At 69.6% G+C, this 55983-nt stretch carries 51 protein-coding genes (1 of these 51 running past the window's edge); 26 read left to right on the top strand and 25 right to left on the bottom strand.

Going from position 1 to position 55983, the window contains the following annotated elements:
- From LR948_RS06295 to LR948_RS06280, 4 genes are all read right to left on the bottom strand, one after another.
- On the bottom strand, nt 1-692 hold the 5' portion of the coding sequence (locus LR948_RS06295) for an HlyC/CorC family transporter (RefSeq protein ID WP_232753128.1). 625 nt of this gene lie to the left of the window's left edge; 692 of the gene's 1317 nt are visible here — the first part of the coding sequence; it begins with the start codon at nt 690-692; its stop codon lies off the left edge, out of view.
- A 70-nt stretch (nt 693-762) separates the two neighbouring features.
- Entirely contained in the window at nt 763-1689 is a 927-nt protein-coding gene (locus LR948_RS06290; protein WP_232753127.1) for a site-specific tyrosine recombinase XerD, read from the bottom strand.
- A complete protein-coding gene (locus tag LR948_RS06285; protein WP_232753126.1) occupies nt 1686-3248 on the bottom strand; it encodes a hypothetical protein in 1563 nt (520 codons plus the stop codon). The genes LR948_RS06290 and LR948_RS06285 overlap by 4 nt, the downstream gene beginning before the upstream one ends.
- Entirely contained in the window at nt 3238-3387 is a 150-nt protein-coding gene (locus LR948_RS06280; RefSeq protein WP_232753125.1) for a hypothetical protein, read from the bottom strand. Before LR948_RS06280 ends, LR948_RS06285 begins: the two co-directional genes overlap by 11 nt.
- A gap of 101 nt (nt 3388-3488) precedes the next feature.
- Between LR948_RS06280 and LR948_RS06275 the strand changes: the two genes are divergently transcribed.
- Together LR948_RS06275 and aroB are read left to right on the top strand one after the other, a co-directional pair.
- Nucleotides 3489-4055, top strand: a complete 567-nt coding sequence (locus LR948_RS06275; RefSeq protein WP_232753124.1) for a shikimate kinase — start codon at nt 3489-3491, stop codon at nt 4053-4055.
- A complete protein-coding gene (gene aroB, locus LR948_RS06270) occupies nt 4055-5173 on the top strand; it encodes a 3-dehydroquinate synthase (RefSeq protein WP_232753123.1) in 1119 nt (372 codons plus the stop codon). The genes LR948_RS06275 and aroB overlap by 1 nt, the downstream gene beginning before the upstream one ends.
- On the opposite strand, the gene LR948_RS06265 is transcribed toward aroB, so the two are convergent.
- Nucleotides 5154-6203, bottom strand: a complete 1050-nt coding sequence (locus LR948_RS06265) for a site-2 protease family protein (protein ID WP_232753122.1) — start codon at nt 6201-6203, stop codon at nt 5154-5156. The two genes, aroB and LR948_RS06265, sit on opposite strands and share 20 nt — an antisense overlap.
- A 333-nt stretch (nt 6204-6536) precedes the next feature.
- Nucleotides 6537-7070: a single-stranded DNA-binding protein gene (ssb, locus tag LR948_RS06260; RefSeq protein WP_232753121.1), complete on the bottom strand. Its 534-nt coding sequence runs from the start codon at nt 7068-7070 to the stop codon at nt 6537-6539.
- A 195-nt stretch (nt 7071-7265) separates the two neighbouring features.
- Between ssb and LR948_RS06255 the strand changes: the two genes are divergently transcribed.
- Nucleotides 7266-7853: a lytic transglycosylase domain-containing protein gene (locus tag LR948_RS06255; RefSeq protein WP_232753120.1), complete on the top strand. Its 588-nt coding sequence runs from the start codon at nt 7266-7268 to the stop codon at nt 7851-7853.
- 150 nt (nt 7854-8003) lie between these two features.
- On the opposite strand, the gene LR948_RS06250 is transcribed toward LR948_RS06255, so the two are convergent.
- From LR948_RS06250 to miaA, 3 genes are read right to left on the bottom strand one after another with little or no spacing between them, the layout of a single operon-like run.
- Nucleotides 8004-9662, bottom strand: coding sequence for an ABC transporter substrate-binding protein (locus LR948_RS06250; protein WP_232753119.1), 1659 nt, complete (start codon nt 9660-9662; stop codon nt 8004-8006).
- Complete coding sequence (locus LR948_RS06245; protein ID WP_232753118.1) at nt 9659-10516, bottom strand: AraC family transcriptional regulator; 858 nt, start codon at nt 10514-10516, stop codon at nt 9659-9661. The genes LR948_RS06250 and LR948_RS06245 overlap by 4 nt, the downstream gene beginning before the upstream one ends.
- Nucleotides 10517-10518: 2 nt before the next feature.
- Nucleotides 10519-11406, bottom strand: a complete 888-nt coding sequence (gene miaA, locus LR948_RS06240) for a tRNA (adenosine(37)-N6)-dimethylallyltransferase MiaA (RefSeq protein WP_232753117.1) — start codon at nt 11404-11406, stop codon at nt 10519-10521.
- Nucleotides 11407-11506: 100 nt separating this feature from the next.
- Between miaA and pyrH the strand changes: the two genes are divergently transcribed.
- The 13 genes from pyrH to lpxB all read left to right on the top strand — a co-directional run bounded on the left by pyrH (nt 11507) and on the right by lpxB (nt 23712).
- Nucleotides 11507-12238, top strand: coding sequence for a UMP kinase (gene pyrH, locus LR948_RS06235; RefSeq protein WP_232753116.1), 732 nt, complete (start codon nt 11507-11509; stop codon nt 12236-12238).
- 117 nt (nt 12239-12355) lie between these two features.
- On the top strand, nt 12356-12919 hold the full coding sequence (gene frr, locus LR948_RS06230; protein ID WP_232753115.1) for a ribosome recycling factor: 564 nt from the start codon (nt 12356-12358) through the stop codon (nt 12917-12919).
- A 41-nt stretch (nt 12920-12960) separates the two neighbouring features.
- On the top strand, nt 12961-13686 hold the full coding sequence (gene uppS, locus LR948_RS06225; protein WP_232753114.1) for a polyprenyl diphosphate synthase: 726 nt from the start codon (nt 12961-12963) through the stop codon (nt 13684-13686).
- Nucleotides 13683-14483 (top strand): phosphatidate cytidylyltransferase, encoded by an 801-nt coding sequence (locus LR948_RS06220; RefSeq protein ID WP_232753113.1) that lies wholly within the window; start codon nt 13683-13685, stop codon nt 14481-14483. The genes uppS and LR948_RS06220 overlap by 4 nt, the downstream gene beginning before the upstream one ends.
- A gap of 1 nt (nt 14484) precedes the next feature.
- Complete coding sequence (gene dxr / locus LR948_RS06215) at nt 14485-15654, top strand: 1-deoxy-D-xylulose-5-phosphate reductoisomerase (RefSeq protein ID WP_232753112.1); 1170 nt, start codon at nt 14485-14487, stop codon at nt 15652-15654.
- 14 nt (nt 15655-15668) lie between these two features.
- A complete protein-coding gene (gene rseP / locus LR948_RS06210) occupies nt 15669-17012 on the top strand; it encodes an RIP metalloprotease RseP (RefSeq protein ID WP_232753111.1) in 1344 nt (447 codons plus the stop codon).
- Nucleotides 17013-17146: 134 nt separating this feature from the next.
- On the top strand, nt 17147-17278 hold the full coding sequence (locus tag LR948_RS18855) for a hypothetical protein (protein ID WP_255702812.1): 132 nt from the start codon (nt 17147-17149) through the stop codon (nt 17276-17278).
- An 85-nt stretch (nt 17279-17363) separates the two neighbouring features.
- Entirely contained in the window at nt 17364-19718 is a 2355-nt protein-coding gene (bamA, locus tag LR948_RS06205) for an outer membrane protein assembly factor BamA (RefSeq protein WP_232753110.1), read from the top strand.
- Nucleotides 19718-20437 (top strand): OmpH family outer membrane protein, encoded by a 720-nt coding sequence (locus tag LR948_RS06200; RefSeq protein WP_232753109.1) that lies wholly within the window; start codon nt 19718-19720, stop codon nt 20435-20437. Before bamA ends, LR948_RS06200 begins: the two co-directional genes overlap by 1 nt.
- 66 nt (nt 20438-20503) lie before the next feature.
- Nucleotides 20504-20965, top strand: a complete 462-nt coding sequence (gene fabZ, locus LR948_RS06195) for a 3-hydroxyacyl-ACP dehydratase FabZ (RefSeq protein WP_232753108.1) — start codon at nt 20504-20506, stop codon at nt 20963-20965.
- Nucleotides 20962-21750 carry an acyl-ACP--UDP-N-acetylglucosamine O-acyltransferase gene (gene lpxA, locus LR948_RS06190; RefSeq protein ID WP_232753107.1) on the top strand — a complete coding sequence of 263 codons (789 nt, stop codon included), beginning with the start codon at nt 20962-20964 and terminating at the stop codon, nt 21748-21750. The genes fabZ and lpxA overlap by 4 nt, the downstream gene beginning before the upstream one ends.
- A 4-nt stretch (nt 21751-21754) precedes the next feature.
- Nucleotides 21755-22543 carry a UDP-2,3-diacylglucosamine diphosphatase LpxI domain-containing protein gene (locus LR948_RS06185; RefSeq protein ID WP_232753106.1) on the top strand — a complete coding sequence of 263 codons (789 nt, stop codon included), beginning with the start codon at nt 21755-21757 and terminating at the stop codon, nt 22541-22543.
- Nucleotides 22543-23712 carry a lipid-A-disaccharide synthase gene (gene lpxB / locus LR948_RS06180; protein WP_232753105.1) on the top strand — a complete coding sequence of 390 codons (1170 nt, stop codon included), beginning with the start codon at nt 22543-22545 and terminating at the stop codon, nt 23710-23712. Before LR948_RS06185 ends, lpxB begins: the two co-directional genes overlap by 1 nt.
- A 225-nt stretch (nt 23713-23937) precedes the next feature.
- On the opposite strand, the gene LR948_RS06175 is transcribed toward lpxB, so the two are convergent.
- On the bottom strand, nt 23938-24612 hold the full coding sequence (locus LR948_RS06175; protein ID WP_232753104.1) for an invasion associated locus B family protein: 675 nt from the start codon (nt 24610-24612) through the stop codon (nt 23938-23940).
- 431 nt (nt 24613-25043) lie between these two features.
- Between LR948_RS06175 and LR948_RS06170 the strand changes: the two genes are divergently transcribed.
- Genes LR948_RS06170 through LR948_RS06150 form a run of 5 tightly spaced genes read left to right on the top strand, consistent with a single transcriptional unit; the run spans nt 25044 to nt 28855 of the window.
- Nucleotides 25044-26594, top strand: coding sequence for a helicase HerA-like domain-containing protein (locus LR948_RS06170; RefSeq protein WP_232753103.1), 1551 nt, complete (start codon nt 25044-25046; stop codon nt 26592-26594).
- On the top strand, nt 26594-27208 hold the full coding sequence (locus LR948_RS06165; protein ID WP_232753102.1) for a VOC family protein: 615 nt from the start codon (nt 26594-26596) through the stop codon (nt 27206-27208). The genes LR948_RS06170 and LR948_RS06165 overlap by 1 nt, the downstream gene beginning before the upstream one ends.
- Nucleotides 27196-27696: an N-acetyltransferase family protein gene (locus LR948_RS06160; RefSeq protein ID WP_370634879.1), complete on the top strand. Its 501-nt coding sequence runs from the start codon at nt 27196-27198 to the stop codon at nt 27694-27696. Before LR948_RS06165 ends, LR948_RS06160 begins: the two co-directional genes overlap by 13 nt.
- Before the next feature lie 32 nt (nt 27697-27728).
- Nucleotides 27729-28412: a molecular chaperone DjiA gene (locus tag LR948_RS06155; RefSeq protein ID WP_232753101.1), complete on the top strand. Its 684-nt coding sequence runs from the start codon at nt 27729-27731 to the stop codon at nt 28410-28412.
- A gap of 53 nt (nt 28413-28465) precedes the next feature.
- Entirely contained in the window at nt 28466-28855 is a 390-nt protein-coding gene (locus tag LR948_RS06150; protein WP_232753100.1) for a hypothetical protein, read from the top strand.
- 179 nt (nt 28856-29034) lie between these two features.
- Here the strand turns inward: LR948_RS06150 and LR948_RS06145 are convergent, their stop codons facing one another.
- From LR948_RS06145 to LR948_RS06130, 4 genes are all read right to left on the bottom strand, one after another.
- A complete protein-coding gene (locus tag LR948_RS06145; protein ID WP_232753099.1) occupies nt 29035-30573 on the bottom strand; it encodes a Ppx/GppA family phosphatase in 1539 nt (512 codons plus the stop codon).
- Between the two features lie 82 nt (nt 30574-30655).
- A complete protein-coding gene (locus LR948_RS06140) occupies nt 30656-32827 on the bottom strand; it encodes an RNA degradosome polyphosphate kinase (protein ID WP_232753098.1) in 2172 nt (723 codons plus the stop codon).
- Between the two features lie 26 nt (nt 32828-32853).
- Complete coding sequence (locus tag LR948_RS06135; protein ID WP_232753097.1) at nt 32854-33564, bottom strand: chromosomal replication initiator DnaA; 711 nt, start codon at nt 33562-33564, stop codon at nt 32854-32856.
- A gap of 3 nt (nt 33565-33567) precedes the next feature.
- The gene (locus LR948_RS06130; RefSeq protein WP_232753096.1) at nt 33568-34644 is read right to left on the bottom strand and encodes an AI-2E family transporter; all 1077 of its coding nucleotides are present in this window, start codon (nt 34642-34644) and stop codon (nt 33568-33570) included.
- A gap of 818 nt (nt 34645-35462) precedes the next feature.
- On the opposite strand from LR948_RS06130, the gene proS reads away from it, so the two are divergent.
- Together proS and LR948_RS06120 are read left to right on the top strand one after the other, a co-directional pair.
- Nucleotides 35463-36803, top strand: coding sequence for a proline--tRNA ligase (gene proS, locus LR948_RS06125; RefSeq protein WP_232753095.1), 1341 nt, complete (start codon nt 35463-35465; stop codon nt 36801-36803).
- A 377-nt stretch (nt 36804-37180) separates the two neighbouring features.
- Nucleotides 37181-37690, top strand: a complete 510-nt coding sequence (locus LR948_RS06120; protein ID WP_232753094.1) for a DUF2937 family protein — start codon at nt 37181-37183, stop codon at nt 37688-37690.
- 114 nt (nt 37691-37804) lie between these two features.
- Here the strand turns inward: LR948_RS06120 and glmM are convergent, their stop codons facing one another.
- The 9 genes from glmM to LR948_RS06075 form a co-directional block, all read right to left on the bottom strand.
- Nucleotides 37805-39148, bottom strand: coding sequence for a phosphoglucosamine mutase (gene glmM, locus LR948_RS06115; RefSeq protein WP_232753093.1), 1344 nt, complete (start codon nt 39146-39148; stop codon nt 37805-37807).
- Nucleotides 39138-40160: a dihydropteroate synthase gene (folP, locus tag LR948_RS06110; protein ID WP_232753092.1), complete on the bottom strand. Its 1023-nt coding sequence runs from the start codon at nt 40158-40160 to the stop codon at nt 39138-39140. Before folP ends, glmM begins: the two co-directional genes overlap by 11 nt.
- Before the next feature lie 42 nt (nt 40161-40202).
- Entirely contained in the window at nt 40203-41129 is a 927-nt protein-coding gene (locus tag LR948_RS06105; protein ID WP_232753091.1) for a dihydroneopterin aldolase, read from the bottom strand.
- A 103-nt stretch (nt 41130-41232) separates the two neighbouring features.
- A complete protein-coding gene (locus LR948_RS06100; RefSeq protein ID WP_232753090.1) occupies nt 41233-41874 on the bottom strand; it encodes a cell wall hydrolase in 642 nt (213 codons plus the stop codon).
- Between the two features lie 164 nt (nt 41875-42038).
- Nucleotides 42039-44609: a putative PEP-binding protein gene (locus LR948_RS06095; protein ID WP_232753089.1), complete on the bottom strand. Its 2571-nt coding sequence runs from the start codon at nt 44607-44609 to the stop codon at nt 42039-42041.
- A 75-nt stretch (nt 44610-44684) separates the two neighbouring features.
- Nucleotides 44685-46961, bottom strand: a complete 2277-nt coding sequence (gene glyS, locus LR948_RS06090) for a glycine--tRNA ligase subunit beta (protein WP_232753088.1) — start codon at nt 46959-46961, stop codon at nt 44685-44687.
- 82 nt (nt 46962-47043) lie between these two features.
- Entirely contained in the window at nt 47044-47907 is an 864-nt protein-coding gene (locus tag LR948_RS06085) for a DUF1206 domain-containing protein (protein WP_232753087.1), read from the bottom strand.
- Nucleotides 47908-48060: 153 nt separating this feature from the next.
- The gene (locus LR948_RS06080; RefSeq protein ID WP_232753086.1) at nt 48061-48564 is read right to left on the bottom strand and encodes a DUF6446 family protein; all 504 of its coding nucleotides are present in this window, start codon (nt 48562-48564) and stop codon (nt 48061-48063) included.
- On the bottom strand, nt 48561-49487 hold the full coding sequence (locus LR948_RS06075) for a glycine--tRNA ligase subunit alpha (RefSeq protein WP_232753085.1): 927 nt from the start codon (nt 49485-49487) through the stop codon (nt 48561-48563). Before LR948_RS06075 ends, LR948_RS06080 begins: the two co-directional genes overlap by 4 nt.
- A 150-nt stretch (nt 49488-49637) precedes the next feature.
- Here LR948_RS06075 and LR948_RS06070 point away from each other — a divergent pair, with 150 nt between their 5' ends.
- A complete protein-coding gene (locus LR948_RS06070) occupies nt 49638-51380 on the top strand; it encodes a peptidoglycan-binding protein (RefSeq protein ID WP_232753084.1) in 1743 nt (580 codons plus the stop codon).
- A 780-nt stretch (nt 51381-52160) separates the two neighbouring features.
- Here the strand turns inward: LR948_RS06070 and LR948_RS06065 are convergent.
- The gene (locus tag LR948_RS06065; RefSeq protein ID WP_232753083.1) at nt 52161-53093 is read right to left on the bottom strand and encodes a DMT family transporter; all 933 of its coding nucleotides are present in this window, start codon (nt 53091-53093) and stop codon (nt 52161-52163) included.
- A 334-nt stretch (nt 53094-53427) separates the two neighbouring features.
- Nucleotides 53428-54450 (bottom strand): ketol-acid reductoisomerase, encoded by a 1023-nt coding sequence (ilvC, locus tag LR948_RS06060; RefSeq protein WP_232753082.1) that lies wholly within the window; start codon nt 54448-54450, stop codon nt 53428-53430.
- Nucleotides 54451-54584: 134 nt separating this feature from the next.
- Between ilvC and LR948_RS06055 the strand changes: the two genes are divergently transcribed.
- Nucleotides 54585-55040 carry an Lrp/AsnC family transcriptional regulator gene (locus LR948_RS06055; protein ID WP_232753081.1) on the top strand — a complete coding sequence of 152 codons (456 nt, stop codon included), beginning with the start codon at nt 54585-54587 and terminating at the stop codon, nt 55038-55040.
- Nucleotides 55041-55506: 466 nt separating this feature from the next.
- Entirely contained in the window at nt 55507-55965 is a 459-nt protein-coding gene (locus LR948_RS06050; RefSeq protein ID WP_232753080.1) for an Lrp/AsnC family transcriptional regulator, read from the top strand.
- Nucleotides 55966-55983: the final 18 nt, after the last annotated feature.

The following is a 55983-nucleotide window of genomic DNA, read 5'->3' as shown; positions in this document are numbered from 1 at the left end:
CACTGCTGCAGGATGTCCGAGGGGTCCGAGGCGGCGTCGATCATCTCGATCGAGGAGCGGTGCAGCATGATCTCCTCGACGGTGCGCTCGCCCAGGTCGAGCGCGCCCAGGATGCGGTCGCGGTCCTCCTTCTCGACCACGCCTTCGGAATGGCCGAGGTTGATCGCGCCGGCGATTTCTTCCCGCACCGCAAGGACATGGCTGTCGGGGTCGGTCTTCACGCCGACCAGCGCCAGGATGCCGCGCACCAGCGCGCGCACCGCGCCCACGACGGGGGCGAAGACCAGGATCACCACCTGGATCACCGGCGAGACGCGGCTGGCCGCGCTTTCGGGATTGGTGATCGCATAGGTCTTGGGCAGCACCTCGGCGAAGATCAGCACCAGGAGCGTCATGATCAGCGTCGCCAGCGCCACGCCCGATTCACCGAAGAGATTGGTGAAAAGCGCGGTCGCGAGCGAGGTCGCGAGGATGTTCACCAGGTTGTTGCCGAGCAGCACCGAGCCGATCAGCCGCTCGTTGTCCTCGGTGATCTTCAGCGCCCGTTCGGCCCCCTTGTTGCCCTTGTCCACGGCGGCGCGCAGCTTGCCGCGCGAGGCGGCCGTCAGCGCGGTCTCGGAGCCCGAGAAGAAGCCCGACAAGACGAGCAGGGCCAGGATGGCGAAGGCGGTGATCCAGAAAGCGGCGTCCAAGGTCGCGTCCTCTTAGGTAACTGATGCTTGGGTTATGTGGTCCCGCGCGCCCCGGAACAAGAGGTGCGGCTCAATCACCTGCCAGGGGGTGGTGATCCAGCACGAGCGCGCGCAGCCGTTCCTCGAGAACATGGGTGTAGATCTCGGTGGTGGCCACATCGGCATGGCCGAGGAAGGTCTGGATCGCCCGGAGGTCGGCGCCATTCTCCAGAAGATGCGTGGCGAAGGCGTGGCGCAGCCGGTGCGGCGTGACCCGGGCGGGCGAGATACCGGCCACGACCGCGATCTCCTTGATCAGCGCGTAGAAGCCGTGGCGCGTCAGATGCCCGGATTTCCCGCGCGAGGCGAAGAGATGCGGCGAGGGCTTTTCGCCGTTCAAGCGCCTGGCCTCCTCGGTGGCCTCGCGGTGGTCGAGCCAATCGGCCAGCGCCTCGCGGGCGGGCGGCGAGAGCGGCACCATGCGCTCCTTGCCGCCCTTGCCGCGGATCAGCAGCATGTGCGGATCACCCCGCGCCGCCGAAAGCGGCAGCGAGACCAGCTCCGAGACCCGCATGCCGGTGGCGTAGAGCAGCTCCATCAGGCAGGTGTTGCGCAGCCGGTCGGCCTCGGTCCGGCCAAGCCGGGTGGCGGCGTCCAAGAGGCGGTCGACCTCGGCGAGGTCCAGCGTCTCGGGCAGGCGCTTGTCGCGGCCGGGTCCGGCGATCTGCAGCGTCGGGTTGTCGCCGCGCAGGCCCTCTTCGAAGGCGAAGCGGTAGATCTGCTTCAAGGCCGAGAGCCGCCGCGCGCGGGTGGCGCGCGAAAAGCCCTGGGCGTCGCAATGGACCAGATAGGCCTCGATGTCGGTCCGCCCGGCGCGGGTGAAATCGAGCCCCCGGCCCGCCAGCCACTCCGAGGCGTCCTTGAGGTCGCGGCCATAGGCCAGAAGCGTGTTCTCCGCGCCGCCCCGTTCGGCGGCCTGGGCCTCGAGAAAGGCCGAGATCATCCGCCCGTCGCTCATCGCCCGCCGTGTTCTTCGGACAAGAGCGCCAATTGCAGCGCGGCGCGGCGGGCGGTGTCCTCGAGCCCGACGGCGCGGAAGGTCGCGATGGCGTCGATCAGCTGGGCGTCATTGCCCTGGGCGCCGGTGTCGAACAGCTCGATGGCGCGCAGGATCGCCTCGCCGAGCCGCCCGGCGTCGAGCAACGCCTGCAGCCCGGCGGGCGGCGCGGCCTGGCCGAAGCCCGCGGCGATGGCGGCGGCATGGGGCAGGTCGGGCACCCCCTCGGGCGCCGCGCCCCGCGCCACGGCGGCGAGAAAGCGCATCTCGGGGCGCTCGGTGTCCACCTCGGCGGCGGCGCGCTCGTAGCTTTCGGAGAGAAGCCCCGCCTGTAGGGCCAGCTGCCGCGCCGCGCCGGTCAGCGGCAGCGACAGAAGCCGGTCGCCGTAAAGCGCGGCAAAGGGAATCAGCAGATCGGCCTCGGCCATCTCGGGCCAGACCCGCGAGAGCGCATTGGCGACCGAGGTCGGGTTGCGCGCGGTCATGGCGATGTCGAAGCGTTGCAGCGCCTCGACCCGGTCCCAGACCCCGCCCGAGGCCGCGGGCCGGCGCAGGGTGTAGATGCCCAGGAGCCGGTTCTCCGACAGCGCCCCGGCGCGGGCTAGCCGTTCGGCGGCCATGATCTGCGCCTTCCAGCCCTGGTCGCCGGACAGATCCGTCGCCGCGAAGGCGCGGGGCAGGGGGCCGGTCGGCAGGGGCTCTCCGATCGCCTCGAAGAGCTGGAACTGCAGCGCGCTCGGGGTCGAGGGCGGCGGCAGTGAGGGCAGGCCGCCCGCCAGCTCGGGGTCGAGGAAGCGTTCCAGAAGGTCGCGGTCGCGCGGGCCAAGCGTGTCGAGCGCACCGGCGGTCTGGAAGGTCAGATAGGCGCGCGGCCAATCGCCCTGCCGCGCCGCGCAGAAGATGTCCGAGACCAGGTCGTCGGTCAGCTTCGGGTCGGCGTTGAGCGCCTCGCAGGGCTCGGTAAGCCGTCCTTCGAGCAGCGAGGCCTCGAACCAGAGCGGAAACAGATCGGGATGTTCGGGCCCCGCGCGTTCGAGCAGCGCCAGCGCCGGATCGACCGAGCCATTGGCGATCAACCGCTCGGCCCGCGCGGCCACGAAAGCCGCGCCGTCGCCGGCGCCCGAGGGCGGCCGCGCCTCGGCCAGCAGGAGCGTGTTGATCAGCGCGGCGATGGCGGGCACCGGCGCTTCGGCCTCGGCGATGCGGCGGGTCAGCCGCTCGGCTTCGCTTGCCTCCCAGAGCGAAGGTGGCAGCCCGGTCGTGGCACTGGGCAGAAGCCCCACCGCGCCCAGCGTCGGCTCGCCCAGCGTCGCCTCGGAGACATCCGGGGTGGAGACCGCATCGGCCACCGGCGGCTCGTCGCGGGGCAGGGGCTCCCCCTCGGGGCCCGCGCGCGGTTCGCGCGGGGCGGCCACCGGCGGGGCGTCCTCGCTCAGCCAGTCGATCGCCGACAGGGGCCCCTGGGCTGCGGCGGGCGCCGCGGCCAGCAGGAGCGCCGTCAGATGCGCTTCAATCCGCATCCAGATCGACCGGCTGGCGAATCTCCGCCTGCGGCGGCGAGAAGTCGGCGCCGAAGAACTCACCCAGATAGGCATAGGCGACAAGCGCGATGCCGCCCAGAATAACCAGGTAAAACAGCCATTTTAGAAGTCGCCCCATGGATCCGTCCGCCTTCTGCCTCGGCAATTTTTTGCAGTTATAACTGGCCTTTTGAGCGAGTTCACGTCATTCACGCCGAAAACTTGTGAAGTGAGCAGGTGATGGCCGAGACAGCGCGAAAATACCGGCGCGCCCTTAGGAAACCGGTGGTTCTCGTGGGCATGATGGGCGCGGGCAAGACCGCGGTCGGCCGCGCGCTGTCGCAGATGCTGGATGTGCCCTTCCTCGATTCCGACGCCGAGATCGAGGCCGCCGCGCAGATGAGCATCGCCGAGATTTTCGAACGCGACGGAGAGCCCTTCTTCCGGCGCCGCGAAAGCGAGGTGCTGGCCCGGCTCCTGGACGGCGCCCCGGCGCTTCTGTCGACCGGCGGTGGGGCCTTCCTGCAGGACCGCAACCGCCGGATGATCAGCGACAAGGGCGTCTCGGTCTGGCTCAAGGCCGACCTGGACCTGCTGTGGTCGCGGGTCCGCCACAAGGACACCCGCCCGCTTCTGCGGACGCCCGATCCCTACCGGACGCTGGGCGATCTGTTCGAGTCGCGGGTGCCGATCTATTCCGAGGCCGATCTGACCGTGGCGACCGAGCCCGGCTTTTCGATCGACGACACGGCGCGGGCGGTGCTGGACGCGCTGACGACCCGGCCCGACGTGATGGGAGCGAAGTGATGAGTGAAACCGTGCATGTGGCGCTTGGGGCGCGGTCCTACGAGGTGCGCATCGGCCCCGGCCTGATCGAGGCCGCCGGCCGCGAGATCGCGCCGGTCCTGGCGCGGCCCCGGGTGGCCATCGTGACCGACGACAACGTCGGCCCCTTGCACCTGGCGCGGCTCCAGGCGGCCCTCACCGAGGCGGGCATCGCCTCGGAGGCGCTGAGCCTGCCCGCGGGCGAGGCCACGAAAAGCTGGGCGCATCTGCAGGAGGTGGTCGAATGGCTGCTCGCCCAGCGGATCGAGCGGCGCGACGTGGTGATCGCGCTTGGCGGCGGGGTGATCGGCGACCTCGTGGGCTTTGCCGCCGCGATCCTGCGGCGCGGCGTGCGCTTCGTGCAGATCCCGACCTCGCTTCTGGCCCAGGTCGACAGTTCGGTCGGCGGCAAGACCGGGATCAACTCGCCGCACGGCAAGAACCTGGTCGGCGCCTTCCACCAGCCCGCGCGGGTCTTGGCCGACATCTCGGTCCTCGACAGCCTGCCCGGGCGCGACTTCCTCGCGGGCTACGGCGAGGTGGTGAAATACGGGCTTCTTGGCGACGCGGCGTTCTTCGACTGGCTCGAGGCGCAGGGCCCGAAGCTGGCCGCGGGCGATGCCGAGGGGCGGCTTTACGCCGTCCGCCGCTCGGTCGAGATGAAGGCCGAGATCGTCGCCCGCGACGAGACCGAACAGGGCGACCGGGCGCTTCTGAACCTCGGCCATACCTTCTGCCACGCGCTCGAGGCGGCGACGGGCTATTCCGACCGGCTCCTGCACGGCGAGGGCGTGGCGCTTGGCTGCGCGCTGGCCTTCGAGCTCTCCGCCCGGCTGGGCCTCTGCGCGCAGGAAGAGCCGAGCCGCGTGCGCGCGCATCTGAGCGCCATGGGCATGAAGACCGACCTCGCCGATATTCCCGGGCCCTTGCCGGACGCGGCGGGGCTTCTGGACCTCATGGGCCAGGACAAGAAGGTCGTGGACGGTGCGCTGCGCTTCATCCTGGCGCGCGGCATCGGGCGGGCCTTCGTGACCTCGGATGTCCCGCGCGAGACGGTGCTGGCGCTGCTCGAGGAGGCGCTCAGCCGCCGCGCTGCCTGAAGAGCCGCGCCGCGCTCTCGCGGGTGACATATCCCAGAAGCCGCCCCGAGGGTCCGGTCACGCCCACCGCCGGGTATTGATCGAGGAGCGTGATGAGCTGCACCGCCGGGCGGCTCATCGGCAGGCTCGGGGCCTCGGGTGACATGACCTCGGAGACCCGCGCCGCTGCGGGGGCGCGCAGGAGCGCGTCGGGCGTGGCGAAACCGCCGAGCCGCCCGTCGGGCCCGATCACCGGAAAGATGTCCTGCGGGCTCGACCGGGCCAGCTCGGCGGCGGGGCCGGCGGGCGCCTCGGGCGAGAGATGGGTGAACTCGCCGATCATCGCGTCACCGACGCTCAGGTGATCGAAGCGGGACCGGGCGCGCATCTCGGTCAGCTCGGCATTGCCCGCGAAGAAGACGAAGAGCGCCACTAGGCCCAAGAGGAAACTGCCGGTCCAGAGCGCATAGGCGGCAAAGAGGACCGCCAGCCCCTGGCCCAGCCGCACCGCGTAGCGCGTGGCCCGCAGGCGCGGCAGGAAGATCGCCAGCACCCCGCGCAGCACCCGCCCGCCGTCCATCGGGAAGGCCGGGATCATGTTGAAGATGACCAGCAGGATATTGACGCTCAAGAGCCCGCCCATGAGCCCGGCCAGCGTGCCGCCGAGGTCCGTGGCCTGGGTCATCGGCCCGAAGCCCGCGAGCCAGAGCACCAGCGCGATGCCGACGTTGACCGCGGGCCCGGCCAGCGCCACGGCGATCTCCTGGCCGGGGCGCTCGGGCATGCGTTCGAGCCGCGCCAGCCCGCCGATCGGCAGCAGCGTGATGTCCGGGGTGCGGATGCCGTAGCGCCGCGCCATGAGCGCATGGCCGAACTCATGCGCCAGGACGCAGGCGAAAAGCAGCAGGATGAAGGTGATGTTCAGCGCCGCCGCCGCCGGACCGCCGCTGCCCCAGGCCGAGACGCCGATCCAGAGAAGCAGCAGGAAGAATGTCGCGTGGACGCGCAGCTCCGAGCCGAGGAGCCGCCCGATGCGGAAGGACCATGCCATGCGTCTGCCCGTGGTGGTTGTTGCCTTTGTTCTGACATGGGGCCCGGGAGGGCAGAGGCCAAGGGCGGCGGGGTGCGGCGGGCTGTCGGAGCGGGTGCGGCGATGGAATAGGGCGAAGCGAGGCGTGGGTGTGCTGGGGACGCTGCTGCGCGAGATGGGCCGATCCGCCCGGAGGGATAGTGCAGCGTGTTCTGCGATCCGACGGCGGACGCGCCGAAGCCGCGTTTTCTCAGAAAAAGACCCGCCAAGCCCTCGCGCGCCCACCCCAACAAATAACGCCGCGCCCCGAAGCCCGGGACGCGGCGCCTGTGCTTCGCCAGAAGGCGGCGCGGCTTAGAACGGGATCTCGTCGTCGAGATCGCGCGAGGGCGCGCGCGAGCCGCCACCGCCGCCGCCGCCCTGGTCGCCGCCGAAGCCGCCACCACCGCCGCCGCCGTAGCCGCCGCCATAGCCGCCTTGGTCGTCCTGGTAGCCGCCGCCACCGCCGCCGAAGCCGCCGCCGTCACCGCCGCCGCCGCGGCTGTCGAGCAGCGTCAGCTCGCTGCGGTAGGGGCGCAGCACGACCTCGGTCGAATAGCGGTCCTGGCCCGACTGGTCCTGCCATTTGCGGGTCTCGAGCTGGCCCTCGATGTAGACCTTGGAGCCCTTGCGCAGGTATTGCTCGGCGATGCGCGCCAGCGGCTCCGCGAAGATCGCCACCGAATGCCATTCGGTCTTCTCGCGGCGTTCGCCGGTGTTGCGGTCCTTCCATTGTTCCGAGGTGGCGATGCGCAGGTTGCACACCTTGCCGCCATTCTGGAACGTGCGCGTCTCGGGGTCCCGGCCCAGATTGCCCACGATGATCACCTTGTTCACGGATCCGGCCATGACATCCCTTTCTAGCTTTCCCGATTCCGGACCCTGGGGGCCCGCGTCGACGAGAGGTTACACATTTGCCGGATCGACCAAAACCGGGGAATTCACAAGGAGCGGTTAACCCTGACCTCGGGACTCGCAAAATCACGCGAAGCGGGTATAGTCCGCGCCCAGCACGACAGCGAACGTGACAGGGACGGGGGAACCATGGGACGGATGATCGGCGCGGCCGTGATCCTGGCCGTGGCGGCCAGCGGCGCCTCGGCGGATATTTTGTCGACCCAAGGGCGGGCCAAGCTCTTCAGCAGCCAGACCGGCGTGCTCGACAAGCGCGCCTCGGAGCAATACCGCGCCTCGGTGCGGCTGCAGCCCGCACGGGTCAAGACACCGACGAAATGGGACGACGAGGGGCCGGCTTTTCAAGGCCGTTACTCAGGGGCCTATCTCGCCCCGGCGCGGGCGGCGGCGCGGCGGCACGGGGTGCCCGAGGATCTTTTCCTGCGGCTGGTGCAGCAGGAATCGGGCTGGAACCCCAAGGCGGTCTCGCACAAGGGCGCGATCGGGCTGGCGCAGCTCATGCCCGCCACGGCGCGGCGGCTCGGCGTCGATCCGCATGATCCCGGCCAGAACCTCGAGGGCGGGGCGCGGTACCTCAAGGCGCAATACACCCGCTTCCGCTCCTGGCGGCTGGCGCTGGCGGCCTATAACGCCGGGCCCGGCGCGGTGGAGAAATACGGCGGCGTGCCGCCTTACAAGGAAACCACGCATTACGTGAAGGTGATCTGGGGGTCGTGAGCCCGGCTAGGTGCGCGGCGCGGGTGCGTCTGAGCGGCGTTCCGCGCGGCAGGTCCGGCGGATGTCAGCCGCGGATGTGAGACGCGCGGCTCGGGCCCATGCACGGCACAGGGGGCGAGCAGCCCTCAAGCCACCGCCCAAACCCCCGCCTCAGTCCTCCGCCCAGCCCAGCTGGTAGAGATGGATCTCGAAGGCCGGGTGCATCTCGGCCCCCACCAGCCCCGGGCGGTAATGCCGGAACAGCGACCGCCAATAGGGCTGCACTATCACCGCATCCTCGACCAGCATGGTCTCGAGCCGGGCCATGACCTCGGCGCGCTCCTCGGCGTCCGCCAGCGCCCGCGCCTCGTCGAGCGCCGCGTCGAAGGCGGGATTGGCATAGGCGGATTCGTTCCAGACCGCGTTCGAGCGATAGGCCAGGGTCAGCGTCTGCACGCCCAGCGGCCTGTGGTTCCACTCGGTGATCGACAGCGGGAACGCCTTCCAGTTGGCCCAGAAGCGCGAGCCCGGCAGCACCTGCTGGCGCGCCGGGATGCCCGCGTCGAGCAGCAGCGCCACCACCGCCTCGCCGGTGCGCCGCGCCACGCCGTCGTCGAGAGTGACCACCTCGTGTTCGACGGAAATCTTGCCCGACTGCACGATCAGCGCGCGTCCCTGCGAGGGGTTGTAGCGCGCCGGCCCGATGTCGGCGTAATCGGGCTGGATCGGCGCGACATGGTGGTTGGCGGCGACCTCGCCACGGTTGCCGTAGCCAAGTTCAAGGCAGATGCCGTTGTCGATGGCCAAAGCCAGCCCGCGCCGGAGCCGCGCGTCGGCGTAAAGCGGGCGGCCGCCGACCTTGGCCTCCTGGTTGCCGCGCAGGACCACCGTGGCCGAGGTCTGCACCTCGGCGCTGTCCCAGCCCAGCTCGGTCGCCGCGTCGATGAAGCGCCCGACGTTTTCATAAAGCATGTCGACGCGGTCTTCCTCGATCGCCGCCACCCAGGAGGCCGGGTCGCTGCCGAGGTCGATGAACTCCACCCGGTCGAGCGTCGCGGGCCCGAAGCCCGGCACCTTCTCGCCCCACCACTCAAAGCCCTCGCGGCGGACCAGAACCGCGATCTCGCCGGTGCGGATCGTCTCGGGGCGGTAGGGGCCGGTGCCGACCGGCGCCTCGAGCATGGTTTCGGGGTCGAAGCCCGGCGGGATCACCGCGGCGGGATAATCCGCCAGCGCCACCATGAGCGTCACGTCGGGCCGGGCCGGGCGCACCCGCAGCCGCCCGTCGGGCGCGAGGCTGACCGCGCCTTCGCGCAGGCGCTGGGTCTCGGGGTCGACGAGGCTCGAGAGGCTCGCCGACATGACGTTGCCGGGCACCGAGCCGTCGCACCAGTAGTCGAACATCCGCAGGACGTCCTCTGCGGTGAAGGCCTTGCCGTCGGACCAGAGGACGCCGGGCCGCACGGTCAGGAGATACTCGGTGGCGTCGTCGTTCACCTCCCAGTCGCTGAGCAGCATCCCCCGGATCGAGCCGTCGGGGCGGTATTCCACCAGGTATTCCAGCCAGCCGCGGGTGACATTGGCGATATGCGGCCAGTCGGCGGTGCGCGGATCCTTGAGCGCGCGCACGTCCTGCTGGATGCGCAAAGTGCCGCCGCGCCGGCGCTTCGGCGCGGATTGCGCGGAGGCCGGGCGCGGCAGGCCAAGCGCGCCAAGGAGGCCCGCGCCGGCCCCGAGCGCGGTGGCGCGGGTCAGGAACTCCCGGCGCGAGAGCTGGCCCGCGCGGAACTCCGCGCCAAGCCGGGGCAGGGCGGGATGGGCGCGGCTCATGGCCGCCCCGCGCCAAGCGCGCGCCGCCGCAGGGACGAGGGCGTCTGGCCGGTGTGGCTTTGCACGAAGCGGCTGAAATAGGCCGCCGAATGAAACCCCAGCGCCTCGGCCACGCCCGAGATCGGCGGCTCGCTCCGGCCCAGCATCACCCGCGCCTCGTAAAGCTTGCGCTCGGTGATCATCTCGGCGGCGGTCTTGCCTGCCGCCGCCCGGCAGGTGCGGGTCAGATGCGTGGGCGTCACGCCGAGCGCCGCGGCGTAATCGGCCATCACCCGGTCGGAGCGGTAGTCGCGCACGAGGATCTCCGAGAAGCGCCGGGTCAGCCGCTGGCTCGCGCTTTCGTCGGGCCGGTCGGCGGTGCCCTCGGCGAGCTGGCGGCGCAGCCAGACCGAGACGAGCCGCAGATGCGCGCCAAGCGCGTCGCGCAAGTAAAGCCGGTCGCGGCCGATCTCGCGCATCATCGCCTCGATCGCGGCGGTGAGCTCGGCCTGGGCCAGGCTGTCGCGCGAGCGGATGTGTTCGGGGCGCCGCTCGGAGAGGGCGAACATGCCCGAGGGCGCCTCGATCACGCTGCCCAGGACCTGCGGGCCGAGCTCCAGCGCGAAGAGCGTGCCGGCGGGCACGAAGATCGCGTTGTGGCTGCCGTAGCCGCGCATCACCCCGCCGATATTGGCGCGGCCCTGGCCCTTGGTGATCCAGATCAGCAGGTCGGTGTCGCGGTCGTGCAGGTCCGAGAGCCGCCAGGGCGCGCCCTGGGTGAACTGCGCGATGTTCTGGCAGCGCACCGGGCCCGCCTCGGGCGTGGTCTCGTGGATGCGCGCGGGTTTGCGCAGGAAGCTGGGGCCGGCGCTCATGCTCAGGCCTCCGCGCGTTCCGGGTCGAGCCAGCGCCAGCCCGCCATGTTCGAGCGGAACCAGCTGCGCTGGCGCTTGGCGAATTGCCGGGTCTGGATGATAGCGCGGGTCATGGCGTCCTCGAGGCTCATCTCGCCCCTAACATGCGCAATCAGCTCGCGCGCGCCAATGGCTTTTGCCGAGGGCAGGGCGGTCGTGAAGCCCGGCGCGTTGGTCTTTGCCTCGTCGAGCGCCCCTTCGGCGATCATCTGCTCAAAGCGTGTGGCGATCCGGGGGGTGAGCCAGCCCTTGTCGGCGCCGATCACAAAGGCCTGGGCGCGCGCCAGCGGCAAAAGCGGCGGCGGCGTGTCGGCCTGCCAGGCGGCGAGCCCCCGGCCGGTGGCGCGTAGGACCTCCCAGGCGCGCTGCACGCGCATCGGGTTCTGCCGGTCGATGCCGCGCGCGGTCTCGGCGTCGATTTCGGGCAGGAGCGCTTCGGGCCCATCGGCCTCGAGCCGGGCCATGGCCTCCTCGCGGATCGCCTGGGGGATGGGCGGGATCTGCGCCAGCCCGCGCGTGAGCGCCGTGAAGTAAAGCCCCGTGCCCCCGACGAAAATCGGCCGCGGCCCGGCCTCGAGATAGGGGGCGGCCTCGCGCAGCCAGGCGCCGACGGAATAGGGCTCATGGCCCGGCACATGACCATAGAGCGCATGCGGCGCGCGGGCCTCATCTGCGGGCGCGGGGCGGGCGGTCAGCACCCGCCAGTCCGAGAAGACCTGGATCGCGTCGGCGTTCACGATCACCCCGCCCTGGGCCTCGGCGATGCGCAACGCCAGGCCGGATTTCCCCGAGGCCGTGGGCCCGGCGATCAGCACGGGGCGGCGGGGATCAAGCGCGGAAAGATCGATCATCGGCGGAAAGCCTTTGTCCGGGGCCCGCGCCATTGTCATCGGGCGGGAATTCCGACATCTATGGCCGCGATCCTAGACCGCCACAGGGACGGAGCGCAACATGACCGCCAGCGACGAGCACACCACCACCTTCAAGCGCGTGCTCCTGAAGATTTCAGGCGAGGCGCTCATGGGCGACCAGGGCTACGGGCTGCACCCGCCGACGGTCGAGCGCATCGCCCGCGAGGTGAAGTCGGTGCACGACATGGGCGTCGAGATCTGCATGGTGATCGGCGGCGGCAACATCTTCCGCGGGCTCGCGGGCTCGGCCCAGGGCATGGAGCGCACCACCGCTGACTACATGGGCATGCTGGCGACGGTGATGAACGCGCTGGCGATGCAATCGGCGCTGGAAAGCCTCGGGGTCTTCACCCGGGTGATCTCGGCGATCCGCATGGACGAGGTGGCCGAACCCTACATCCGCCGCCGCGCCGTGCGTCACCTCGAGAAGAAGCGTGTCTGCATCTTCGCCGCGGGCACCGGCAACCCCTATTTCACCACCGACACCGCGGCCACGCTGCGCGCCAACGAGATGGCCTGCGAGGCGATCTTCAAGGGCACCAAGGTCGACGGCGTCTACGACAAGGATCCGATGCAGCACCCCGATGCGGTGCGCTACGAGACGGTCTCCTTCGACGACTGCCTGGCCAAGCACCTGAAGGTCATGGATGCCTCCGCCATCGCGCTGGCGCGGGACAACAACCTGCCGATCATCGTCTTCTCGCTCGATGAGCCGGGCGGCTTCCGGGGCATCCTCGCGGGCAAGGGAACCTACACCCGCGTGCAGGGCTGAGCGGGGCCGCGGGCGGGCCCTTGGCGGGCCCGGATTTGCGGCAAATGCCTATACATCCGCCCCTGCCTGTCCTAGAAGGCGGGAGGAAGAAAAAATCATCCGAGCGGGCACTTTACCATGTCAGACGATTTCGAGCTTGATACCGACGACCTGAAACGCCGGATGGACGGCGCGATGAGCAATCTTCGCACCGAGTTCGCCTCGCTCCGCACCGGACGCGCCTCGGCCTCGATGCTGGAGCCGGTCCAGGTCGAAGCCTACGGCCAGATGACGCCGATCAACCAGGTCGGCACGGTGAACGTCCCCGAGCCGCGCATGGTCACCGTGAACGTCTGGGACAAGAGCCTGGTCAACAAGGTGGAGAAGGCGATCCGGGAAAGCGGGCTGGGCATCAACCCGCAGATGAACGGCACGATCATCATGCTGCCGATCCCCGAGCTGAACGAGGAACGCCGCCGCGAGCTCGGCAAGGTCGCCGGCCAATACGCCGAAAGCGCCCGCGTCGCGATCCGCAACGTGCGCCGCGACGGCATGGACCAGGTCAAGAAGGCCAAGGGTGACGGCATCTCCGAGGACGACCAGAAGTTCTGGGAGACCGAGATCCAGGAGCTGACCGACGACTACATCAAGCGGGTCGACGAAGCGCTCGAGACCAAGCAGGGCGAGATCATGCAGGTCTGAGACCTGCGCGAGGGTTCCGCTACGGCCGAGGAGGCGACGCGATGTCCAGGACAGACACAAACGACGCTCCGCCGCGGCATGTGGCCATCATCATGGACGGCAACGGCCGCTGGGCCCAGGGCCGCGGGAGGCCGCGGCTTTTCGGGCACCAGGCCGGCGCCCGCCGCGTCCGCGAGATCGTCGAGGCCTGCCCCGATTGCGGCGTCGAATATCTGACCATCTTCGCCTTCTCGACCGAGAACTGGAAACGCACCCAGGACGAGGTGGCGGGGCTGATGAGCCTCTTCCGCCTCTACATCGCGCGCGAGGCGCGGGCGCTGCGCGAAAACGACGTGCGGGTGCGCTTCATCGGCGACCGGCTCCGGCTCGACGCCAAGCTGCGCGGGCTGATGGACGAGCTCGAGACCATGACCGCGCATTGCACCGGCACCAATCTCACCATCGCGCTGAACTACGGCGGCCGCGACGAGGTTGCCCGTGCCACCCGGCGCCTGGCCGAGGACGTGGCCCAGGGCAAGCTCGCCCCCGAGGAGGTCGGCGAGGAGACCCTGCCGCGTTACCTCGACACCTGCCTGCTGCCCGACCCCGACCTGGTGATCCGCACCAGCGGCGAGGCGCGGATCTCGAACTTCCTGCTCTGGCAGTCGGCTTACTCCGAATACGAGTTCGTCGACACGCTCTGGCCGGATTTCACCGCCGAGGAATTCGCCGGGCTGACGCGCTCCTTCGGCAAGCGCGAAAGACGCTACGGCGCGGTGCCTGCATGAGCCCCAGGGCGCGCTGGAACGATCTTGGCGAACGCTTTGTCTCGGGGGTCGTGCTGGTCGCGGTCGGCCTGGCCGCGGTCTGGATCGGCGGCTTTACCTTTCACGTCCTGATCGCGCTGGTCTCCGGGGTGATGATCTGGGAGCTGGTCGGCATGCTCGACAGCGACCGGGTGCGCACCCCGCGCGTCCTGGGCGCCGCAGCGGGCATCGCGGTGCTGGTCGCCGGAGAGGTGCCCGCGACCACCGCCATGCCGCTGCTGCTTGCCCCGGCCATGCTGGGCTTCGGCCAGATGCAGCGCGGCGGGGTGACCTACGCGGTCTTCGCGGCGCTGATCCTGCTCGCGGGCTACGGCATGATGGCCCACCGCGACGACTTCGGGCTGATCTGGATGCTCTGGCTGGTGCTGGTGGTCGTGGCCACCGACATCGCGGGCTATTTCGCCGGGCGGATGATCGGCGGGCCGAAGTTCTGGCCCCGCGTCAGCCCCAAGAAAACCTGGTCGGGCACCGTCGCGGGCTGGATCGCCGCGGGCGCGCTGGGGGCCGTCTTCGCCGCCCTGACCGAGGCGCATTACGGGCTCGTGCCGCTTTCCATCGCGATCTCCATGGCCAGCCAGTTGGGCGACATCGCCGAAAGCGCGATCAAGCGCCGCGCGGGCGTGAAGGACAGCTCCAACCTCATTCCCGGGCACGGCGGGCTCTTCGACCGTTTCGACGGGATGCTCGGGGCGGCGCTCTTCATCCTGCTCGCCGGGCAGATCGTCGATTTCCCGCCGGGGCTGGCGGGGCCCGGCTGAGATGACGGAGCGGCGGCGCATCTCGATCCTGGGCGCGACGGGCTCGATCGGGCAGAACACCATCGACCTGATCGCCCGCGACCCCGAGGCCTACGACGTGGTGGCGCTGACCGGCGGGCGCAACGTCGCGCGGCTGGCCCATGACGCCGCCCGGCTCGGCGCCGAGGTCGCGGTGACCGCCCATGACGACCAGCTGCCCGCGCTCCGCGACGCGCTCGCGGGCACCGGGGTCGAGGCCGCCGCGGGCGAGGCCGCGCTGATCGAGGCCGCGCGCCGCCCCGCCGACTGGGTGATGTCGGCCATCGTCGGCGCCGCCGGGCTCGCGCCGGGGCTCGCGGCCCTCGAGGGCGGGGCGAAACTGGCGCTCGCCAACAAGGAAAGCATGGTCTGCGCCGGCGCCCTGGTCATGGCGACCGCCCGCGCCAGCGGCGGCAGCGTGATCCCGGTCGACAGCGAGCATTCCGCGGTCTTCCAGGCGCTCCTGGGCGAGGACATCTCGGCCGTCGAACGGGTGGTGATCACCGCCTCGGGCGGCGCCTTCCGCGACTGGCCGCTGGAGAAGCTGGCCGGTGCCACGCCCGAGGAGGCCGCCACCCATCCCAACTGGGACATGGGCCAGCGGATCACCATCGACAGCGCCTCGATGTTCAACAAGGCGCTGGAACTCATTGAAACGCGGGAATTTTTTGGCCTGGAGCCCGGGCAGATCGAAGCCGTGGTGCACCCCGAGTCGATGATCCACGCGCTGGTGGGCTTCTGCGACGGCGGGCTCATGGCCCATGTCGGCCCGCCGGACATGCGCCATGCCATCGGCTTCGCGCTGCATTATCCCGAACGCCGCCCGGTGCCGGTCGAACGGCTCGACCTGGTGCGCCTGGGCCAGCTGACCTTCCGGCCCGCCGACGAGGCGCGCTGGCCCGCGCTCAGGCTCGCGCGCGAGGTGATGGAGACCGGCGGCCTTGCCGGCGCGGTCTTCAACGCCGCCAAGGAACGCGCGCTCGACGCCTTCATCGAGCGGCGGATCGGATTTCTCGAGATGGCCGCCGTCGTCGAACGCGTGTTGGAGCGGATGTCGGCGGAGGGCGGGCTACATCTCGACACGGTAACACTTGATAAGGTGCGTCAGGCTGACGATCTCGCCCGTAGAGCGGCGGATGAGGCCATAGGCTGAGGGGGCTCGCGGTTTTGGATTTCGTGACTTTGATTCCGCAGTTCGGCGGGCTGCTCTGGACGCTCCTGGCTTTTGTCGTGGCGCTTTCGGTGATCGTGGCGATCCACGAATACGGCCATTACATCGTCGGGCGCTGGTCGGGGATCGACGCCGATGTCTTCTCGCTGGGCTTCGGGCCGGTGATCTACGCGCGCGAAGACAAGCGTGGAACCCGTTGGCAGGTCGCGCTTTTCCCGCTTGGCGGCTACGTGAAGTTCCGCGGTGACGCCAATGCTTCGGGCGGCAAGGACGACGCCGCCATGCAGGAGCTGAGCGAGGCCGAGAAGCGCCGCACCATGAACGGCGCGCCGCTCTGGGCGCGGGCGGCGACGGTGGCGGCGGGGCCGGTCTTCAACTTCATCCTGTCGATCCTGGTCTTCACCGGCGTCTTCATGGCGCGCGGCGTGGTCTCCGAGCCAATCACCGTGGGCGATCTGCGCCCGCTGCCTTCGGTGCAACAGCTCGAACCCGGCGACGAGATCGTCGAGATCGCGGGCAATGTGCCGCCGAGCTTCGACAGTTCCACCACCTTCGAGAGCTTCCTGGACGAACTGCCGCTCGAGCCGGTGCTGGATTACACCGTGCAGCGCGGCGGCGAGCGGCTGGTGGTCGACGGGCCCTACGTCTACCCGCCGATCGCGACCTCGGTGGTGCCGCGCTCGGCCGCCGACGACGCGGGCTTCCGGCAGGGCGACGTGATCCTGACCATCGACGGCACCGAGGTCTTCGCCTTCGAGCAGCTGCGCGAGCGGGTCGAAGGTTCCGAGGGCGCGCCGCTCGACCTCGAGATCTGGCGCGACGGCGAGGTGATCGAGACCACGCTGACCCCGCGCCGCACCGACGAGCCGCAGCCCGACAATTCCTTCCGAACGGTCTACCGCATCGGCATCGTCGGCGGGATGTTCTTCGAGCCCGCGACCGAGGCGCCGGGGCCGGGCACCGCCTTCCTCTCGGGCGTGAGCCAGACCGGCGCGATCATCCAGGGCTCGATCTCGGGGCTCTGGCACATGATCACCGGGGCGATCTCGACCTGCAATCTCTCGGGGCCGATCGGCATCGCCGAGACCAGCGGCTCCATGGCCAGCCAGGGCACCACGAACTTTATCTGGTTCATCGCGGTCCTATCGACGGCGGTGGGGCTTCTGAACCTCTTCCCGGTGCCGGTGCTCGACGGCGGGCACCTGTGTTTCTACGCCTACGAGGCGGTCGCCGGGAAGCCGCCCTCGGACCGGGCGCTGCGGGTGCTGATGTCGGTGGGCCTCGCGATCATCCTGTCGATCATGGTCCTGGGCATCACCAACGACCTCTTCTGCCCCTGAGCGGGGGCAGGCCGCGGCCCCGCAAGTGCCCCCGCGCGCTTCGCCCAATTTATGCCAAAATGCGCCCCTAGGGTCGGTGCCCGAGTTTCGACCGGCCCGGGGGCCGGCATCACCAAGGGCATCAAGGCGCCGACATGCAGGCCATACACGACGGATATCGCGGACTGGGACTGATCCTGAACCTCAATTGGGACCGGATTCTCTACGTGCTGACCATCGTCGTCGCGCTTGGCTTCGGCACGCTCCTGGGCTCGCTCCTGCAATGACTTTCGAAGCCCGCGCAGGCTTTTGACAAGGCCCGGCAATCCCGGTACTGACGATCCGAGGGATGTCTGAAGGGAACGAGGCGGGATGTCGATCACGACGAACGCGCGCTGCTTTGGTGTGGCGCTGAGCGAACTAGCGAGAACCTCGACCGTCGCACTTTTTGCGCTGACAGCCTCGACCGCAATGGTCGCGGTGCCGCAAGTGGCCGTGGCGCAGAGTTTCGTCTTCAATTCTGTGCAGATCGAGGGCGCCCAGAGAATCGAGTCGGGCACGATCCTGAGCTACGCGGGCATTCCCCGCGGTGAGCCGGTGTCGGCCGCCCAACTCAACAGTGCCTTCCAGAACCTGCAGAACTCGGGGCTGTTCGAAAGCGTCGAGATCGTGCCCCAGGGCAGCACCCTGGTGATCCGCGTGGTGGAATATCCCACGATCAACCGCATCGCCATCGAGGGCAATCGCCGCATCGACGACGAGGACCTGCAGCCGATCCTGCAGTCCCAGTCGCGCCGGGTCTATTCGCCGACCACCGCCGAGGCCGACGCCAACACCATCGCCGATGCCTACCTCGAGCAGGGCCGCATCGCCGCGCGGGTCCAGCCGCGGGTGATCCGCCGCTCCGACAACCGCGTCGATCTTGTCTTCGAGGTCTTCGAGGGCGGCGTCGCCGAGGTCGAGCGCATCGCCTTCGTCGGCAACCAGACCTATTCCGACCGGCGGCTGCGCCGGGTGCTCGAGACCAAGCAGGCGGGCCTCCTGCGCGCGATCATCTCGAGCGACACCTTCATCGAGGACCGGATCCAGTTCGACCGCCAGCTGCTCGAGGATTTCTACGCCTCGCGCGGCTATGTCGACTTTCGCATCACCGGGGTGAACGCCGAGCTCTCGCAGGAGCGCGACGGCTACTTCGTGACCTTCAACGTCGAGGAAGGCCAGAAATTCTCCTTCGGCGAGATCAGCGTGACCTCGGATCTGCCCGAGGTGGACATCGACGCCTTCCGCCGGGCCGTGACCGTGCGCACCGGCAAGACCTATGCGCCGACGCTGGTCGACCGCGACATCGAGCGGCTCGAGCGCCGCGCCGTCGAGGAGGGCCTCGACTTCGTGCGCGTCGAGCCCCGCGTCACCCGCAACGACCGCGACCTGACGCTGGACGTCGAGTTCGTGCTGACCCGCGGTCCGCGCGTCTTCGTCGAGCGCATCGACATCGAGGGCAACACCACCACGCTCGACCGCGTGGTGCGCCGCCAGTTCGAGATCGTCGAGGGCGACCCCTTCAACCCGCGCGAGATCCGCAACGCCGCGGAGCGCATCCGCGCGCTGGGGTATTTCGCCGACGCCGATGTCGAGGCGCGCGAAGGCTCCTCTCCGCAGCAGGTCATCGTCGACGTTGACGTCGAAGAGCAGCCCACCGGCTCGATCAGCATCGGCGGCAGCTATTCGACCTCCTCGGGCTTCGGTCTGAACCTCTCCTTCGCCGAGCAGAACTTCCTCGGCCGGGGGCAGCAGCTCAGCCTCGGGGTGACCACCACCGCCGACACCGAGCGGTATTTCTTCAACTTCACCGAGCCGGCGCTTCTGGGCCGCGACCTCGCGCTGGGGCTGGGCCTGTCCTACGCCCGCACCACCGAGGACGATTCCGACTACAACACCGAGGTGGCGCGCTTCTCGCCTTCGCTGACCTTCCCGGTGTCGGACAACACCCGGCTGCAGCTCAGCTACGACATCGAGAGCACCGACATCTCGATCCCCGACGCCTCCGAAGTGGGCGGCATCGTTCGCGCCGAGGCGGGCGAAGGGCAGATCCTGAAAAGCTCGCTCGGCTACCGGCTGAGCTATGACACCCGCCGCACCGGGCTGAACCCCGACGCGGGCGTGCTTCTGGAGTTCGGCCAGGACTTCGGCGGCGTCGGCGGCGACGTGGCCTTCGTCGAGACCCGCGCCCGGGCCGTCGCCCAGCGGCTGGCCTTCAGCGAGGAGATCACCCTGCGCGCCACCGTCGAGGCGGGCGCGCTGAACTACCTCGGTGACGACAGCAGCCGGGTGACCGACCGCTTCTTCATGGGCTCCTCGGTGATGCGCGGCTTCGAGCCGGGCGGCATCGGCCCGCGCGAAGTGGGCGCCGGCATCGATGACGCGCTTGGCGGCGATTACTTCGCCGTGGCCCGCTTCGAGGCGGAATTCCCGCTCGGCCTGCCCGAGGAATACGGGGTCTCGGGCGGTGTCTTCTACGACGTCGGCTCGCTCTGGGGGCTCAGCAACAGCGATGACGCCACCGGCACGGTGCTTTATGAGGACGGCTCGCTGCGCCAGGTGGTCGGCGTCTCGCTCTTCTGGGACACGCCGCTCGGGCCGCTGCGGTTCAACTTCTCCGACGCGCTCCAGCGCGAGGACAAGGACCGCGAGCAGAACTTCGAGCTGACGATCTCCACCGACTTCTGATGCGACGCCGCGGCTTCCTTCTGACTGGGTTGGCCGCGGCGGCACTCGCGCCCGCGGGCGGGGTCTTTGCGCAGGACACCGCGCGCGAGGTGGTGCGTTCGCCGATCCTGACGATCGAATCCGACCGCTTCTTCAACCAAAGCGCCTATGGCCAGCGCCTTCTCGACCAGATCGAGGAGGAGGGCCGGGCGCTTGCCGCCGAGAACCGCCGCTTCGAGGCCGAGCTGACCGCCGAGGAGCAGCGCCTGACCGAGATCCGGTCCGAGACCGATCCGGTCGAGTTCCGCGCCATGGCCGATGCCTTCGACGCCCGCGTCGAGGAGCTGCGCCGCCAGCAGGACGCCAAGGCGCGCGAGCTGTCGAACCGCGACGAGACCGCGCGGCGCACCTTCTTCAGCCAGGCCCAGCCGGTTCTCGCCGACATCCTGCGCGAGGCGGGCGCGGCGCTGATCCTCGAGCGCGGCAATGTGCTTCTGAGCGCCAATGCCATCGACATCACCGAGCTGGCGATCCGCCGGCTCGACGCGGCGATCGGCGACGGCGCCGAGCTGGAGATGCCCGCGCCTGGCGCCTCCGAGGAGGGCGGGGCGGCCCCCGAGGGCACCCCGGCGCCCGAGGAGCCCGAAGCCCCCGAGGCCGAAGTGCCCGCGCCCGAGCCCGGCTCCGGCACCGCGCCGCTCTTCGACATGGGCGAGGGCGAGCCCACCCCGGTGGAGTGACGCGCTTGCCACCGCGGCGTGGCATTGCTACCGAACGCAGACCCGACAGCTAAGGCGAGGAAGCGCATGTCCGACGATCTCAAGAGCGCCGATATCCAGCTCATCCAGCGGATTCTGCCGCATCGCTATCCCTTCCTCCTGGTCGACCGGGTGGTGGATATCGACGGTTACAGCTCGGCCCTGGGGCTCAAGAACGTCTCCATGAACGAGCCGCATTTCCAGGGGCATTTCCCTGGCACGCCGATCATGCCGGGCGTGACCATCGTCGAGGCCATGGCCCAGACCGCCGGCGTCATGGTGGGCGTGGCGCTCGATCTCGCCGACAAGAACATGCTGATCTATTTCATGGGCATCGACGGCTGCAAGTTCCGCCGCAAGGTGGTGCCGGGCGACCAGTTGCAGATGCGGCTCGAGACGCTGCGCGGCAAGCCCGGCGGCAAGGTCTGGAAGTTCAAGGGCACCGCCACCGTCGAGGGCGAGCTGGCCGCCGAGGCCGAATTCACCGCGATGATGGACCTCTCCGCGTGAGCGAGGCAAAGATCCACCCCAGCGCCGTGATCGAGGAAGGGGCCGTGATCGGCCCCGGCTGCGAGATCGGCCCGTTCTGCCACATCGGCCCCGAGGTGCATCTTGGCGCGAACAACGTGCTGAAAAGCCACGTCATCCTGACCGGCGACACCGAGATCGGCCCGGGCAATACCTTCTTCTCCTTCGGCGTGATCGGCGAGATCCCCCAGGACAAGAAGTTCCAGGGCGAGAAGACCCGGCTCGAGATCGGCGCGCGCAACCGCTTCCGCGAGCATGTCACCGTGAACGCCGGCACCGAGGGCGGCGGCGGCGTCACACGGATCGGCGACGACGGGCTCTTCATGGCGGGCTGCCATGTTGCCCACGACGTGCAGATCGGCAACCACGTCATCCTGGTGAACAACTGCGCCGTCGCGGGCCATTGCGTGATCGAGGACGAGGTCATCGTCGGCGGGCTCTCGGGCGTGCACCAGTTCGTCCGCATCGGGCGCGGCGCGATCATCGGCGCGGTGACCATGGTCACCAACGACGTCATTCCCTACGGCCTCGTGCAGGCTCCGCGCGGGGTGCTCGACGGGCTGAACCTCGTCGGGCTGAAGCGCCGCGGCGTGGCGCGCAAGGACATCACCGCGCTGCGGGCCGCCTTCCAGATGCTGGCCCAGGGCGAAGGCGCCTTCCAGGACCGCGCCCGGCGTCTCGGCGAGGAGACGGAAAGCGCCTATGTGCGCGAGATCGTCGACTTCGTGCTGAGCGAGACCGACCGCCACTTCCTGACCCCGGGCTGAGCCGGTGCTGGCGCTGATCGCCGGACGGGGCGCGCTGCCGGGCGCCGTGGTCTCTGCCGCGGAGGGCCCGGTCGTGGTGGCCGCCCTGGCCGACAGCCCGCCCGACAGCCTCACCCCCGACCTCAGCTTCCGGCTCGAGACGCTGGGCACGCTGATCGCCGATCTGAAGGCGCGCGGCGTGACCGCGCTTTGTCTTTGTGGCGGCATCGACCGTCCGGTGATCGACCCTTCCCGCATCGACGCCGCCACCGCGCCCCTGGTGCCGCGCCTGACCGATGCGCTGGCGCTTGGCGACGACGGCGCGCTGCGCATCGTGCTGGCGCTCTTCGAAGAGTCGGGTTTTGCCATCCTGCCCGCCCATGAGGCCGCGCCCGAGCTGCTCCTGCCCGAGGGCGTGCCGACCACCCGCCACCCCGACGACAGCCATGCAGAGGCGGCGCTCCTGGGGGACGCGGTGCTGACCGAGATGGCCGCGGCCGACCTCGGCCAGGCCTGCGTGATCGCGGGCGGCAAGGTCGTCGCGCGCGAGGAAGAGGCCGGGACCGACGCGCTGCTGGCGGGGCTCCCCGAGGCGGCGCGTGGCGGGCTTCTCTACAAGGCGCCGAAGCCCGGGCAGGACCGCCGCGCCGATCTGCCCACCGTCGGCCCCGAGACCCTGCGCGGCGCCGCCCGCGCGGGCCTCTCCGGGCTGATCCTCGAGGCGGGCGGCGTTCTCGTTCTCGACCAGCCGCGCAGCATGGCAGAGGCCGAGGCGGCGGGGCTCTTCCTCTGGTCGCGCCGGAGGCCGGACTGATGCGCGTCTTCCTGATCGCGGGCGAGGCCTCGGGCGACCGCCTCGGCGCGGCGCTCATGCGTGGGCTCTCCGAGGCCGCGCCCGAACCGGTGAGCTTCACCGGCATCGGCGGCACCGGCATGACCGCCGCGGGGCTCGAGAGCCTCTTCCCCATGGACGAAATCTCGATCATGGGCATCGGCGAGATCCTGAAGGAATACCGCGCCCTCAAGCGCCGCATCCGCGAGACCGCCGAGGCGATCCTGGCCCAGAAGCCGGACGTGGTGGTCACCATCGACCTGCCCGAGTTCAACCTGCGGGTGGCCGAACTGGTCAAGGCCCGGAGCGACATCCGCATCGTGCATTACGTGGCCCCCACGGTCTGGGCCTGGCGGCCGAAGCGGGCGGTGAAGATGGCGCGCCACATCGACCAGGTGCTGGCGCTTTTGCCCTTCGAGCCGCCCTACATGGAGGCCGCGGGCATGCGTTGCGACTTCGTGGGCCACCCGGTGGTGACCGATCCGCAGGCGGATGCCGCCGAGGTCGCGGCCTTCCGCGAGGCGCGCGGGCTGGGCGAAGCGCCGCTCTGCCTGGTGCTGCCGGGCTCGCGCCGCTCCGAGATCGCGCGGCTTCTGCCGGTTTTCGGCGAGGTCGTCGCCCGGATGGCCGAGAAGCGGCCCGACTTGCGCTTCGTGCTGCCCGCCGCCCATGGCGTCGCGGGCGCGGTCGAGGCGGCGGTGGCCGACTGGCCGGTGGCGCCTCTGGTGCTGGATCCCCGGGGCGCGGACGGCAGCGGCGGGCCCGAGGCCAAGCGCGCGGCCTTCGCGGCGGCCGATGTGGCGCTGGCGGCCTCGGGCACGGTGTCGCTGGAGCTGGCGGCTGCGGCGACGCCCATGGTGATCGCCTACGACATGAACTGGCTCTCGCGGCAGATCATCGGGCGGATGCTGCTGACCGACACGGTGACGCTGGTGAACCTGGTCTCCGAGACCCGCAGCGTGCCCGAGTTCATCGGCAAGGACTGCCGTCCCCGCCCGGTCGCCGAGGCCGCGCTGGCGGTGCTGGAGGCGCCCAAGGCGCAGGATGCCGCCATGGCGCTGACCATGGAACGGCTCGGCAAGGGCGGGGACCATCCGGGCCTGCGCGCCGCGCGCGCGGTGCTCGACGGGCTGGGGCTGGCGGCGCGCTGAGGCGCGGGCCGGGGCTTTTGCAGAGAACGGCGTGAAGCACCGTTACGCGAAGGCTGGGCTCGGCGGGGGCCGCATCCGGGTTTCTCCTTAGAAAAAGCAACGGGCGAAGCGGCAGAGCCTAGAGCCCACTAACCTCGCGCCCCGCCCTCAAACCCAAGCCACCTCACGAAAAACGCCGCCGGGCGGACCCGACGGCGTCTCTCAATTCCAGCCTATCCGCAGCGCTTACTGCGCCGGGGTCACCGAGTCGTAACTGTCGGTGAAGCCCGAGAGCGACATGCCCACGGTCACCTCCTGCTCGGGCGCGGCGGCGGGCACGATGGTCACATTCGCCACCCGGCCGCGCTTGAAGCTCGCGATGTCGTCACCGGTGAAGCCGACCCGCGCCACGCAGCCCAGCTGTGCGCAGAAGGCGAAGTCGTAGCGCTTGGCCTGGCCGCCATCGACCGAGATGGTCAGCTTCTGCGTCAGGAGCGTCTCGAGCGGCACGATGAAATTCGCGCCGGCCACCGCCTGGCCCTGGCCCTCGACCTTGAAGAGGCTGACCTCGGCGACGGAATTGCCGTCCTCGTCCTGCAGCAGCTGATAGAGCTGGCAGGGGTCTTCGCCCTCCTGCGCGCGCAGGCACTGGATGTCCCAGTCGCCGATCGTCTCGCGCACGTAGCTCGAGGAATCCTCGCCGCCTTGCCCGGTCGCATCGCCCACCGCTTCGCCGGTGTCGAAAAGCTCGCTCGCGCCGCCGCCCGAGGGCGCGGTCTCGGCCTCGCTCTGGGTCTCGGCCTCGGTGCCCTCGGAGGAGGTCTCTGCCTCGCCCTCGGTCGCCGTGGCGTCGTCCTGCGCCAGCGCGGGGGTCGCGGCAAGCAGGGCGATCAGGGAAAGATGGGTCAGCGATGTCTTCATGTCCAAAGCTCCATGGAACTGGCCTAAAGTCTGTTCGAACACGCGCTTAACACGAGGGCGCGGGACTGTCAGGGGGAAACCGGAGGCCCCTTGGGCGGTTCCTGGCCACCGGGGCGGCCGGGAGAAAAAAGAAAAGAGAGCCCGCAGGCTCTCTTTTCAGATCTCTCCCTGTCGGACTGGCCGACTTTGTCATTGGTTGGGACGCTACGATGCGAATCCGGACCCGTCAACAGCCAATATCGCGGGTTTCCGCCCATTTATCCTTTTGTAATCTCCGCACAAAAATTACCGCGCCAGGGGCGCGGCCAGTTTGACAGGGAGGATGTCCGTCCCGCGCCGGAGAAGAGCCCCGGCAGGGACGAAATTCACACTGACAGCAAATAGTTAAGCAAGTATGGTCAGCCCGAACGGTGCAGTGCGAGGGCAGGGACATGGGCGAGGGCGTGTTCGTCGGCGGCGGCGGTGAAGGCTACGGGGAGAAGCAGGTCCTCGATCTCGGCTACGCCAACCGGCACGGGTTGATCGCCGGGGCCACGGGCACCGGCAAGACCGTGACCCTGCAGATCCTGGCCGAGGGCTTTTCCAAGGCCGGCGTGCCGGTCTTCCTGTCCGATGTGAAGGGGGATCTTTCGGGCCTCGCCGAGCCCGGCAGCGCCGCCTTCAAGTTGCACGAGGCTTTCACCAGCCGGGCCGAGACCATCGGGTTCTCGGACTACACCTACGAGGGATTTCCCGTCACCTTCTGGGATCTCTTCGGCGACCAGGGCCATCCGGTGCGCACCACCGTGGCCGAGATGGGGCCGCTTCTGATCTCGCGCATGCTCGAGCTGACCGAGGCGCAGGAGGGCATCGTCAACATCGCCTTCCGGGTCGCCGACGAGGAGGGGCTGCCGCTGCTCGACCTCAAGGACCTGCAGGCGCTCCTGGTCTGGGTCGGGCAGAACCGCGAGGCGCTGTCGCTGCGCTACGGCAATATCGCGGTGCAATCGGTGGGCGCGATCCAGCGGCGGCTGCTGGTGCTCGACAACCAGGGCGGCACGCGGCTTTTCGGCGAGCCGGCGCTGATGCTTGCGGACCTCATGCGCCTGCGCGAGGGCGGGCGCGGGCAGATCAACATCCTCGCCGCCGACAAGCTCATGGCCGCGCCCCGGCTTTACGCGACCTTTCTGCTCTGGCTGCTCTCCGAGCTCTTCGAGGAGCTGCCCGAGGTCGGCGACCCCGAGAAGCCGCGGCTGGTCTTCTTCTTCGACGAGGCGCACCTGTTGTTCGAGGACGCGCCCAAGGCGCTGATCGAGAAGGTCGAACAGGTCGCCCGGCTGATCCGCTCCAAGGGGGTGGGCGTCTATTTCATCACCCAGAACCCCGACGACGTGCCCGAGGACATCCTCGGCCAGCTCGGCAACCGGGTGCAGCACGCGCTGCGCGCCTTCACCGCGCGCGACCGCAAGGCCCTGCGCATGGCCGCCGAGACCTACCGCGAGAACCCGCGCTTCGACATCGAAAGCGCGATCCGCGAGGTCGGCGTCGGCGAGGCGGTGACCTCCATGCTCGAGAAGAAGGGCGTGCCGGGCGTGGCCGAGCGCACGCTGATCCGCCCGCCGTCCTCGCGGTTGGGGCCGATTTCTCCCGAGGCGCGCCGTGCCGTGCTGAATGCCAGCGACCTCGGGCTGAAATACGACAAAGCCGTCGACCGCGCCTCGGCCTACGAGATGCTGACGGCCCGCGCCGAACGCGCCGCCGCGGAAGCCGAGGCCGAGGAACGCCAGGCCGAGGAGGCCGCGCCCGCGCGCCGCGACTACAGCGCCGGGCGGCGCTACACCGGCCCCCGCGTCGGCCGCTCCAGCGCGCGCAGCGTGCGGCGCCCGTCCAAGGGGGACAGCATCGGCGGCGCGCTGGCGCAGGCGGTGGTCAAGGAGCTGAAGGGCACCACGGGGCGGCGCATCGTGCGCGGCATCCTCGGGGGTCTCTTCAAGGGCCGCTGATGCTGAGCCTCGATCATATCGCGGTCCTGGGCGAAACTTTGGAGGCCGCCCATGCCCATGCCGAGGCCGCCCTGGGCGAGCCCCTGGGCCCCGGCGGGGCGCATGCGGCCTTCGCCACCCACAACCGGCTTCTGGGGCTGGAAGAGGGCCTCTACCTCGAGGCCATCGCCGCCGACCCCGAGGCTCCGCCGCCCGGGCGGGCGCGCTGGTTCGGGCTCGATGCCTTTTCCGGGCCGCCGCGGCTCGACAAGTGGATCTGCCGGGTGCCCGACATGGAGGCGGCGCTGGCGGATTTCCCCGAGGCCGGGCACCCGGTGCCGATCACCCGCGGCGATCTAGACTGGGTCATGGCGGTGCCCGAGGACGGGATGCTGCCCTACGACGGGCTCTTCCCGGCCTTCATCGAGTGGAAAAGCCCGGTGCCCGCGGGGGATCGGCTGCCCTCCTCAGGCTGGCGGCTGACCGAGCTGGTCATCGCCCATCCCGAGGCCGAGGCGCTGGCGGCCCGGCTCGCGGGCGTCCTCGACAGCCCGCTGCCGCGCTTCACGCCCGCCGCGCGGCCCGGGCTTTCGGCGCGGCTCCAACGCTCCGGGGTCACGCGATGGCTGAGCTGACCCTGCGGCCCGCGCGCGCCGGCGACGCCGAGGCCATCGCCGCGATCTGGAACCCTTTCGTGCGCGACAGCACCATCACCTTCACCACCGAGGAGAAGACCCCCGAGGCCGTGGCGCACATGATCGAAGAACGGGGCCGCGCCTTCCTCGTGGCCGAGGCCGCAAACGGGCTCTCTGGCTTTGCCACCTACGGCGCTTTCCGGGGCGGGCCGGGCTACGCCCGCACCCAGGAGCACAGCGTCTTCACCGCGCCCGGGACCGCCGGGCAGGGCCTGGGACGGGCGCTCGTGCAGGCGCTCGAGGCTGAGGCCCGGCAGGCGGGCCACCATTCGCTGATCGGCGGCATCAGCGCCGAGAACACCGGCGCGCTGGCCTTCCACGCGCGGCTCGGCTTTGCCGAGGTCGGCCGCATCCGCGAGGCCGGGCGCAAGTTCGATCGGTGGATTGACCTTGTGCTCGTGCAAAAAATGCTGTTCCCGGCAGCCTGACACCTTGAAAGGATTGCCCTAGGTTCCCGTCCATGTCGATCTGGTCCCGCATCTCCCAGGCGCTCGCGGCGCTTCGTCAGGGCGAAAGCCTGGCGACGGTCTTCGAGCATCTGCGCGCCCCGCCCGAGCGTTCGGTCGCCTTCACCATCGCGGTCATCGCGCTGGCGGCGAAGATGGCCAAGGCCGACGGGCAGGTGACTCGCTCGGAGGTGGCCGCCTTCCGCGAGGTCTTCCACATCGCCACCGAGGACGAGCCCGGCGCGGCGCGGGTCTTCAACCTCGCGCGGACCGACGTGGCGGGTTACGAGGTCTACGCCGGGCGTATCGCGGCGATGTTCCGCTCGGACAAGACGGTGCTCTGCGACCTGATGGAGGGGCTCTTCCACATCGCCATCGCCGACGGCACCTATCACCCGAAGGAAGACGCCTTCCTGAACGACGTGGCGCGGATTTTCGGGATCGAGGGCACGCGCTTCCGGGCGCTGCGCACCCGCTACGTGCCCGATGCCGAGCCCGACCCCTATGCGGTGCTGGGCGTCGCCCCCGAAACGCCGCTGCCGGAGATCCGCAAGGCCTGGCGGGCGCTGGTGCGCGACAGCCATCCCGACCGCATGGTCGCGCGCGGCCTGCCGGAAGAGGCGGTGAAGATGAGCGAGAAACGCCTGATCGCGATCAACCGCGCCTGGGAAGAGATCCAGGGCAAGGCGCCGGCCTGAACGGGCGCGCCCGGGCCTTGGGCGCAGGGCCCGCGCGGGCTATATTTGCCCCCATGAGACTCACGCTGACTGCCGCCGCCTTCTGCCTGATCCTCAGCCCCGCCGCCGCGCAGGATGCGGGTGACGAGGAGGAGGGCTTTTCCCTCATGGAACGCGGAATGCAGCTTTTCTTCGACGGGCTGATGGACGAGGCCGAACCCGCATTCGAAGAGCTGCGCCGGATCATGGAGGGCATCGAGCCGGCGCTCTCGGACTTCGTGGCCGAGATGGGCCCGGCGCTGCGCGAGGTGCTGGAAGAGGTCGAGGACTGGTCGGATTACCACCCGCCCGAGATCCTGGAGAACGGTGACATTATCATCCGCCGGAAAGCGCCGTTGGAGCCCGAGACCGGGCCAGAGACGGACCCGGAGACCCCCGCACCCGAGGGCTCGATCGACCTTTGAGCGGCGTGCTTTGCGTAGGGCTGGGTCAGGGCTGCGCCGAGTGAAAGCCCGTGAAAGCGCCACGCCGCGCGCAGGTCCGGGTTTTTGCGGCCGCGTGCGCTGGCCCCTGGACGGCGCCACACTCTGCGCGGGCCCGGGCCCGGGCCCGGGCCAGCGCCACGCCCCACGCGCGCGCCACCTCAGCCGATCTTCACCTCGAACTCCGCGCCCAGCGATTTCACCAGGCTCTCGAAGCGCGCCGCGGCGACCTCGCCGTAGAGCGGCGCGGCGGCCTCGGTCAGGCGCAGGATCAGGAGCCGTTTGCGCGGGTGCCAGGTCAGCCGCGCGCCCAGGTCGCCCTCGGACATCCAGAGCATCGCGCCGAAGCGCATCGCCTTGCCGAGGATCTCGGCCTCCTGCACCTCGGCGGCGCTGAGGATCGGGGCCAGCGCCTCGAAGCGGGTGCCCTCGCGCTTGTTGCGGTAGCGGTGCAGGAGCGCGAGCCCCAGGAAGACCCGTTCCTCGTGCTTCAGCCCGCCGAGGTTGGCGCGGGTGGCATTGTCGAAGACCGTCTCGGCCCGGTAGTCGGGATGCGCGCGCCAACTCACGTCATGCAGAAGGCAGGCCGCCTTGACGATGCGGATGCGCGCCGGGCGCGCGCCGTTGAAGAGCGGCTCGACGAAATGGAAGAGCTTGCGCCCAAAGCCGGGCAGGCGGGCGTCCTTGGCCTCGGCGTAGCGGCAGCTTTCGATCAGCGGGTCGCGGTCGCGCAGCTTCTGCGGCATCTGCTCGAAGAGCATCCCCTCGCGGATGCCGTAGCTCGAGACGGCGATGTCCTTGGGCTTGAAGGTCTGCACCATGCGCTTCAAGACCTCGGCCGCATAGGGCACCAGCGACATCCGCGCCGAGGAGATCCCGCAGCGGCCGCGCAGCTCCTCGAGGTCGGCCTTCAGGATGAATTTCACCGTGTCGCGCACCGCCTGGGCGTCCATGCGGTATTCGTGCAGGACGTGCAGCGGGTAGCCGCGCCGTTCCATGTCGATGCGGGCGATGGCGCGCCAGGAGCCGCCGACCAGGAACAGCCGGTCGCGCTGCGCGCCCATCTTCTCGGTCAGGGCGGCGAGGGTCTCCTTGATGACCGCCTCGCGGCCCTTCTTGCCGCCCTTGACGTCGCGCAGCTTCAGGGGCCCGAGGTCCGAGGTCACGCGCCGCCCGACCTGGCCGCCGGAGATTTCCGCCAGTTCCATCGAGGAGCCGCCGATGTCGCAGACCAGCCCGTAGGAGCCGGGCCAGCCCAGAAGTACGCCCTGGGCCGAAAGCCGGGCCTCTTCCTCGCCGTCGACCACGTATATCTCGAGCCCGGTCTCGCGGCGCACGTCCTCGCGGAAGGCGTCGCCGTCCGAGGCGGCGCGCACCGCCGCGGTGGCGACCGCCGTCAGCTCGGTGCCCATGCCGTCGGCCAGGAGCTTGAAGCGCTTCAGCGCCGCCAGCGCCCGGGCGCGGCCCTCGGGGTTCAGCTCGCCGGTTTCGGCCAGCCCCGCGCCGAGCGCGCACATGATCTTTTCGTTGTAGAAATAGGCCGGCGAGCGCGCCGCGCCGTCGAAGACCACCAGCCGGACCGAGTTCGAACCGATGTCGACCACGCCCACACGGCGAAGCGCGCGCACGTCGGGATCGGCAAACAGCGGTCTTCCGAACGGGCCCCAATCGGGGTGATCGGGGTCGTGGGTTCCATCCATGTCGCGCTCGTATCCTGGCCTCGGCCTCTGCGCGGGAAACTGGCGCAGCAGGCGGCTTGCGTCAAATGTTTAACCCGCGGGATCAGTGGTGGGTGAGCTTCGGTACATCCGCCGCCCCGGCGGAGCCCCGCCCCGAAAGCGAGGGGTTCTCCATGAAGAAGGTGTGGCAATTGAAGGCGAACCCATCGTCGGCGGGCAGTTCGGCGCGGGCGAAATGCCCGTCGGGCTGCATGATCCAGCTCTGCGCCACATCGGCGAGGTTTGCCGCTACGATCTGGCTGGTGATCTGCGCCTTCACGGTGGGGTTGTGGATCTCGATCATGGTCTCGACCCGGCGGTTGAGGTTGCGGCCCATCCAGTCGGCCGAGGACATGAAGACCCGGCTCTTCTCGTGCGGCAGCCCGTGGCCGTTGCCGAAACAGGCGATGCGGCTGTGTTCGAGAAAACGCCCGACGATGGATTTCACCCGGATGTTTTCCGAAAGCCCCTCGACTCCCGGGCGCAGCCCGCAGATGCCGCGGATCACCAGGTCGATCTTCACGCCCGCCTGGCTCGCCCGGTAGAGCGTGTCGATCATCTCGGATTCGATCAGCGAGTTCATCTTGGCCCAGATCTGCGCCGGCCGCCCGGCCTGGGCATGGGCGATCTCGGCCTCGATCATCTCGAGGAGCTTGGGCTTCAGCGTATGCGGCGAGATCGAGAGGTTCTCGAGCCCCTCGGGGCTGGCGTAGCCCGAGAGGTAGTTGAAGACCTTGGCCGCATCGCGCCCCAGCACCGGGTCGCAGGTGAAGAAGCTGAGGTCGGTGTAGATCTTGGCGGTGATCGGGTGGTAGTTGCCGGTCCCCCAGTGGGTATAGGTCACCAGCCGGTCGCCCTCGCGGCGGACCACGGTGGCGATCTTGGCGTGGGTCTTCCAGTCGAGGAAGCCGTAGACCACATGCGCGCCCGCCCGTTCCAGTCGCCGCGACTGGCGGATGTTGGCGGCCTCGTCGAAGCGCGCCTTCAGCTCCACGAGCGCGGTGACCGACTTGCCGTCCTCGGCCGCCTCGCAAAGCGCCTCGACGATGGGCGAGTTCTTCGAGGTCCGGTAGAGCGTGTTCTTGATCGCCACGACGTCCGGGTCGCGCGCCGCCTGATTGAGGAAGCGCACCACCATGTCGAAGGTCTCATAGGGGTGGTGCAGCAGCATGTCCTTCTGCCGGATCGCCGAGAACATGTCCCCGTCGTGGTCCTGCACCCGTTCGGGCACCCGCGGCGTGAAGGAGGGCCAGAGCAGGTCCGGCCGGGCATCCAGCACCAGCTCCTTAGTGTCGCCGACGCCGATCATGCCGTCGAGCTCGATGACCTCGTCCTCTTTCACGTGCAGCTCGCGCATGACGATGTCGCGCAGCCCCTTGGGCGCGCCCGCGCTGACCGTGAGCCGCACCACCTCGCCCCGGCGGCGGCGCTTCAGCGCTACCTCGAACTCGCGCACGAGGTCCTCGGCCTCTTCCTCGACCTCGAGGTCGCTGTCGCGCAGCACCCGGAAGCCGAAGTGGTCGCGCAGGGTGTAGCCGGGGAAGAGGCTGTCGATATGCAGAAGCAGCACGTCCTCGACGAAGGCGAAGCGGTGGTCGCCGTTCTCGGCCGGGAGCCGCACGAAGCGGTCGATCTGCGCCGGGATCGGCAGCAGCGCCTTAAGCACGTTGCCGTCCTTGCGGCGCACCAGTTCGACCGCGAGGCAGTAGCCCATGTTGGCGATGAAGGGGAAGGGATGCGCGGGGTCGATGGCCAGCGGCGATAGCACCGGGAAGATGTTCTCGAGGAAGGTCACCGCCAGCGCCTCCTTGTCGGAGCCGCTGAGCTGGCCGCGCGAGAGGATCGAGATGCCCTGTGCCTCGATCATCTGGCGCAGCTTCTGCAGCACCTCCTGCTGGCGGGCCATGAGGCGGCGGGCATCCTCGTTGATCTTCACCAGCTGCTGCGCCGGGGTCAGACCGTCGGCGGCGGGCGTGGTGTTGCCGGCCTGGGCCAGCTCGCGCAGGCCCGCGACGCGGACGGTGTAGAACTCGTCGAGGTTCGAGGCCGAGATCGACAGGAAGCGCACCCGCTCCAGAAGCGGCACGCGGGTGTTTTCGGCTTCCTCCAGGACGCGCCAGTTGAATCCAAGCCAGCTCAATTCCCGGTTGAAATACCGATCCGGCCCGGTGGCGTCGAACCCCTCGATGCGGGTGGGCGCGGGGCGGTCGGACTTCAGGAAATCGGCTGTGTTCATGGCGCCTCGCTTAGGGGGATCTTGTATCACTCCGATGACAGGCCCGCCTCGAAGCTTTCCTCGCTGTCAGAGAACTCCCTGATGAGGTCGATGGCAAGGGCACGGGTCACGCCGCGCTTCTCGCCCAGGGCGCGGGCGTCCATGGCGTCGACGATGGCGCCGGCGGCGGCGAAGCTTCGCGGCATATGGGTCAGGAGATAGGGAATGACCGTGGGCGCCGGGGTGATCTGCCGGTCGGCGAAGAGCTTGGCGATCACGCCTGCGAGCAGGAGCTCGTCCGGGGCGTTCAGCTTGGCAATCTCGGCGCCCTGCATGCGGCTGGCCAGATCGGGCAGGCAGAGGCCCCAGCGCGCCGGGGGCCGGGAGGCGGTGACCATGAGCGGCTGGCCCTCGGCGCGGGCGAGGTTGTGCAGGTGGAAAAGCACCTCCTCCTGGGCGCGGTCGCCGGCGATGCGGTCGGCGTCCTCGACGCAGATCGGCCCGTCAACGAGGTCGGGCACGGCCTCTTCGGTCAGTTCGGCGGCCTCGAGGATGCGCGCGCCGCTTTCCGCCGACCAGACGTGCGCCAGATGCGTCTTGCCCGAGCCGCGCGGGCCCGAGAGCACCAACTTGCCGCTCGGCCAGGCGCGCCAGTGGTCGATCTGCGCCACCGCCAGGGCATTGGCCTCGGTCACGAAGAAGTCGCCGCGCCCGAGGGCCGGCCTGGAGGGCAGGTTCAGGGGAAGCTGCCGCGCCATGGCTCAGCCCTCCGGGTCGTTCCGGCGCTCGGGCCCGCCGAGGTAGAGCCGGCTCGACTTGTAGCGCCCGACGAGGAACCGCGCGACGACCCCGATGGCGGCGGCCACCGGCACGGCGACCAGGAGCCCCACGAAGCCGAAGAGCGAGCCGAAGACCGACATCGCCAGCAGGAGCCAGACCGGGTGCAGCCCGACCGAATTGCCGACGAGCTTGGGGGTGAGGAAGTTGCCCTCGATGAACTGGCCGGACTGGAAGATCGCCCAGACCGCCACGATCCAGAGCCAGTCGCCCCAGAACTGGAAAAGCGCGAGCCCGATGGCCAGCACCCCGCCGACGATGGCGCCGACATAGGGAATGAAGGTCAGGACCCCCGCGACCACGCCCACCACCAGGCCGAACTGCAGGCCCACGAGCATCAGCGCCACGGCGTAATAGACCCCGAGGATCAGCGAGACCGTGCCCATGCCGCGCACGAAGGAGGACAGCACGTGGTCGATGTCCGCCGCCAGCGCGCGGATCACCGGGGCATGTTCGCGCGGCAGGAGCTCGTCGACGCGGGCGACCATGTTGTCCCAGTCGAGCAGCAGATAGACCGCCACCACCGGCACGATCACGAAAAGCAGCACCACGTTCAGCAGCGAGGCCGCCGAGGTCAGTGCCGTCTGCAGGAGCTGCCCGCCACGGTCGCGCACCGTCTGGCCGATCTGGGTGAGCGTGTCGCGGACCACGCTGTCCTCGGCCAGAAGGTCCGGGAAGCGGGTGGCGAGGAAGCTTTGCAGGTTGCGGGCCAGCTCCGGGGCGACCTCGATCAGCTGGCCGGTCTGGCGCACCAGCGTCGGCACCACCAGGAGCGCCATGAGCACGAAGATCAGAAGCGCGCAGATGGTGATGATCGCGGTCGCCAGCGCGCGCGAGCAGCCCGCGGACTCGAGCCGGTCGGCGACGGGATCGAGGAAATAGGCGATGGCCGCGCCCAGGACGAAGGGCAGGAGCACATCGCCCAGGAACCAAAGGAGCACCGCGATGACCGCCGCGGCGATGCCCCAGTATTTGAGCTGTTCGCGGACCGGCAGGTTCATGCGGGCTCTCCCTGGCTTGGACCTCTGTTTTGCTGCGTCGCGGCAGGTGATGCAAGCGGCGCGGGTGGTGGGAGCGGGGAGATTCTTGGCGGGGTGGGGGTGAGAGCCTGCCTTTGGGCCGGGAATGAGGGTGTGGATTGGGTGCGCAGTGGCCGCAAAGGACCCGGGCGCTGTCGTTGCACCCGAGGGCGCGCGCCGGACCGGGGGCCGGCGCTGCTGACCTATTAGTTGGGCGCTTTATGGCAGCAAGGTCAGGGCTAGCGGCGATCTATGCGCTTCGCCCACAAGAGCGCCGGCCCATCGGGCCGGTCCGGCGCGCGCCCGGCACCTTCGGTGCTATTCGGGCGCAAGATTGCACCGCTTGGGTCACGTAGCGCGTCGGGTTTTTGGTTGGCTGGTTGAGAGGTCAGAGGCTCAATCATCCGGTTGGGAGGTGAGGAGAGCGGCGGGCTGGTTAGGCGATGAGGGGGAATTGGTGGGCTGGCCAAGCGACGGGAACAAAGCTCACTTTCTGAGCCTGAGCCTGAGCCTGAGCCTGAGCCTGAGCCTGAGCCTGAGCCTGAGCCTGAGCCTGAGCCTGAGCCTGAGCCTGAGCCTGAGCCTGAGCCTGAGCCTGAGCCTGAGCCTGAGCCAAGGCCGGTATCAGAACCGCCAAGGCCCGGACCATGACCGATGCTAGGCCCAAAGCTCCACGCACCACCCCCCCCAACCGCCCCCCGCGTCACCCGTCCCCCAACCCCTTCGGGGCATTGCACTTGTCGCGCGCTTTCGCCTACACCGGCTCGGACAGACATGACCCTTGACCGACCGGAGCCGCCATGCGCCTCAGCCGCTATTTCCTGCCCGTCCTGAAGGAAACGCCCTCGGAGGCGCAGATCGTCTCGCACCGGCTCATGCTACGCGCGGGCATGATCAAACAGGCCTCCGCCGGGATCTATTCCTGGCTGCCGATGGGCTACAAGGTCCTGCGCAACATCGAGCGCATCGTGCACGAGGAACAGACCCGCGCGGGCCATATCCCGATGCTGATGCCGACGCTGCAATCGGCCGATCTCTGGCGGGAATCGGGGCGCTACGACGCCTATGGCCCCGAGATGCTGCGCATCCGCGACCGCCACGAGCGCGACATGCTCTTCGGGCCGACCAACGAGGAGATGATCACCGACATCTTCCGCAGCCACGTCTCGAGCTACAAAGACCTGCCGATGACGCTCTACCACATCCAGTGGAAATTCCGCGACGAGCGCCGCCCGCGCTTCGGCGTCATGCGCGGCCGCGAGTTCCTTATGAAGGACGGCTACAACTTCGACCTCACCCGGGAGGACGCGCTGCACGCCTACAACCGCCACCTGGTCAGCTACCTGCGCACCTACGAGCGCATGGGCCTCCAGGCGATCCCGATGCGCGCCGACAGCGGCCCGATCGGCGGCGACGACACGCATGAGTTCCTGGTCCTGGCCGAGACCGGCGAGAGCGAGGTCTTCTACGACAGCGAGATCACCGATCTGAGCTTCGGCGCGCGCGAGATCGACTACGACGACCACGCCCAGTGCCGCGCCGTGCTCGAGGAGTTCACCTCGCGCTATGCCCGCACCGACGAGACCCATGACCCCGAGCTCTTCGCCCAGGTCCCCGAGGCGCGCCAGCGCCAGGCCCGCGGCATCGAGGTCGGCCAGATCTTCTACTTCGGCACCAAGTATTCCGAGCCCATGGGCGCCACGGTGGTCGACCAGGAGGGCAACCACGTGCCGGTGCACATGGGCAGCCACGGCATCGGTGTCAGCCGCCTCGTCGGCGCGATCATCGAGGCCAGCCACGACGACAACGGCATCATCTGGCCCGAGGGCGTGACGCCCTTCCACGCCGGCATCGTGAACCTCAAGCAGGGCGACGCCGAGGCGGATGGCGCCTGCCAGGCGCTCTACGACAGCCTCCTGGCCCTGGGGCTCGAGCCGCTCTACGACGACCGCGAAGAGCGCGCGGGCGCGAAATTCGCCACCATGGACCTGATCGGCCTGCCCTGGCGCATCACCGTCGGCCCGCGCGGGCTGAAGAACGGCGTGGTCGAGCTGACCTCGCGCCGCACCGGCGAAAGCGAGGAACTGCCGCCCGAACAGGCGGTCGAGCGCATCGCGCAGATCTACGGCAAGGCGGCCTGAGGGCTCGGGAGCGCCGGGTGGGCCTTGGCCGACCCGGCTGGTCCCTGCAGATGCCGCAGTGCCACATTGGCGCTGGCCAACCCCTCTGGTCCGCGCAAGAACCGCCGTGCCGGGTTGGCGTCGGCTGACCCGGTTGGGCCCTGCAAAACCGCTGTGCCGGGTTGGCGTCGGCTGATCCGGTTGGGCGCTGCAAAACCGCCGCGCCCGCGCGCCGCATCGCCGATCGGCGGCCCGACGCCACGCGCCGCTGGGCCTCGTCCCGCCCGGCTGCTAGGCTTCCCCGCAGAAAATCCGCGCCGGAGGGCGGGGGCCTTAACCCCGCACCCCCGATCACGCCCCGCCAAGAGGGCCGCGCGGAGGGGTGAGGAGGCAGAGCGATGCTCACACGGGTGGTGGCCCTGACGGCGGGGCTCGCGGGCGCCGCGGGCCTCTCGCAATTCCCGGAGTTTTCCCAGCAATATCAGCAGCGTCTGGGCGGCGCGGTGGATGAGCTCTCGCGCGTGGTGGCGGAGTTCGACGCCGATGCCGCGGCCTATGGGCTCTCCCGCGAGGCGGCGCTGGCCCAGCTTGCCACCGGCGGGGATTTTGGAGCCGGACGGGCAGAGACCATGCGCGCCACCGTGGCCCGCTACGACCGGCTGCGCGCCGATCTGGCCGCGCTCGAGGCCGCGGGGCCCTTCGCCCGCGCCCGCATGGCCACGCGCCTCACCGACCGCGAGATCGCGGCGCGCACCTTCCAGGCTTACAAGCCCGCGCTGCCGCTGACCCCGCAGGGGTTGAGCTTCGCGCTTGTGGGTTTTGCGGTGTTCGGAGGGATCGCGGGCCTTTTCGGACGGCTGGCGCGGCGGCTCTTCATCCGCCGCGCGCGTCCGCGAACTTCAACCTGAAACACGCGCCCACGTCCGATGATGAGCGACGCCGGTACGCGTACTCTAAGCAGGCTCCCCGCACCCCGCGCGCGCAGGCGCGGAGTCGGACAGACAGGCCCCGATCCCAGCCCCTCAGGCCGCGCTTTCGACCTCGGCGACGATGCCGTCGACCACCTGGGTCAGCAGCGCCTCGTCCTCGCATTCGGCCATGACCCGGATCAGCGGCTCGGTGCCCGACTTGCGGATCAACAGCCGGCCCTTGCCGCCGAGCGTCGCCTCGGCGCTCTCGATCGCGCTTTTCACCGCCGCGCGTTCGAGCGGCGTCGCCCCGGGCGCGTAGCGGACGTTCTTCAGAAGCTGCGGCACCCGTTCGAAGTTCCGCACCAGCTCATGCGCGGGCTCGCCGGTGCGCACCATCTCGGAGAGGAACTGCAGCGCCGCCATGAGCCCGTCGCCGGTGGTGGCGTAATCGGTCATCACGATATGGCCCGACTGCTCGCCGCCGAGGTTCCAGCCGCCGCGCCGCATGGCCTCGACGACGTAGCGGTCGCCGACGCCGGTGCGCTCGAGGCGCAGGCCCCGGTCGGTCAGGAAATGCTCGAGCCCCAGGTTCGACATCACCGTGGCGACCAGCGTGCCGTCGCTCAGGCGGTCCTCCTCGGCCCAGCGGGCGGCCATGAGCGCCATGATCTGGTCGCCGTCGGCGATCTGGCCCTTGTCGTCGATCAGGATCACCCGGTCGGCGTCGCCATCAAGGCAGATGCCCACGTCGGCGCCTTCGTCCAGCACCCGGCGGGCGGCGGCCTCGGGATGGGTCGAGCCGCAGCCGTCGTTGATGTTGTGGCCGTCGGGATTGACGCCCATGGCGATCACCTCGGCGCCCAGCTCCCAGAGGACCTCGGGCGCGGCGCGGTGGGCGGCGCCATTGGCGCAGTCGATCACGATCTTCACCCCGTCGAGCCGCATGCCGGTCGGGAAAGTGGATTTCACCCGCTCCTGGTAGCGGAAGCGGCCGTCGTCGATGCGCTTGGCGCGGCCTATGTTGGCGGGTTTCGCCGGGGCCACACCTGCATCGAGCAGGGCCTCGATTTCCATTTCGGCCTCGTCCGAGAGCTTGAAGCCGTCGGGGCCGAAGAACTTGATGCCGTTGTCGGCCGCCGGGTTGTGGCTGGCCGAGATCATGATGCCCAGGTCCGCCCGCATCGAGGGCGTCAGCAGCCCCACCGCCGGCGTCGGCACGGGGCCGAGGAGCAGCACATTCATGCCCGTCGAGGTCAGCCCCGCGGTCAGCGCGTTCTCGAACATATAGCCCGAGCGGCGCGTGTCCTTGCCGATCACCACCCGGTGCACGCCGGAGTGTTCGCGGCGGAAATACCGCCCCGCCGCGGCGCCGATCATCAGCGCCATCTCGGCGGTCATGGGATACAGGTTGGCCGTCCCCCGGACGCCGTCTGTGCCGAAATACTTACGTGTCATGTCTCTGTCCCGTTACCGACTGCCAGAGCTTGAATGCCTGAACCGTCTCGGCGACGTCATGGACCCGGAAAATCTGCACCCCTTGCCCGAGCGCGGCCAGTGCGACCGCGATCGACCCCGGGGCGCGGGCCCGCGCCTCCGTTTCTCCTGAAATATGCCCAATGAAACCCTTTCGCGAGACGCCAAGCAAGACCGGACATCCCAGGTTGTGGAAAACGGCGATATTCCGCAGCAGTTCAAGGTTGTGTTCGACCGTCTTGCCGAAGCCGATGCCGGGGTCGACCACGACCTTGTCGCGGGGCAGGCCGGCGGCTTCGAGGCGCGCCAGGCGCTCTGCGAGAAAGCCCAGCACGTCGAGGGTGACGTTCTCATAGGCCGGGTCGTCCTGCATGGTCTCGGGGCGGCCCTGGGCGTGCATCACGCAGATCGGCGCGCCCGTCTCGGCGGCAAGCGCCGCCATGCCGGGGTCGAAGTCGAGGCCCGAGACGTCGTTCAGCATCACCGCGCCCGCCGAGAGCCCCGCGCGGCCCACCTCCGCCTTGCGGGTGTCGACCGAGATCGGCGCGCCGAGGCTCGGGGCCAGTTCCTCGATCAGCGGCAGGATGCGGGCGGCCTCGTCCTCGGCGGCCACTTCGGTCGCGCCGGGGCGGGTGGATTCGCCGCCGATGTCGAGGATCTCGGCGCCCGCGGCGACCATAGCGCGGGCCTGGGCCAGCGCCGCCTCGCGGGCCTCGAAAAGCCCGCCGTCCGAGAAGGAATCCGGCGTGGCGTTGAGGATGCCCATGACCCGGGGCGCGCCGCCCGTCATCTCGACCCCGGCCAGGGGCGCGCGGGGCGCCGTCAGCGCCTGCAGGCTGGCCTCGGGGATCTCCTCGGCGGGGATGCGGCGGGAAGGCGCGCCCCGGGCGATCACCTCGGCGTGGGTGAACCAGAGCGGCCCGCCGGCCAGCCGTTGCGCGCCGGGTGCCGGCACCGGGTCGGCAGAGAGGATCGGGCGGTAGCAGATATCCATGGGCGCGCGAGTGCCACGGGAGCGCCGGGCTGGCAAGCCAGCTCAGAACAGCCGGTCGGCGGGCTCCTTCAGGATCAGCGGCACGGGGGCGCCCTCGGGCGCGGTGCCGCCGACGACCACCAGTTCGCGGGCGGTGATCTGGCCCGCGAACCAGGCCGCGAGGCTCTCCGCGTCGCGCGGCGCCGCGCTTGGCCCCTGGGTCGCGTCGAGCACGATCTTCGAGGGCGCCCAGACGCTGACCTGGCCGTTCTTCATCGCCCAATCGAGCTCGGTCCGGGTGGCCACGACCTTGGCGCGGGCGTCGCGCGCGGCGAGGATCCAGCCGTTCTGCTCGATCGCCAGGAGGTCGATCCGGCGCTGCACCAGCCGGTGCTCGACGCGGGGCAGGGCGCAGTCATGCGGGCCCACGCAGAGGATCAGCGGTGCGCCGTCGGTCTGGGCCTGGTCGATCCACTCAGACAGACGCGGATCGGTGATCGCGGCGTTGGACAGGAAGACCACGCGGGGATGCGGCTGCTCAGTCGCCCGCTCCGAAGAGGCGGCCTCCACCTCGGCGCGCGAGCGCACGATCTCGACCCCAAGCGCACCGGGGCCGCGGTCGAGCTTCTCGATCCGCACGAAGACGCGCAGCGCCTGGGGTTCGTGCAGGATGCGCTCGGCGATATGTTCGGCCAGCGTCTCCAGGAGGTTCAGCCGTTCGGACTGCAGCTCCGCCTCGATCGCCTCGGTTACCCGGTCGTAAGACAGGATGCGGTCGACGTCGTCCTCGATCGGGCGGGCCAGGGGGCGCACCTCGACGACGACGTTGAAGCAGATCCGCTGGGTGGTTCCGCGTTCGGCCTGGAAGGCGCCGATTTCGACCTCGCGGACATGGTCGCGCAGGGAGATGCGGTCGCGCGGGTCCTCGCCCGCCGTGGCGATGGCGCGCTCGGCGGGATGCGCGAAGGCTAGTCGGATTTCAGAGGCCATCCCCGGCTCCCCTTGGCGGCATTGCCCAACCGCAATAGCGAAGCGCGCCGCCATGTGCCACCGGAACCCGGCGCATCCGGGCCCGGGAGCGACATTGCCGCGCTCAGCGCTGCGAGAGGCGCAGCGGCTGGCGGTAGAAGCGATGCACGCCGATCTGCGCGGTCATCGGGAAGCTGCGCGCCCAGGAGGGCGACACGGCGGTGGTGTGGTAATGCGTGGCGCCCGCGGTCAGCCGGCGCGGCGCGCCCTCGAGCATCAGCCGGGCCACCTTGCCGACGCGGCGGTAGGCGGCGGCCTCGTGGATCGCCTCGGGGGCGCCGTCGCATTTGAAGGTGAACTGGCAGCCGTATTTCCGGCCCGAAGCGGTGCCCTGGTGCACGACGCCGCAGACCGAGCTGGGGAAGCGCGGGGAATCGGCGCGGTTGAGGATCACCTCGGCCACGGCGAACTGGCCTTTCACGGTCTCGCCGCGGGCCTCGAAATACAGCGCCTCGGCCAGGCACTCCCATTCCGCGCCGCCGGTGCGGAAGTTCTGCTGATCGAGCCAGCCGCGGCTGTACTGCAGGTCGCGCAGCCCGCTTTCCGGCGCCGGCGTCACCAGGCGTTGCAGATGCGCCGAGGCGGCGGCGTTCAGGCCGCGGCTTTCCTGGCGCAGGACCTTCTCCATGTTGGTCTCTTCGACCTCGGCGGAGGCAGGCGCGGCCAGAGCCAGAGCCGCCAGCGTCATCTTGAGAAAGCGTTGCATTGCAGACACCCCTTGGGAACAAATGCGCCGGGGGCAGGGAACCCCCGGTTTTCGGTCCGCGGCGTCCTAGGGAAAAATGGTCAAGGCGTCCAGCTTGCAGGCTGACCTATGGGCACATTTCCGCCGCTTTTCGGACTCGGGCGTGTCGTTTTCCGCGCAAAACCCTAGGATCGCTCGATTTTGTCGAGGATCGCCGCCTGTGCGGCAGCAAGTCGCGCCACCGGAACCCGGAAGGGCGAGCAGCTTGCATAGTTCATCCCGAGCGACCGGCAGACGTGAATCGATTCGGGATTGCCGCCGTGTTCGCCGCAGATTGAGACGATGATCTCGGGTTTGGCGGCGCGCGCCCGGTCGAGGCCGATCTTCAGAAGTTCGCCCACGCCCAGCACGTCGAGCCGGTGAAAGGGGTCCTCGTCGAAAACGCCCTGCTGCACGTAGTCCGACATAAAGCGGCCCGCGTCGTCGCGGCTGAGCCCATAGGTCATCTGGGTCAGGTCGTTGGTGCCGAAGCTCAGGAAATCGACATGCGGGGCGATCTCCCCGGCCAGGAGGCAGGCGCGCGGCGTCTCGACCATGACGCCGAGCCGGTAGGTGAAGTCGCGCCCGCTTTCGGTGCGGACGGCGGCGGCCACCGCGTCGACGCGCTTGCGCACCAGTTCGACCTCGCGCCGGGCCGAGACCAGCGGGATCATGATCTCTGGCACCACCGGGTCGTCCTTGCGCGAGGCCTCGAGCGTCGCCTCGAAAATCGCCCGGGCCTGCATGTCGTAGATCTCGGGCACGGTGATCCCGAGCCGCACACCGCGCAGACCCAGCATGGGATTGTATTCGCCCATGGCATCGACCCGGCGGGTGACATCCGAGACCGGCAGGTTCAGCGCCTCGGCCAGATCGCGCAGGCCCGCGCGGTCGGTGGGCAGGAACTCGTGCAAGGGCGGGTCGAAGAGCCGGATGCAGACCGGTTTGCCGCTCATGATCGAGAAGAGCGCCTTGAAGTCGGCGCGCTGGATCGGCAGGAGCCGCGCCAGCGCCGCGCGCCGGTCCTCGGGGGTGGCGGCGAAGATCATCTCCTGCATGACGGTGAGGCGGCCGGGCTCGAAGAACATGTGCTCGGTCCGGCAAAGCCCGATGCCGCCGGCGTCGAACATCCGCGCCTTCTCGGCGTCCTCGGGGGTGTCGGCGTTCACCCTTATGCGCAGGTCGCGGTCGGCGTCGGCCCAGCCCAGGAGCGTGCGGAAGGCATCGTCGAGCATCGCCCCCAGCATCGCGGGCGCCCCGGCCAGCACCTCGCCGCTGGTGCCGTCGACGGTGATCACCTCGCCCTCGCGGAAGCTGCGGCCGTCCTCGGCGACGAGCGTCTCGCGCTTGACCTGGAAGCGCATGTTGCGCGCGCCGACGACGCAAGGGCGGCCCATGCCGCGGCCGATCACCGCCGCATGCGAGGACATGCCGCCCTTCTCGGTCAGGATCGCCACGGCGGCATGCATGCCGCGCACGTCCTCGGGCGAGGTCTCGCGGCGGACCAGGATGCAGGGCTCCTCGCGGGCGGCCAGCGCCTGGGCGGCCGCGGCGGTGAAGACGATGCGCCCGGTGGCGGCGCCGGGGCTGGCGCCGATGCCATGGCCGATCACGTCACGCTCGGCGCGCGGGTCGACCTGGGGGTGCAGCAGCGCCGAAAGGGCGCTCGGGTGCACCCGCATCACCGCCTCGCGCGGAGTGATGATCCCGTCCTCGGCCAGCCGCACCGCAATGCGGATGGCGGCGGCATCCGAGGCCGGCACGACCACCCCGTCGAGGATGAAGAGCCGGCCGTTCTCGATGGTGAACTCGACCTGCATCTCGGCGCGCAGGCGCTGGCGCATCAGCGCGGCGTGGTCCTTCAGCTCGGCGAAGAGCTCGGGCAGGCGCTCCTCGAAGGAGGGCCCGCGCGGGTCGCGCACCAGGAACAGCGCCTTCTTGCCCGCCGCCAGCGCGTCGCGGCCCTGGCTCTGGCTGAGGTAGCGCCCGGTGACCTGCGGCAGGCCGGTCTCGGGGTTCACCAGTTGCAGCACGCCCGAGCCGCTTTCGCCGCGCCCGAGCCCCAGCGCCATCTCCTGCACCACGAGGCCGAGCCCCGCGTCCACCGGCGCGCCCTTGGCCTCGCGCAGGAGCCGCGCCGAGACGCTTTCCCAGGCCCGCGCCATGGAGCGCAGCACCTCGGCCAGCTGTTTCGCGGGGTCCTGCGGGAAAGGCTCCTCGGCCTCGTCCTCATAGGCGCGCAGGGCGCGGGCCAGCGCCTCGGGGTCGTCGGGGTCGATCTCCTCGAAGGCGTCTGGATCGAGCCGCGCGACATGCACCGCGTAGCTCTGCACCCAGCGCCGATAGAGCGCCTCGGCGGCCTCCTGGCCCAGCGTCTCGGAGAGCCGCGCGCAGACGGCATCGTTCATGCCGATGTTGAGGATCGTCGTCGGCCCGCCCCAGTCGGGATCCTGCGAGGAGGGCCGCACGCAAAGGAGCGCCTCGCTGTCGAAGACCGACAGCAGCTGCCGGGTGTCGGGGATGCGCCCCAGCGGGATCGCCTTCACGGTGTCGAAGGACAGGGCCACCGTGCGCGGCACCGGCAGCTTCAGCCGCACCAGCCGTTGCAGACATTTCGCCCGCCCGCCGTGGGTGTCCGGCGCGATGGGCGCCGTCGGCGTGACCAGCGTGACGTGCCGGTCGAGGGTGAACGAGACCTCCGTGAGGTATTTCTGCACCGCGGCAATCCTTCTCCTGGCCGCAGGATACGCCTCAGGCGCCGCCTGGCAAGGGCGGCGCGGGGCGCGGGCGGATCAGCCTTCCAGACGCGTCAGATCGGCCACCTGCAGGCAGACCGTGCGGATCCGCGACAGGAGGTTCAGACGGTTGCGGCGCAGGATCTCGTTGTCGGTATTGACCTGCACCGCCTCGAAGAAGGCGTCGAGCTCGGGCCGGATCGCGGCCATGGCGCCCATGGCGGCGGGGAAATCCTCGGAGGCCATGGCCGGGCCGATCTTGGCGTCGGCGGCGTCGAGCGCGTCGAAGAGCGCGGTCTCGGCCTCGGTCTCGGCGAACTTGCGGTCGGCACCGAAGCTGTATTCGACGCCGTCCTTCTCCTCGGCCTGGGTGAGGATGTTGTTGGCGCGCTTGAAGCCCTGCACGAGGTTCTCGCCGTCCTCGGTGGACAGCACCGCCTGCAGCGCCCGGGCGCGTTTCACGAGCAGGGTGAGGTCGTCAGCCTGCGGCATGGCGAGGCAGGCGTCGATGACATCGTGGCGCACGCCCTCGCCCTTGAGGTGGACCTTCAGGCGGTCGTGGAAGAAGGCGAGGAGGTCCTCGGCCAAACGCAGCTCGACGAGCTTTTCAGCAACCTGATCAGGACGCTCGGTGAGCTTCCTCAGGTTCTTAATTGCTGTGCTCAGCGCGCCTTTGTCGATTGCTTTCACTTCGATCTTTCTCAGATCTTTTTCCTCAATCTGAGCTGCCTCCGCATATCTTTTTCGAAGGTTGATCGGTGAATTGGGGTTAGCTTTCTCCAAATCCATGAGAGTCGTGTCGACACCGAACTGGGCACTGATACAGGCATCGATGAGCGACAGGCTGATCTCATTCTGGACGAGCAACCGGATCACCCCCAAGGCCGCGCGGCGCAGCGCGAAGGGATCTTTCGACCCGGTGGGCTTCTCGTCGATCGCCCAAAAGCCGGTCAGCGTGTCGAGCTTGTCGGCCAGCGCCACGGCCACCGAGACCGGCGCGGAGGGCACGGCGTCCGAGGGACCGAGCGGCGAATAATGCTCTTCGCAGGCCGCCGCGACCTCGGGCGAAAGCCCCGCGGCCTCGCTGTAATAGCGGCCCATAAGCCCTTGAAGTTCGGGGAACTCCCCGACCATCTCGGAGGAAAGATCCGCCTTGACCGTGCGGGCGGCCTGTTCGGCCAGATCGGCATCCGCGCCGACCTCGGGCGCGATCTCGCGGGCCAGCGCCGCGATCCGCTCGATCCGGGCCTTCTGACTGCCGAGCTTGTTGTGGAAGGTCACATGGGCGAGCTGGTCGAGCCAGGGCGCCATGGCCAGATCCTTGGCGATGCGCAGGTCGTTCTCCCAGAAGAACTTCGCGTCCGAGAGCCGCGCCGCCAGCACCTTCTGGTTGCCCGCGAGGATCGTCGCGCCATTGTCCGCGGTCTCGCGGTTCGCCACGGTCACGAAACGCTCGATCCGTCCGGTCTTGGGGTTGCGCAGCGAGAAGAACTTCTGGTGCTCCTTCATCGAGGTCATCAGCACCTCGGGCGGCAGCTCGAGGAACTCCGCGCCGATCTCGCCCATGAGCACCACCGGCCATTCGACCAGCCCCGCGACCTCGGCCAGGAGGCCCCGGTCCTCGACCACCTCGAGCCCGGCGGCGAAGGCGGCATTGGTGGCGTCGTTCCAGATCGCCTCGGCGCGTTCCTCGGGGTCGAGCATGACCTTGGCGCGCTTCAGCTTCGCGGCGTAATCCTCGAAGGATGTGACGGAAAACGGCTCGGGCGCCATGAAGCGGTGGCCCTCGGTCACATCGCCCGCGGTGAACCCGTCGACGTCCAGCGGCACCACCTCGGCCTCGCCCGCGTCATTGGTCAGGATGCAGAGGATGCGGTGCAGCGGCCGCACCCAGCGCAGGCTGCCCGCGCCCCAGCGCATGGACTTCGGCCAGGGGAAGTTGCGGATCGTCGCCTCGAGCACCTCAGCCACGATCTCGGGCGCCGGGCGGCCCGGCTTCTCGATCACCGCGTAGTAGGTGCGGCCCTTCTTGTCCTCGCGCTCCTCGAGGTCCTCGCGCGCGACGCCCGCGCCGCGCAGGAAGCCCTCGATGGCCTTCTCGGGCGCGTCGACCTTGGGGCCCTTGCGCTCTTCGCGGGTGGTGGGGCTGTGGGCGAGCAGACCCTCCAGCGTCAGCACCAGCCGCCGCGGCGTCGCGAAGGCGCCGGCATGGGCATAGGTCAGCCCCGCCTCGACAAGGCCGTCGGTGACCTTCGCTTTCAGATCCTGCGCCGCGCGCGCCTGCATCCGCGCCGGGATCTCTTCGGAGAAGAGTTCGATCAGAAGGTCGGGCATCGGGCCTCTCTGCTATCGCCAATCCGTTCAGTCAGTCGGGCGCGGGATAGCGGGGCGGGGCGGCAAGGTCCAGCGGGAAGCGTCAGGAGGCCTTGGCCGCCTGGCGCCGCGCCTCGGCCTTGGCGCGCGAGGCCAGGGTCTGGACGTCCGGCCCGGCGCGGGCAGGCACGATGCGGTATTTCGCCTCGACCAGGTTCTCGAGCGCGAAGCCCAGGAGCCCCAGCGCCACCACGCCCAGGAGGATCCGTCCGAAGGGCGCCGCGCGCAGCTCGCCCAGAGCGGCGCCGATGCCGCCGGCGTTCTCGGGCGAGGTGGTGAAGCCCGCGCTGATGATCAGCGCGCCGATGATCGCGATGAGCGCGCCCTGGGCCAGGAAGCCCGCCTGCAGCGCCGGGTCGAGCTTGCGGGTCAGGGGCGCCACGCGGATGTGGCGCTTGTAGGTCTGCCGCCAGCCCTTCTGCATGTAATAAAGCCCCGCGCCGATGGTGCCGAGCCCGATCGCCGCGACGATCCAGGGGCCGTAGGGCAGGGTGAGGATCTGCACGGTCCAGTCCTGCGCCGCGCCGCCGCCGCCTGAACCCGAGCCGCCGCGCGCCAGCCCCAGGACCGAGAGGCCGAGGCCCGCGTGGATCGCCCCGGTGACGACCAGCCCGCCGCGTTCGAAGAGCCCCGAGCCATCGCCGCCCCGGCGTTCGAGGTCATACCAGGCGGCCAGGAAGCGCCAGAGCGCATAGGCCAGGAGCCCCAGCGCCACGGCCCAGAGCGCGGCGCTGCCGAAGGGCGCCCGGCGCAGCTCGGCCAGCGCGTTGGTGGTGCCCTCGGCGGCCCCGCCGGTCAGAGCGGCGGTGAGGGCCAGGCCGCCCACCAGCGCGTAGACGACGGCGCGGGCGGAAAAGCCCGCGCGCATGACGGGGACGACCCAGGCGGGGGCGGTGTCTTGCGGCATCTCGGAACCTCCTCGGCGCGTGCTGTGCTTGCTGCCACAGCGCGCGGAGGGCGGATGCGGTTCCGTTGGGGATTGGAGGGAAGGGGGCCGGGCTTGGGATGCGGGGCGCGGATGGGCGCAGACGCTCTCCTTCTCAGCCTTTGGCCGCGCCGCTCACTCCCGCGTCGGGCAGTCGTCGCCGAGCGGCGTGCCGTCGTAGGCCTTCTCGCCGCAGTCGTTGACCTCCTGCCAGACGTAGCCGCGGCCCGCCTCGGTCAGCGCCACCACCCGGTCGATGCCGAACTCGATGTTGCGCGCCACGGTCAGAACCCGCGCCTCGCCCGAGGCGATCTGCGCGCCGATCTCCTCGGCGTCGAAGCAGGAGAACCAGAACGGCGCGTTGCGCGGCACGGCGCCCTCGTAGGGCACGCCGTCGACGTCGGCAGGCGCGGTCTCCAGGTCGAAACAGGCGCGGTAGCGCAGGGGCGAGCTGTCCGCGTCGATGCCCTGGTAATTCTCGATGGCGATCTCCTGCACACGCTCTTCGCTCGCCAGAAGCTCCAGCGCCGCCTGGTCCGGCGTGCGCTCGTAATAGGCGAAGACCTGCAGGTAATACATCGCCGCCCCGCCGATCGCGGCGCAGGCGAGGATCACCAGGGCGACGAGCTTGCCGCTCATGCCGCGCCCGTGGCGGCCGGCGTTGTCACGAAGGCATCGGCGCACATCTTCGCTAAGGCCCGCACGCGGCCAATATAGGCCTGGCGCTCGGTGACCGAGATAACCCCGCGCGCGTCGAGCAGGTTGAAGAGATGGCTGGCCTTGATGCACTGGTCATAGGCGGGATGCGCCATGACGATGCGGCGCTGCATCTTGGGGTCGTCGGCGGGGGCCTCGAGCAGCTTCTGGCATTCGGCCTCGGCGTCCTCGAAGTGGCGCAGCAGCATCTCGGTCGAAGCGTGGTCGAAGTTGTGGCGGCTGTATTCCTCCTCGGTCTGGCGGAAGACGTCGCCGTAGCTGAGCGGGATCGGCGCGGAGGGGTCGTTGAAGGGCATCTCCATCACGTGGTCGATGCCCAGGACATACATCGCCAGCCGCTCGAGCCCGTAGGTCAGCTCGCCCGAGACCGGCGCGCAGTCATGCCCGCCGACCTGCTGGAAATAGGTGAACTGCGAGACCTCCATGCCGTCGCACCAGACCTCCCAGCCGAGGCCCCAGGCGCCGAGCGTCGGGCTTTCCCAGTCGTCCTCGACGAAGCGCACGTCGTGCAGCTCGAGGTCGATGCCGATGGCGCGCAGCGAGCCGAGGTAAAGCTCCTGCAGGTCACGCGGGCTCGGTTTGATGATCACCTGGTACTGGTAGTAATGCTGCAGGCGGTTGGGGTTCTCGCCGTAGCGCCCGTCGGTGGGCCGGCGCGAGGGCTGCACATAGGCCGCCGCCCAGGGCTGCGAGCCCAGCGCGCGCAGCGTGGTGGCCGGGTGGAAGGTGCCCGCGCCGACCTCCATGTCGTAGGGCTGCAAGACCGCGCAGCCCTTCGAGGCCCAGTAGGCCTGGAGGCGCAGGATGATCTCCTGGAAGCTCTGCGGCGTGTCGCGATTGTCCATGGGCAGCCCGTCCTTTCTGTCGGCGCTTGATTAGGACGCCACATTCATGGGGTCAATTGCGGCGCTGACCAATATTTGACGTGCAGCGGCCTTGCTTTCTGCGGCAAGATCCCGCCGCAACCACAAGAGGCAGAAAGGGACAGCCGCAGCATGACACGGTCGGGACTATTGGCGGGCAGCGCGCTTTGGATCATGGCCTCCGCGGCCGCCGCGCAGGAGGCGTATTTCATCCAGATCGAGGCGCATCCGGCCCTGACCGTGGCAGAGGACCGCGCAAGGGCCTTTGCCGCGCGGCTTTCGGATGTGAACGGCTTCTCGCTGGGCGGCGGCTGGTATGGCATCGCGCTCGGGCCCTTCACCGAGGACGAGGCCAATGCCCAGCGGCTGGCGCTGCGGCGGCAGGGGCTGATCCCGTCGGACAGTTTCGTCGAGGAGGCCGAGGAATACGCCCAGCGCTTCTGGCCGGTGGGCGCCGGCGCGATCCGCACGCCCGAGCCCCAGGGGGACGGGACCGAGGAGGCGCAGGTCGTGCCGGAACCCGAAGCCGCACCCGAGCCGCAGATCGAGGAGCCGCAGGAAACCGTCGCCGAGGCGCGCCGCTCCGAGCAGGCGCTGACCCGCGAGGACCGCGAGGCGCTGCAGGTGGCGCTGCAATGGGCGGGCTTCTACCAGGGCCGCATCGACGCCGCCTTCGGGCGCGGCACCCGCGGCGCCATGGCCGCCTTCCAGGAGGCCAACAACTTCGAGGTCACCGGCGTGTTGACCACCCGCCAGCGGGCCGAGCTGTTCCGCCAGTACAACGCCGTGCTGGACGGCATGGGGCTCGAGCGCGTGACCGACCGCCGCGCCGGCATCGCCATGGAAATCCCCACGGGCGTCGTGGCCTTCGACCGCGCGGAATCGCCTTTTGTGCATTACGCCCCCACCGGCGCGGTGCCCGAGGCGCAGGTGCTGCTGATCTCCGAGCCCGGCGACCGGCGCACGCTATATGGTCTTTACGAGATCATGCAGACGCTGGAGATCGTGCCTGTCGATGGCGCGCGCGAGCGCTCCGGCGACAGTTTCACCCTGACCGGTGAGAATTCCCGCATCGTCAGCCACACCGAGGCGCGCGTCGCGGATGGCGCGATCAAGGGGTTCACCCTGGTCTGGCCCGCCGGCGACGAGGAGCGCCGGAGCCGCGTGCTGGCACGGATGCAGGAGAGCTTCGAGCGGCTCGAGGGTGTGGTTCTCGACCCCGCGACGCTCTCCGAGGAGGAGCAGGCCATCGACCTCGTCGCGGGTCTGCAGGTGCGCCAGCCCAAGACTGTCGCCTCGGGCTTCTTCGCCGATGCGCGCGGGCGGGTGCTGACCGCCGAGCGCGCGGTCGAGGCCTGCGGGCGGATCACGCTCGATGAGCTGACCGAGGCGCAAGTGGTGGCGCGCGAGAACGGCATGGCGCTGCTCGAACCGCAGTCGCCGCTTGCACCGCGCGACGTGCCGGTCTTCCGCACCGAGGCGCCGCGGCTGCAGTCCGAGGTGGCGATCTCGGGCTTCTCCTACGGCGGCGTCTTGGGCGCCCCGACGCTGACCTTCGGCACGCTCGCCGACATTCGCGGGCTCGACGGCGAAGAGGGCATCAAGCGCCTCGCCGTCGCCTCGCGCCCCGGCGACGCGGGCGGGCCGGTGCTCGACGGCGGCGGCGCGGTGGTCGGCATGGTGACGCCGGTGACCGACGAGGGCCGGCAGCTGCCCGAGGACGTGAGCTTCGCCACCGCCTCGGCGCGGCTGGTGGCCTTCTCAGAGGGCGCCGGCGTGGCCGTGTCGCGCGGGGAAGGGGAGCTGTCGATGGCCCCCGAGGACCTGACCCAGATCGCCCGCAGCATCACGGTGCTAGTGGAGTGCTGGGAGTAGGGTTTGCGGGCTTGGATGTGAGGCGCTGGTGGGCATCGCTTTCTGTGGCACGGTTTGGTCTAAGAAAGGGTGGTGAGCCTTTGAGCCGCCCTTTGGTAGTTCGGATCGTGTGAGGGCGTTGACCACGTGCGCCGTTCTTGAACGGAGTAGCCCCTGTGAAGATATGGTGATGATGTTCGCCGGTCCGGCGCGATGACGATTGCCACCTATGGTGTCTGACGCCCTCGATGGCGTCACACCCTGCCCAGCATGTCGCGCAACACCCACCACCCGCAGACCAACCTGCGCCCGAATAGCATCGAAGATGCCGGGCGCGCGCCGGACCGGCCCCTTGGGCCGGCGCTCTTGTGAGTGGTGCGCGTAGCTCACAGCGAGCAATGACCTTGCTGCCATAAAGTGCGCAGCTCCGAGGTCGGCAGCGCCGGCCCCCGGTCCGGCGCGCGCCCTCTGGTGTGAGGGGTGTCGACGGGGTTGGGAAGCTTGGGTTGAGCGGGTGTGCTCCAACGGCCCAGGTTCTGTCGTCTCAGCCGTGGGCGTGCGAACCGGCGTACATCGCGTCAGCTTAGATGAGGCGGAGCCAAGCGGTGAGGCCGTGGCGTCTCTGGCGTGGCCGTGCCAACCGGCGCAGACCCAATATCTCAGGCGGCGGCGCTCAACGGGCAGATCCCCGCTCTCGACCAACGCGGCGTGACCCGCTGGTGCCGCGCTCCCAGCCGTTGCTTCACGAACCTATGGACGGCTCGCTATCTCAGCGGAGCAGAGGCGCACCACACCCCAACGTCACCCCCGCCCCCCAAACAGCCGCTTCAACGCCCCCCACTGGCTCACGAAGACCCCCGCGAGGATCAGCGCCAGGGCGGCGAGCAGCGAGCTGTGGAAGGGCTCGTCCAGGATCGCGATGCCCAGCACCACCGACCAGACCGGCACCTGGTAGTTCGTCAGGCTCATGAAGACCGGCCCGGCGCTGCGGATCACCAGGACCCGCAAAAGGTTCGCCCCGGCGGTGGGCACCAGCCCCAGGAGCGCGAGCCAGAAGAGCGTCTCCTGCGCGGGCAGGGGCGGCGGGCCCTCGAGGCCCCAGGCGACCGAGACGATGGCCACGGCTCCGATCAGGAGCGGCACGGCGGCGAGCCCGATCGGATCGACCGGCGGCAGCCGGCGCATCAGCACCGAGGCGGTCGCGTAGCAGGCCGCGGCGCCGAGGCAGGCCAGCCGCCCGAAGGGCTCGAGCGGGTCTCCGGTGGACTTCAGCGCCGAGGGGCCGATCAGCACCACGACGCCGAGGAAGCCCACCAGGAAGCCGATCAGCCGGCGCAAGGACATGCGCTCGCCCGGCACGAAGAAATGCGCCAAGGGCAGCACCATGAGCGCCACGGCGGCCATGGAGACCCCCGCAAAGCCCGAGGTCACGCGCAGCTGGCCCCAGCTCAGAAGCAGGAAGGGCAGGGCGCTGTTGCAGATGCCGATCACCACTACGTTGCCCCAGGGCCGCTCGGGCCCGCGAAAGAAGCGCCCGCCGAGCGCCAGCCAGACCGCCGAGGTCAGAAGCGCGGCGAAAGCGATGCGATAGGCGGCAAGCCAGGCCGGGGTGATCCCCGGCAGGGCCAGCTCGATGATCAGGAAGGTCGCGCCCCAGACGAGGCCCAGCGCGCCGACCATCAACCAGGAGAGCCCGGTGATCTCCGGGGTGGCGGGGGTGGAGGATGTGCTCATCTGCCTCTTTCCGTCTCATTCGCCGGCGCATTCGCGGGGCGACAGGCGGGCTTTGCCGCGCTCCGCCTTTGCGCCAGCCCCTCGGCGCGCTAGTCTTCCCGGCAATCGACCAAGAGAGGAGCGAATGCCATGGACATCTTTTTCATTCTCGTCGTGCTGATCCTGCTCGGCCTGCTGGCCTTCTGCGTGATGCAGCTCAAGGACTGAGGCCCGTCGCCCGAGGCGCGGGGGGCAGGCACCGCCCGCCCGCGCATGGGCTTCGCGCCCGGGACGGCCCCGAGACGAAGACGCCCCCGCCTTAAGGCAGGGGCGCTTTCGCGGTTGAGGCAGGGCCTCAGTTCTTGGCGCGGTCGACCATCTTGCCGGCCGAGATCCAGGGCATCATGCCGCGCAGCTTCTCGCCGACTTCCTCGATCTGGTGGGCGTCGTTGAGGCGCCGCGTGCCCTTGAAGAAGGGCTGGCCGACCTGGTTTTCCTGCATGAAATCGCGCACGAAGCGGCCGGACTGGATGTCGTTCAGGACCTCCTTCATGCGCTTCTTGGTCTCCTCGTAGGGCAGGATCCGCGGGCCCGAGACGTATTCGCCGTATTCGGCGGTGTTCGAGATCGAGTAGTTCATGTTGGCGATGCCGCCTTCGTAGATCAGGTCCACGATCAGCTTCACCTCGTGCAGGCACTCGAAATAGGCCATCTCGGGGGCGTAGCCGGCCTCGACCAGGGTCTCGAAGCCCATGCGGATGAGCTCGACCAGGCCGCCGCAGAGCACCGCCTGCTCGCCGAAGAGGTCGGTTTCGCATTCCTCGCGGAAGTTGGTCTCGATGATGCCCGAGCGGCCGCCGCCGATCGCCGCGCAGTAGCTGAGGCCCAGCTCCAGCGCCTTGCCGGTCGCGTCATTGTCGACCGCGACGAGGCAGGGCACGCCGCCGCCCTTGGTGTATTCGCCGCGCACGGTGTGGCCGGGGCCCTTGGGCGCCATCATGATCACGTCGACGCCGGGCTTCGGCTCGATCAGGCCGAAATGCACGTTGAGGCCGTGGGCGAAGGCGATGGCCGCGCCTTCCTTGAGATTGTCATGCACGTATTTCTTGTAGGTCTCGGCCTGCAGCTCGTCGGGCATGGTGAACATGATCAGGTCGCACCAGGCCGCGGCCTCGGCGATTTCCATGACCTTCAGGCCTTCGCCTTCGGCCTTCTTGGCCGAGGCCGAGCCCTCGCGCAGGGCGACGACGACGTTCTTGGCGCCCGAATCGCGCAGGTTCAGCGCATGGGCGTGGCCCTGGCTGCCGTAGCCGAGGATCGCCACCTTCTTGTCCTTGATCAGATTGATGTCGCAGTCGCGATCGTAATAGACGCGCATGTCCCGTCTCCTGTGGGTCGTTGGTTGCTGAGGCAGAGACTAGCCATGCCGCGCCGAGCATGTTTGCGTTTTTCGAGGAAATGCGCATAAGGGCGGAAAGGTCATGCGTCTGATTTCTGGAATGCGGTAAGATCATGCTCGACGACACGGATCGGCGCATCCTGCGCCAGTACCAGGCCGCCCCCGAGATGACCGGGCAGGAGCTGGCCGACCGCGCGGGCGTGACCGCCTCGACCCTGGCGCGGCGGCTCGAGCGGATGCGCGCGGCGGGCGTTCTGAAGGGCACGCGCGGGGTGATCGACTGGCACGCCCTGGGCTACGCGGTCGAGGTCAGCCTGCGGGTGACGCTCGACAAGTCCCAGGCCAATGCCTTCGAGGAGTTCGCTGCCGCCGCCCGCGAGGTGCCCGAGGTCTTGGAAATCCAGACCTTCCTCGGCCAGGTCGACGTGCGGCTCGCGGTGATCGCGCGGGATCTGGCGCATTACCAGCAGCTCTACCGCGAGCGGCTGCTGGCGCTGCCGCATATCACCGATCTCGAGGCGCTGATGCATGTCGCCCGGGTGAAATACGACGAGACGCTGCCGCTGTGAGGGGGTGGTGGGGACGAGCTGGGGGCTTGGCTCACGCATTCATTTTGTATGAGGCGCGCCATCTCAACCCGCCCCAAAGGCGCGGGGCGACCAGCCCCGGGCCGCGCCCGACCCTCCCCCCGGGAGGGCGCTTTTTCACCGTCCCGCGTAAACCGACCCTGGCAATGGGGTTGAGAGATAAAGCGCCCGGTGCGCGGCGGTCGCCTGCGCCCACCCAGGGTCGGGCGCGGCCCTCTGTTTCTCGGGCGGCGCGGGATGGCGTCGGGCCGGGACGAAGGTTCCGCCTTAGCCAGACGGATAAGAGCGCCCAGCCTGGCTTCAGCGCCTGCCTATCCACCCTGATCATGGCCGACCCAACCTCTCACATCACGCCCCACCTCGCCACCACGCCAACGCCGCCCGCACCCGAAAGCCCGCCCAACCTCACCACCACCGCAACACCAACCGACACCCGAAAGCCCGCCCCATGATCGACCTCGACGACACCGACCGCGCCATCCTGCGCGCGCTGCAGGACCAGGCGGATCTCTCCGCCGGTGCCCTCGGGCGGCGGCTCGGCCTTTCCCAGCCCGCGGCCTGGCGGCGGATCAAGCGGCTGCGCGAGGCCGGGGCCTTCCGGGGCGCGCGGCTCGATCTCGACGCCGAGAAGCTGGGCTTCGGGGTCACCGTCTTCCTGGGCGTGAAGCTCGGCACCAAGGGGCAGGCCCCGCTGGGGGATTTCGAACGCGCGGTCTCGGCCATCCCCGAGGTGCAGACGGTCGAGCATATCCTCGGGATGTATGACTACCGCCTCCGGGTCGTGGCCCGCGACCTGTCGGACTTCGAACGGGTGCTGCGGCGGCGCATCATGACCCTGCCGGGGGTGGCGAGCCTCGATGCCAATGTCCTGCTTTCCGAAGAGCGACGCCCGGGTCCGATCGGCTGACGCCCGCACCCTTCGCGC

The sequence above is a fragment of the Roseivivax sp. GX 12232 genome (genome assembly GCF_021272185.1).
Lineage (GTDB): Bacteria > Pseudomonadota > Alphaproteobacteria > Rhodobacterales > Rhodobacteraceae > Roseivivax.
The sequence above is the reverse complement of the archived record's forward strand: the minus strand, read 5'-3'. Positions and strand labels throughout refer to the sequence as shown.

What these genes read in the sequence shown, in the direction of transcription:
- LR948_RS06290 (WP_232753127.1), bottom strand. Translation starts at nt 1,689, where the DNA reads ATGAGCGACGGGCGGATGATCTCGGCCTTTCTCGAGGCCCAGGCCGCC.
- LR948_RS06285 (WP_232753126.1), bottom strand. Translation starts at nt 3,248, where the DNA reads ATGCGGATTGAAGCGCATCTGACGGCGCTCCTGCTGGCCGCGGCGCCC.
- LR948_RS06280 (WP_232753125.1), bottom strand. Translation starts at nt 3,387, where the DNA reads ATGGGGCGACTTCTAAAATGGCTGTTTTACCTGGTTATTCTGGGCGGC.
- LR948_RS06275 (WP_232753124.1), top strand. Translation starts at nt 3,489, where the DNA reads ATGGCCGAGACAGCGCGAAAATACCGGCGCGCCCTTAGGAAACCGGTG.
- aroB (WP_232753123.1), top strand. Translation starts at nt 4,055, where the DNA reads ATGAGTGAAACCGTGCATGTGGCGCTTGGGGCGCGGTCCTACGAGGTG.
- LR948_RS06265 (WP_232753122.1), bottom strand. Translation starts at nt 6,203, where the DNA reads ATGGCATGGTCCTTCCGCATCGGGCGGCTCCTCGGCTCGGAGCTGCGC.
- ssb (WP_232753121.1), bottom strand. Translation starts at nt 7,070, where the DNA reads ATGGCCGGATCCGTGAACAAGGTGATCATCGTGGGCAATCTGGGCCGG.
- LR948_RS06255 (WP_232753120.1), top strand. Translation starts at nt 7,266, where the DNA reads ATGGGACGGATGATCGGCGCGGCCGTGATCCTGGCCGTGGCGGCCAGC.
- LR948_RS06250 (WP_232753119.1), bottom strand. Translation starts at nt 9,662, where the DNA reads ATGAGCCGCGCCCATCCCGCCCTGCCCCGGCTTGGCGCGGAGTTCCGC.
- LR948_RS06245 (WP_232753118.1), bottom strand. Translation starts at nt 10,516, where the DNA reads ATGAGCGCCGGCCCCAGCTTCCTGCGCAAACCCGCGCGCATCCACGAG.
- miaA (WP_232753117.1), bottom strand. Translation starts at nt 11,406, where the DNA reads ATGATCGATCTTTCCGCGCTTGATCCCCGCCGCCCCGTGCTGATCGCC.
- pyrH (WP_232753116.1), top strand. Translation starts at nt 11,507, where the DNA reads ATGACCGCCAGCGACGAGCACACCACCACCTTCAAGCGCGTGCTCCTG.
- frr (WP_232753115.1), top strand. Translation starts at nt 12,356, where the DNA reads ATGTCAGACGATTTCGAGCTTGATACCGACGACCTGAAACGCCGGATG.
- uppS (WP_232753114.1), top strand. Translation starts at nt 12,961, where the DNA reads ATGTCCAGGACAGACACAAACGACGCTCCGCCGCGGCATGTGGCCATC.
- LR948_RS06220 (WP_232753113.1), top strand. Translation starts at nt 13,683, where the DNA reads ATGAGCCCCAGGGCGCGCTGGAACGATCTTGGCGAACGCTTTGTCTCG.
- dxr (WP_232753112.1), top strand. Translation starts at nt 14,485, where the DNA reads ATGACGGAGCGGCGGCGCATCTCGATCCTGGGCGCGACGGGCTCGATC.
- LR948_RS18855 (WP_255702812.1), top strand. Translation starts at nt 17,147, where the DNA reads ATGCAGGCCATACACGACGGATATCGCGGACTGGGACTGATCCTGAAC.
- bamA (WP_232753110.1), top strand. Translation starts at nt 17,364, where the DNA reads ATGTCGATCACGACGAACGCGCGCTGCTTTGGTGTGGCGCTGAGCGAA.
- LR948_RS06200 (WP_232753109.1), top strand. Translation starts at nt 19,718, where the DNA reads ATGCGACGCCGCGGCTTCCTTCTGACTGGGTTGGCCGCGGCGGCACTC.
- fabZ (WP_232753108.1), top strand. Translation starts at nt 20,504, where the DNA reads ATGTCCGACGATCTCAAGAGCGCCGATATCCAGCTCATCCAGCGGATT.
- lpxB (WP_232753105.1), top strand. Translation starts at nt 22,543, where the DNA reads ATGCGCGTCTTCCTGATCGCGGGCGAGGCCTCGGGCGACCGCCTCGGC.
- LR948_RS06175 (WP_232753104.1), bottom strand. Translation starts at nt 24,612, where the DNA reads ATGAAGACATCGCTGACCCATCTTTCCCTGATCGCCCTGCTTGCCGCG.
- LR948_RS06170 (WP_232753103.1), top strand. Translation starts at nt 25,044, where the DNA reads ATGGGCGAGGGCGTGTTCGTCGGCGGCGGCGGTGAAGGCTACGGGGAG.
- LR948_RS06165 (WP_232753102.1), top strand. Translation starts at nt 26,594, where the DNA reads ATGCTGAGCCTCGATCATATCGCGGTCCTGGGCGAAACTTTGGAGGCC.
- LR948_RS06160 (WP_370634879.1), top strand. Translation starts at nt 27,196, where the DNA reads ATGGCTGAGCTGACCCTGCGGCCCGCGCGCGCCGGCGACGCCGAGGCC.
- LR948_RS06155 (WP_232753101.1), top strand. Translation starts at nt 27,729, where the DNA reads ATGTCGATCTGGTCCCGCATCTCCCAGGCGCTCGCGGCGCTTCGTCAG.
- LR948_RS06150 (WP_232753100.1), top strand. Translation starts at nt 28,466, where the DNA reads ATGAGACTCACGCTGACTGCCGCCGCCTTCTGCCTGATCCTCAGCCCC.
- LR948_RS06145 (WP_232753099.1), bottom strand. Translation starts at nt 30,573, where the DNA reads ATGGATGGAACCCACGACCCCGATCACCCCGATTGGGGCCCGTTCGGA.
- LR948_RS06140 (WP_232753098.1), bottom strand. Translation starts at nt 32,827, where the DNA reads ATGAACACAGCCGATTTCCTGAAGTCCGACCGCCCCGCGCCCACCCGC.
- LR948_RS06135 (WP_232753097.1), bottom strand. Translation starts at nt 33,564, where the DNA reads ATGGCGCGGCAGCTTCCCCTGAACCTGCCCTCCAGGCCGGCCCTCGGG.
- LR948_RS06130 (WP_232753096.1), bottom strand. Translation starts at nt 34,644, where the DNA reads ATGAACCTGCCGGTCCGCGAACAGCTCAAATACTGGGGCATCGCCGCG.
- proS (WP_232753095.1), top strand. Translation starts at nt 35,463, where the DNA reads ATGCGCCTCAGCCGCTATTTCCTGCCCGTCCTGAAGGAAACGCCCTCG.
- LR948_RS06120 (WP_232753094.1), top strand. Translation starts at nt 37,181, where the DNA reads ATGCTCACACGGGTGGTGGCCCTGACGGCGGGGCTCGCGGGCGCCGCG.
- glmM (WP_232753093.1), bottom strand. Translation starts at nt 39,148, where the DNA reads ATGACACGTAAGTATTTCGGCACAGACGGCGTCCGGGGGACGGCCAAC.
- folP (WP_232753092.1), bottom strand. Translation starts at nt 40,160, where the DNA reads ATGGATATCTGCTACCGCCCGATCCTCTCTGCCGACCCGGTGCCGGCA.
- LR948_RS06105 (WP_232753091.1), bottom strand. Translation starts at nt 41,129, where the DNA reads ATGGCCTCTGAAATCCGACTAGCCTTCGCGCATCCCGCCGAGCGCGCC.
- LR948_RS06100 (WP_232753090.1), bottom strand. Translation starts at nt 41,874, where the DNA reads ATGCAACGCTTTCTCAAGATGACGCTGGCGGCTCTGGCTCTGGCCGCG.
- glyS (WP_232753088.1), bottom strand. Translation starts at nt 46,961, where the DNA reads ATGCCCGACCTTCTGATCGAACTCTTCTCCGAAGAGATCCCGGCGCGG.
- LR948_RS06085 (WP_232753087.1), bottom strand. Translation starts at nt 47,907, where the DNA reads ATGCCGCAAGACACCGCCCCCGCCTGGGTCGTCCCCGTCATGCGCGCG.
- LR948_RS06080 (WP_232753086.1), bottom strand. Translation starts at nt 48,564, where the DNA reads ATGAGCGGCAAGCTCGTCGCCCTGGTGATCCTCGCCTGCGCCGCGATC.
- LR948_RS06075 (WP_232753085.1), bottom strand. Translation starts at nt 49,487, where the DNA reads ATGGACAATCGCGACACGCCGCAGAGCTTCCAGGAGATCATCCTGCGC.
- LR948_RS06070 (WP_232753084.1), top strand. Translation starts at nt 49,638, where the DNA reads ATGACACGGTCGGGACTATTGGCGGGCAGCGCGCTTTGGATCATGGCC.
- LR948_RS06065 (WP_232753083.1), bottom strand. Translation starts at nt 53,093, where the DNA reads ATGAGCACATCCTCCACCCCCGCCACCCCGGAGATCACCGGGCTCTCC.
- ilvC (WP_232753082.1), bottom strand. Translation starts at nt 54,450, where the DNA reads ATGCGCGTCTATTACGATCGCGACTGCGACATCAATCTGATCAAGGAC.
- LR948_RS06055 (WP_232753081.1), top strand. Translation starts at nt 54,585, where the DNA reads ATGCTCGACGACACGGATCGGCGCATCCTGCGCCAGTACCAGGCCGCC.
- LR948_RS06050 (WP_232753080.1), top strand. Translation starts at nt 55,507, where the DNA reads ATGATCGACCTCGACGACACCGACCGCGCCATCCTGCGCGCGCTGCAG.